This window comes from Nocardia aurantiaca, assembly GCF_009708175.1.
GTDB lineage: Bacteria > Actinomycetota > Actinomycetes > Mycobacteriales > Mycobacteriaceae > Nocardia > Nocardia aurantiaca.
On record NZ_WMBB01000014.1, the window covers coordinates 1 to 56,356 of the forward strand.

Sequence of the window (56,356 nt, forward strand, 5' to 3'; positions counted from 1 at the left end):
ATGTTCCGGCACTGGCAGTGGACACCGCATGCCTGGCGAACAGGATGACAAGAGCCGGGTAACGGGAGACTGTTACGCCCGGATCTGTGGGAGCCCAGGGGTGAGATTCCCCTGGGCCACCCGACTGGAAACGCTGCAGCTCAGCGTCGGCGGTCGGCTCCCGGGCCGAGCAGCGCGGTGAGATCGCGCATCGCCTGCGGCGATGGTTTGAAGTAGCGGCGCAGGTTCTCGGCCTTGCGGTGCCGGGACTTGGCCATCAGTTCCAGCAGGCTGGCCCCGGATTCCCCGAGGTGTGTCAGGCCGGAGTGCCGGAGTTCGTGCAGATCCCAGCCGGTTCCGGGGCCGTCGATCGCGGTGGCGGTGTCGAGTAGATCGCGGGCCTGGTCGTAGGACAGCCGCGCCAGCCCGGTGTCGGGGCACAGGTCGCGGTCGGCGAGGTACTTGCCGGGCCCGGGCCGGCGGTGGGTCACGAATACCGGCCCGCGTGTGCGGCCCTTGATCAATCGCGGGAGCAGCCGGGCGGTGCCCGCGTCCCAGTACACGATCTCGAGGGCGTGTTCGTGGTGGGCGGGCCCGCGGCGGCGGGTGCGGGGTTTGGCGCCCTTGGACTTCACCGGGGCGCATCGGCCCGGTTTCGCCGACCTTCTCCGCGTCGAACACCCGCGAGTCCGGAATCAGTTGCTGCACAAATGCACTGGTCGTTGTCTTGCCAGCGCCGTGGGTGCCATTAAGCCAAACGATCATGGGCCCAACGTTAATGCCATGACGGCGGTCCACTGTGCGGAGCTGCCGGTTCGTCACCTCACGGCCAAGCACAAGGTTCGGTTTGGAGATCGTGACGTAGAGTGCGGTTTCGGGGGACACGCCGGGACCGCCATCGGGTGCGGCCTTTGGATCGATCTCCTGCCCGCTCCGGAGGCTGCCGGGCACGACCGCGTGGCCATGGCTGAATCGAGGTCGGCTCTCACATGAAGGCCGCAGCGAAATACCCCGACGCCGTGACGTACTCGCAGCCTGACGAGGTGGCGGCCCGCGACATGTCGCGCTCGGCGCGCCTGTACGCCTACGGTGCCGTCTCCACGGCCCTGGCGCTGCACAGTGATCACGCGTTGCGCGAGCTCGTGGACGCGGCGACACCGCTCGGCGTTGGGATCGGCGGGAAGTCGGCGCTGCTGGAGATCGCCGGAACCCCGGTCTTCGTGAAGCGAGTACCCCTCACCGACCTGGAACGACAGCCCGAGCACCTCCGCTCCACCGCGAACCTGTTCGACCTGCCGCACTTCCACCATTACGGCGTCGGCCTCATCGGCGGGACGGGCTTCGGGGCCTGGCGCGAGCTCGCCGTGCACACCATGACGACGAACTGGGTGCTCGCCGCCGAACACGAGGGCTTCCCGCTGATGTACCACTGGCGGGTGCTGCCGGACACAACGCCGCTTCCGGACGAGCTCGCCGACGTCGACCGGGTCGTCGCCTACTGGGGCGGCCGACCGCAGATACGCCGCCGCATCGAGGCCCGCCGGGACTCGTCGGCGAGTATCGCGTTGTTCCTCGAATACATCCCGCAGACCCTGCACGAGTGGTTGAACGCACAGATCGAGGCGGGCTGCGAGGCCACCGACCGGGCCTGCGCCATGGTGGAGCGGGAACTGGCCGCCGGCACCGCGTTCATGAACAGCCACGGGCTGCTGCACCTCGACGCGCACGTCTGGAACATCCTCACTGACGGTCGACACCTTTACTTCACCGACTACGGCCTGGCGCTCTCCTCCGCGTTCGACCTCTCGCCGCAGGAAGCCGCCTTCTTCGACCGCAACCAGAGCTACGACCGCGGGTTCACCGCCAACTATTTGGTGAACTGGCTGCTCACCGCCCTGTACGGGGTGCAAGGCCGGGAGACACGCGCCGCCATGGTGCGTGCCATCGCCGAGGGCGAACCTCCAAAGGGCATCCCCGAGGGAACCGCCGCGCTCCTCACCCGGAACGCGCCGGTCGCCGCGGCGATGACCGCGTTCACGCGTGCGTTCCAGCAGGAGAGCCGCAGCACCCCGTATCCGGATCAGGAGATCCGCCGCCTGCTGGACGACCAAGCCACGTAGTCAAATCGCCTGGCCAAGAATCGATTTCGCGTCCATTCCTACTCAGCCGACATCGGCCTGTCGCCGCATCTCCTGCGACTCACGATGGTCAGGGTTTCCGAATTGCTTTTGATCAGCAGATAGCCCCGATCGGCCTATGGTGAGGTCACGTCCGCCGTCGAGCGGCTGGGTCGGTGCGGGCCTGCCACGCAATCAATGCCTCGGCGGAGGGGCGGGCGTACTTGGCCAGCGACCGTACCGAGGTGTGCCCGCTCATCCGCATCAGCATTGGAGTGGACGCCCCGTCCTCGGCGGCATGAGTCAGTTTCGAATGCCGCAGCTGATGCAATGTGAACGGACCACGCGAAAACGCGGCGGTGTGGTCCTCGAGTACCTCGAGCGCCCGCCGGTACGACAACCGCGCGCCCGCTGTCGGGGTCAGTATCGGTTTTGGCGACAACGGATTTCGCCTTGCGGTCGGTCAGATACAGCGGGCCGGTGCGACGGCCGGCCAGCAGGCGCGGCAACAGCCGGGCTGTGCCGGTCTGCCAGGCCACGATGTCGGTTGCGCCGCCCTTGCGGATCACGGTGGCGCACCTGTTCGGCATGTCCAGGTCTGGGATGTCGAGCAACAGCAGTTCCTCGGCGCGGGCAGCTGTCTCGTAGAGCATGTGCCACAGCACCCGTTCCCGCAGCGGCGCATCCATACCCAGCAGCGCGGCCACCTCGTCGCGGGTCAAGGCGCGGGAGTGGTCCGGCGGCACCGCTCGCGATACCAACCGCGACAACGGATCTCCCACCAGCCAGCCCTGCTTACGCCAGTACTCACGTGCTGAGCGCAGCGCAGCAAGGCGCACGTTGAACGTCTGGGCAGACTTGTTGCCCCATTTAAGGGTGAACCAACCGCCGACCCGTTCCGGTTCCAGCAGGCCGACATCGGAATCCGGACCGAAGTCGCGCACCAACGCGTCGAGTGCGACCGCGTAGCCACGTCGGGTGTTCACGGCCGGAATGGTCGCCAGGAACGCGGCGCGCGCATCGGCCAGCCTCACGCCCCGTCCGCCGATCGCTCGCACCTGCCCCACCGTCGCCTCCACCCTGAGCGCACTACCGCAGATAAATTGCAGAGTCGAGCCCACCGGCGTGATGCATTTCGCCACGTCCGTCCCTGACGGCAAACAATCTACCGCAGATAATGTGTCGTTGTCTGCGGTAACTCCTTAGCGTGACTTTTCGCGAAGCTGGGCCGCCGATGTCGGCTACCAGCATCGAACATGTTGCCTGGCAATGTATTTCGAGCTCAAAGCCTCGCCTGCGGGCTCTAGGCGTGACTTTTCTCGTCACTGGCCCTCACGGGCCGAGCAGGCCCGCCGGGCCGCGCTGGTCGATTATTTCCTCAACCACTACAACCATGATCGGCCCCACGCCGGCATCGGCCACCAGCCCCCGATCAGCCGCGTCCCGCTGCGCACCTACCGACTCCCCGACACCGGAATTACCATCCCCGTCACGGCGACGTTCGCGCCGGAACAACTCGCCCTCGATCTCGATGCCATGGGACCAATGTCTCGAGACACCACGGCTAGCCATCGCCGCCCCAGTTCGCGGCATTGTTCGCCCTGATGACGAATGGGGCGACCACCGACTAGCGTCTAACCGCATGGGGAGAGTTGGGCGCGGGTTCGGCGCTGTCGGGTTTGTCGGGGCGCTGTTGGCGGGGACGGTGTCCGCGGCGGTGGCGCAGACCGACCCGGTGTCCGGGTGTGACGGCTGGCAGATGGACACCGTGGCAAAGAATTTGGGCGACCTCGAGAACCTCGAAACCGACGGGCACGGCGGCTTCTACGTCTCGCCGCTGAACGGGCACAAGATTTACGACATCGACGCCGCCGGTGAAGTCACCGTAATACCCGACGATGCCGCCGCCAGCGCCATGGGGCTGCAGCGCGACGGCACCACGCTGTACATCATCGGCAATCTGGCCGACGGTACCGGCGTGCAAGCGCTGGACACCGAAACCGGCGCAATAACCAAGGTCTCCGGCCTGTTCGGCAACGGCCTGTTGCGGCTGCCGAACGGAGACCTGTTGACCACCTGGCTCGGCTACGAATCGCTGCCCCCGGCCGGCGTCAGCATCTACCACCACGACACCGGTGCGGTGCAAGGGAATTGGAGCCCGGTGCCACGCGCCGAGGGCCTGACACTGAGCGCCGACGGCAGCACCATCTACACCGACGACATCATCACCGGACTGATCTACCGGATCCCGGTCGCCGACCCGGTGCACTGGACCACGGTGGGCCGGCTCGACGGCCTGTTCCCCGGCGACGACGACCTCACCATCAGCCAGGCCGGAACCCTGTACGTCGCAGCCCATATCAAGGGCTCGATCGATCGCGTGGACCCGGCCACCGGCGCCACCTGTTCGATCGCCACCGGCTTCTCCCCTGGTTGGACCGGCCCTTCCTCGGTACGCATCGGCCCCGACGGCGACAACTGGGCCCTCTACGTCACCGCCTTCGACGGCACCTTCCGCCGCCTGCGCCCCCCGCCGGGCGTCGACCTCACCCCCACCACAGCCAGCTAACCATTCTCGCATCCCATCGCACGCAGAGAATTGTCCTGACACGGCAGGAATTTGGCTCCACACTAGGAACCAACCTCGTGAGACACCACACCTAGTCGCGCGTTCCGAGGCTACGGGGTCGTCTTGTTGAGGTGTTGGTAGATGGTTGGGGCGCGTGACGCCGAACGCGGCGGCGATCTGGTCGACGATGTATCGGCATTTGCCTCGTTCATCGAGTTCGTCGTACATCCGCTGGGCCAGTTGCAGCGCGCATACGGAAAGCGTTACAGCGAAGGTATCTGGCCTGCGAAAATTCCAGCGGCTCAATACATCTCGTGATCGCACGCTCGTTTCCTCGGCACCGACGCTGTCTCTTGTGAGAAGGTGAGGTTTCACTCGTGAATTCGGTGCTGCCGGTGTCGGTTACGAGTATCGAAAGAATCCGGATGCAGGACGGCCGTCGTCGTCATCGTCGCGAAGTCGGCCGGCCGCAAGGTTTTCGGCCTCGCCACCGCGGATGTCCGCCTCGCATAACCTCCGCCACAATAGCTCTGGCTGTCATCGGGCCGATGGTAGGTGTTGATCAACTCTGGGATCATCGGGTCAGCTTCGACATTGATGCCGATGGAAGGAAATCGCGGATGACCGCCCCGCGGCGGTACTGGATCGAATTCGACCGACAGGAGTGCTCCGACGCACGGTTCTGGCAGGGCGTCGGCGTGACTGGATTCGACGTACCGGATTGCTTGTCGATGGTGGCGGATCTGGTCCACGACGGACCGTTGCCACCCGTGCGCCGAATTACTGTCGATATCTCGCTGGCCGAGCCACTGCCGGTGAATCGCCGCTATCTCGGAGTCCCGGTGTGGCGCGGCGTGTGGTATCCAGCCGTGAACCTCGGAACCGGGCCGACCCACGGCATCGACCGACGAGGTGCGCCCTCCGACTACCCGACGCCTGTCACAGCATCAGGCCGTCGAGTGCGGGCCAGCGAGACCCTGCGCATGAGGACCACGTGGTGGGACGAAATCCCGCATATCGATGGCCTGCTGTGGCCGTTGGTGGACATGCACCGTGCCGAGAACGGCCGCGGAATGCGGCTGAGCGCCCCAGCGCTACGCGCCGCTTGCGCCACGGATCCAACCTACGGGGACATGGTGCGCGAAGCCCTCGACTACATGATCACGTGGCGCCCGACCCCGGACGAATGGTTCGACCCGACCGAAACCAGGTTCGCCGATCAACGGGACCTGGACGAGTACCTGCGAGCCTTCCGCGACTACTTGTTCGGAACTCGCCCGGAGCCGATCTATCCTCCCGGCAGCGAGCCGCTTTCACCCGAGGACGAGTACCTGCGAGCCGTCCGCCGCTTGGTCATCACTCGCCCGGCGCCGATCGACGCTCCTGGCGGCGAACGGCTTTCACCCGACGCGAAGCCACGACTTTCCAGGGACGAGTGAGACCCGTCAGCAGCCGGGACGTCCTGCGGTTGCCGCTGGGCGCGCAACCAACCAGTGCGGAACGCGCTGCGGCTCGAGAGATCTAGTAGTGCCGGATATCGCGCTTTCGGGCGCACGATCTTCGTGCCCCGGATAATGGGCTGTAATCCGAGGCAACCTCGAAGCCGTGCAGCAGCGGAGCCCTTTCGGCGCCACACGTGCATTCACCGAGGGTGAATCTGTCGCTTGACGCACATTCACCCTCGGGTTCGCGACGTGGGTCAGCCACCCACGTGCTCGGGGCGCACGTATTCGACTCCCCCACACCAGATTCCACGGATCGCGCGAGTCGCGCGGATATCAGCGACGGGGTCGCCGTCGAGCAGAACCAGATCGGCCCGCAGGCCGGGCGCGATCGTGCCCCGGTCCGTTAAACCGAAATGGCGAGCGGGCAGCATGGTGGCCGCGTTGAGCGCCTCGACGGTCGAAAGACCCGCCCGGACGAGCAGTTCGAGTTCGTGGTGCAGACTCGCGCCGTGCGCCGGATGGAACGGGACCCCCGGAGTCGCATTGGCATCGCTGCCCGCCAGGATCGGGACACCGGTGGTGTGCAGTGCCCCCACGCTCTGCAGCGAAGCTGCGAACATGGCACCGACACCGAACGATTCGGCGCACCCCTCCATCATGGTCAGCGTCGGAACGACGACCATCTGCTCGACCGCCATCCGTCCGATCTCGGATTCGGACAACCGCGCCCCGAGCGGTACATGGGTGAGAACGTCCACCCCAGCATCCACCGCTGTCGCGTACGCCTCCGGCGACGTGGCGTGGACGACCACCTTCACCCGGTGGGCATGCGCCGCAACCACAACGGCCTTCATGATCGCCGGATCGAGCCCTTCGTCGGTCGCCTCGAACAGGATCTTGATGTAGTCCGAGCCTCCGGCCAGGCGCAGAGCAACCGCCGCTTCGGCGTCCTCGGGGCCGCTAACGGCCGGAATGCCATCGATACCGGGGACATTCGCATGAGCGTCCGCGGAGCCGACGATCGGCAGACCTGCGCTGCGCATGCTCGCCGTACCGATCCGATCCCGCTGCGCCGCAACCAACTCGGGGCTCAGCGCACCCATATCGAGTGCCGTCGTGACACCGTGCGCCGCATACACATCCAACGTCTCGACATCGTCGAGATGAACATGGGCGTCGATGAATCCCGGCACCAGAACCGCACCCCCGGCATCGACGACTTCGGCACCCGCCGCGTCGACACCGATCACCGACCCGTCGATGACGACCGTGGTCGGGTCACCGATCTCTCGCCCGTCGAACACCCGGACATTCCTCAGCGCGAACTTCCGACTCGCTATCCCCTGCATTACCTTAAACTAGAACAGGTTTCGAATCTCGGCCAATCGATCAGGCCCATGCCAAAGCCAACTCGAGGGCAAAAGGCCGAAACTGCCTCTTACAGCACGGAAAACGATCCACCGCCACTACCACGATCCCGCGACGATGCGAGACCGGCCGGCCCCGCCGAGGATTACGGCGTTGGCCGCTCCACCATCCACCGCGTCATCAGCGGGGACATGCCTCGAACCTGATCGAGGCACGGCAGAGGCAAGCTACACAGTATTGCGCCATATCCGCTTGGTTCTCGCCGACATACGGGGACTCCGATCATCCCCGCCCAATAGGGAGGGCGCGGATCGACCACACTGCTCTGGTTGGATCGTTGACACGAGCTCGCGGTGTTCGAGCATCCGGGCGGCGGGCAACCGGGGTGGCCCCGTCTCAGGCAGGATCGCCGGTACGCTCGCCGGACAGCCATGATCGCCGCTCGTTCCGCGATCGAGCCAACGTTCTGGCGACCTGTTCGGGGGCGTGGTGATGGTGGTTGACGCGGGGGGTTTGGCTGGGGTCTTGGTGGGGTGGCGCGATCCATCCGGTGCGGCCCGGATACCCCGAATCATGGCCCAGCACCACCGTTTTCCAGCCACCGGGCCCGTCATGAACCAGGCCGTGGCAGGCATCGCAGGCCAAGGTCAGATTCTCGATATCGGTGCCGCCGCCCTCGGCCCATTCCTGCACATGATGCACCGCCGTCAGGGTGGCGGGGGCGGTGCAACCGGGTCGGGTGCACCCCTTCTCGGCGGCGATCAACGCCAATCGCTGCGCCGGGGACGCCAACCGCTTCGCACGACCCAAATGCAACGGCAGCCCGTGGTGGTCGAACACCGCCAGGAACGGGATCGCGTTCTGCGCGAGCCGCAGGGCCTCGGGGATGGAGATCGTGCCCCCGGACGCGGTGGTGGTGACCCCGGCGGCCCGCTCGACCTCCGTGACGGTCATGGTGAAGATCGTCGACACCGGCAATCCCCGATGCGCCCCGAACTTCTCCGGCCCGAAATCCGGGCGCAGCAACGCCAACACCGCATCATGGGTGCGTTGCGCGGTCGAGCGTCGGTCCCGCCCGGCGGCCTGCTCCACCGTCTTCGCGTCGAGGCGATCATCGGCGACCCAGGGGCTGTCGGGATCCTCTGGGTTGCACATGCCCGGCCGGGCGGCCTTGGCCAGATACGGGTCCAGCACCGCCGACAGCGCCGGGGACAATAACCCCGATATCGGTCGCATCCCGTCCGCGCGTTGGGCACCCAGACTGATCCCGCGCATGCGGGCGCGATCCTCATCGCCGGTCCGGCGGCCGTCGGGGTCGAGGTGGGCCAGGATCCGTTCCCCCAACACCGGCAACACATCCGGGGACATGTGCAACGCCAACCCCACCAACTGCTGATCGGCGAGTTCGCGATCATCGGCGTTCACGCTGCCGGGGATCCGGGCCATGATCTTGCCGATCACCCGCGCATGCTCACCCGAGACGAGCCCACCGGCCTGGGCGGCGGCGGTCCACACCAACACCGGGGCCTTCACCACACCACTGACCGGATCGGTCCTGTCCGCGAGCACATCCACCGCCGCGGCCCGCGCGGCCGCCTCACCCCGCCCGAGGTTCAGGGTTTCCTGCAGGAACTTCGACAACTTGCCCGACCCGGAACGCTGGGGCAGGCACCGTCCCTGCGCCTCGGCCGCCAACTGCCGCGCCACCACATCCAACTGCCGACGCACCGCCTCGACCTCACGCATGACATCCACGATCTCGTCGTCGGCATACGGCACCAAGGACAGATCCAGGAGGTCGTCGGTCGCCTCGCGCACCGCGGACACCGCCGCGGGCACGTCAGCGTGAACCAACTCCCTCCACTTCATATGTAAATTCTATCAATGCGATTCACACCAATATGCGCGAATGATATTGTGAATCAACAATATTCAGATTCCAATGCTTTCACCGTCCTCGTCTCGCGGCAAAGGCCTTGACCTGGAGTGCTCTCCAGATCCTAGGTTTGAGGCATGAGCAAAATTCTGATCACCGGAGCGAACAAAGGGATCGGCTTCGAGACCGCGCGCCGACTCGTTGCGGAGGGACACACCATCTATCTCGGGAGCCGTGATGCCGAGCGTGGCCGACGGGCGGCCGACGAGGTCGGGGCTCGGGCGATTCAGCTCGACGTCATCGATGATGAGTCGGTCAATGCGGCCGTGGGAGTCATCCGGGCGGAGGGCGGGCTGGATGTGCTGATCAACAACGCCGGGATCCAGGCGGAAATGGGCGACGGCGGAGTCATCGGCGCGGCCGGGCTGACAGCGGAGATCATGCGGGAGACGTTCGAGACCAATGTGTTCGGCGTGGTACGGGTTCTGCACGCCTTTCTGCCGCTTTTGCAGCAGTCGGAGGCGCCTGTAGTGGTTAATGTCAGCAGCGGACTGGCGTCGCTGGCCGGGGTTACCACGCCCGGAAGCCCGCTCTATCAGTATCCGGGCGTCGCATACCCGGCCTCGAAAACTGCCGTCAACATGCTGACCATTCAATACGCCAAGGCTTTTCCGGAGATCCGCATCAACTCGGTCGAGCCCGGCTACACGAAAACGGATCTGAACAATTACAGCGGTCATCAAACCGTCGCCGAGGCGGCGGAGATCATCGTACGAATGGCCCAGATCGGCGCCGACGGTCCTACCGGCGGCTATTTCGATATCAATGGCACGCTGCCGTGGTAATCCGGAAGCGTGGGTATGTTCGGGTGCTGTGAATGCACAGCCGGGATGACCGTCACTCTTGATACTCGGCTGGATGGTCACACTGGGCGCTCGACCCTCGAAAACGACCCGGCGCTGGTCAGCATGTCCACCTGCCGTGGCAGCGCGAGCCACGACGGTGACGAGGTGGCGCATCGGTGGATGCGGGCGGGTTTGGGCCGGATCAACGGGCTGTTGTCCGCGGCAGAGTTGGGGTTCTCGGCTTCTGCGAACGCCCGGTAGAGGGAGGCGACGGACGGAGATATGCGCCCGCGTTCTTCCCGGCGGATCGTGATCCTGCTCGCCGCACTGATCGCCTCCGAGGCCGGCATCGACACCCTCACCCCCGACGAGTACGAACAGGGCATGGAACAGTTCCGGGTGGCGGTCCTGGGCGCCGACCCCGACCGCTTCCCCGCCCTGGCCCACTTCGCTCGCGAGATCCGCCCCCTCGGAGCCGACCGCCGCGCCGCATTCGAAGATATCCTCGCCGCCCACCTCGCCCGGGTCGAAGCCGCAATTCCCTGACGCGCGGACACGTCGGAGCGGTCCACCCAAATCTGCGAAATCCGGCGCTGCTTTCGGATCCGCGACGTCGTTGTGATCACCGTCTGAGCCTCGGGACTCGATGTCCCCACCCTCAGGCGTATTCCGGTCAACGCCTTGGATGTGCCGCCCGCCGCGCTTGTGACCGATGTCCTGATCAGTGCGGTCGTTGTGCTCCTGCGCTGTGTCGGCAGCCCGGATAGCGTCGGCTTGGCCATGGTTCCGGCCGCCGGGAGGTGGGGCACGCCGGGTGTGAGCGCATGAGCCGCGTTCGGTCGGGCCGCCACACCGATGACCGGGACACGGTCGTTCCGATCGGTCGACCACTCCTCATGAACGAATCGAAACCGTAAGCCCGCCACCGACCTACCCGGGCGTCACTGTGCACTTCATGACTGCTTCGGGAATTCGGGGCCCGATACACCGGAGGTGTCCGATGACCGTTCCCGAGAGCTCTTCCGCAGCCGTGTCCGCCATGCCGCGCATCGGTGATCCCGCACCGAGGTTCACTGCCGCGACCACCCAGGGACCGATCGACTTCCCGGGCGACTACGCCGGCAAGTGGGTGATCTTCTTCTCCCATCCGGCGGACTTCACTCCGGTCTGTACCAGCGAATTCGTCGAGTTCGCGGCGCTGCAGGATCGGTTCCGGCAGTACAACACCGAGCTGGTCGGCTTGTCGGTCGACGGTCTCTACAGTCACATCGCCTGGTTGCGCACGATCGAGGAGAAGATCACCTTCCATGGACACGATCACGTGCGGGTCCGCTTTCCGCTGGTAGAAGACGTCACGATGACGATCGCGCGGCGCTACGGGATGATCATGCCGGGTGAGGATTCCACCAAGGCGGTGCGGGCGGTTTTCGTCATCGATCCGGCCGGGATCGTCCGTGCCGTCATCTACTATCCGCTGAGCACCGGTCGCAACTTCGATGAGCTGCTGCGCTTGATGCAGTCTCTGCAGACGGCCGACGCCTTCGGCGTGGCCACCCCGGCCGACTGGCGTCCCGGCGATCCGGTGATCGTGCCCACCGCGGGATCGTGCGGAGTGGCGGCCGAGCGCATGGCCGGCCGCGAGGCCGACGTCGAATGCCAAGACTGGTTCTTCTGTACCCGGTCGATCAGCGCCCAAGAGGTCGATCAGGCGATCCGAAGCGACCACGCCGCTGCGGCCGGAAGCTGAACGACGACAATCGAGAACGGCTCGAGATGTAGTGGCCACGAAGCGGTTTCCCCCTGCGGTCCGACACCGGTGCGCCGTGGTCCGTTCGGTGGGCAGCGTCGGTGCTGCGAGTCGCCGAACGGGCGACGGCGCGGACGAAATTGCCGCCGCGGCCTCCTGCCTCGGCGATCACCGCCTCGCAGATCACGCTGCGCGGGGTGGCAGGCATGGCCCCGATCCCTCATGTGCTGCAACGGATTTCCGGCGACCGGTTCGACGAGGTGATCGACATGTGGATGTGGCCGAGCAGCGCCAACGATGCGGCGGCGTGATCGCGAGCCCGCCGCGAGGGGGTCGGAGCCGAGCCTCATGCGCACGCCCAGAAAGGACGATCGAGGCTCGGCTCCGCCGGATCCGATCATGCTCTCAGGCGTAGGTGAAGGGTATCCCTGCGCTTGTGCCGACGGGTGTGGTGACAGTGACTTGCACCGTGCCCGTCCCGGGTGGAGTGACCGCGAGAATCAGCGTGTCGGACAACACGAGATACAGGGTCGCCGGGGTGGCGCCGAAGGTTACCGCAGTGGTACCGGTGAATCCGGTGCCGGTGAGCGCCGCGAAAGTTCCTCCGGTCACCGGGCCGGTGTTCGGGCTGATCGAGATGATGGCGGGAATTCCCAGATAGGTGTATGGCAGGCCGTTACTCGCACCCGCCGTGCTGGTGACCGTGACCGCTACCGTGCCTGCTCCGGCAGGCGCGACAGCGGTGATCTGCGTGTCCGACACGATCGTGAACGACGTTGCCGGTGTGGCACCGAAATTGACACCGGTGACGCTGGACAGGCCCAGACCGGTAATGGTCACCGTGGTTCCGCCGGCTTGCGGACCCACCGTCGGTATCAAGAACAACAGGATCGGCGCCAGCACGTAGGTGAAGCCGAGCCCGTTGCTCGTCCCGGCCGCAGTGGTGACCGTGACCGGTACCGTCCCGAGACCCGGTGGAGCGACGGCGGTGATCTGCGTGTCGGAGTTGACGGTGAACGAGGCCGCTGGCAGGACGCCGAAAAATACTGCCGTAGCGCCGGTGAACCCGGTGCCGGTCAAGATGACGGTAGTGCCTCCGGTTACCGGTCCCGACGCCGGACTGATCGAACTCAGCGTGGGTACCGGCAGATACGTGAAGGCGACGCCGGCACTTGTTCCGGCCGCGGTGGTGACCGTGACCTGCACGGTACCCGTGCCCGCAGGAGCGATCGCGAGGATCTGGGTGTCCGACAACACGAAATACAAGGTTGCCGGGGCGGCACCGAAATTCACCGCGGTGGCGCCGGTGAACCCGGTGCCGGTCACGGTGACCACGGTGCCTCCGGTCACCGGCCCCGAATTCGGGCTCACCGAGATCACGGTGGGTACTCCCACATAAGTGAACGGCAGCCCGGTACTCGAACCCGCCGCGCTGGTGACCGTGACCGACACCGTGCCGGCCCCCGCGGGAGCGATGGCCCTGATTTGTGTGTTCGACACGATCGTGAACGACGTTGCCGGTGTGGCACCGAAATTGACTCCGGTGGCGCCGGATAGACCGGTACCGGTCAGCGTGACCGTCGTTCCCCCGGCGGTCGGCCCGGTGATGGGAGCGATGAAGGTCAACGAGGGAACCGTCACGTAGGTGTAGGAAGCGCCGTTGCTCGTTCCACTGGCATTGGAGACGGTCACCTGTACCGTTCCCGTTCCCGGCGGCGCGATCGCCGTGATCTGCGTGCCGGAATCGATGGTGAAAACCGTTGGGGTCGCGCCGAACTGCACGGTGGTCGGCCCGGTGAACCCGGTACCGGTGATAACCACGGAGTTACCCCCGGAGGCCGACCCCGAGGACGGCGAGATAGCGGTGATCGTAGGCATGATGGCGCCTCCTTGTCGGTCAAGTGGGTGACGCAGGGGTGCAACAGGTTGCTCTGCGGTAGGTTTGCCGACTCTCGCCATGGCACGGCAATATCCAGTAACACCCCTGAACCACCACTGGGGCAAGACATCTCGCTATCCGCTTTGGTTCGCTTTGGCCGTGCTGCCGGGTAGCCGAAGCCGGCGCCGATGAGACGCGTAATCCTTTGTGCCGGTGTTGGTCAGCCGGGCGATGATGCTGCAACCGGTGTGGCGCGTCGATCAGCTCCCGAGCCCGTGATCGATAGACCCGACACCGCCCGCCATCAGCGGATTGCGGCCGACATGACCCGTCGGGACGACGGATAGCGCGACGAAAGCACGGGTCGGTCGCGAAGCAGTTGAACGCGTGCCCGATACGGAGGTGGCTCGGGCCTGGCAACATGCGCGCGAAACCGGACGAAAGCGGATCAGGAGATACGTTGCCTGGCAGCCGGTCCAGGAGTGTTAATGAAAGAACCGGAGCATTCGGCAGGAGTCGGCACCCCTGGGTGCGGAGCAACGATCGAGCGCAGCAACGAGGAGGCAAGCATCATGCCTACCAAGCGCGTCGCATTCTGCGACTTCAGGCTCTCTCGTCGGACATCCCAATGCAGCACCGACCCGGCGGCGATCGAAATCAATTGGCTGTGGGATGTATTCCGGGAGCCAGTAGCACGCGCGGCCCGATGCGGTGATCGTGATCGGCGCGTCTCCGGCAGGCGGCAGGCCATCCGGTCCGCGCGATTCGAGACCGTTGGACCCGCGACGTCTACGAGCCGGTCCGCTGGGCAATTCGACGAAATGTGCTGGGGCACAGGCATCTACCAAAAGTTCGGCAACCGCCGCGTCTGCTGGAAGCCCCCAGAATCTGGTGACGGCATACACCGGCGACCGCACAACCACACCAACTGAGATCAGGAGAATCCGATGAACAAGCTGCTGTCCATCGCGCACAGCGAGCCGGTGCGCGTGCTGCTCTATCCGCTGCTCGTAGCACTGATCGGGTACGGGGTCACAAAGGGCATCATCTCCTCCGATGCCTCGGGTGTGATCCTCGCCGTGCTCGCAGCAGGGCTGGGCATCCCCGCAGTCGAATCCGCACGCAGCAGGGTCAATCCGGCCTCTCCTCCGGACAGCGGTGACGCTGCATGAGAAGCCCGAAGTCGCCCGCCCGCCAGGACCCCTTCGAGGTTGTCCTGTGCGTTGTGTTCGGCATTTCGGCACTGCTGCAGTGCTTCTACGGTTCGCCTCCGAACTCCGCCGTCGAGAATCTGCCACCGGGATTGCGGATGCTGTGGCTGGGGCTGACGCTGAGCGGCTGTCTGACAACTCTTGTCGGCGTGTTCGCCCGGCGGGTATGGGGTTATCTGATCGAGCAGATCGGTTTGGGGGCGCTGGGCTGGTCACTGTTCGCCTTCGGCACGCAACTGCTGACGATGCAGATCCATCAGCAAACCATCAGTGCGGCCACGGTCCTGGGCGGTCCACTGCCTATCGCGTTGGGCGTCGCGTTCCTGTGGAAGCGTCGACAGGTATCGCAGGATCTGAAGACGCTGCGTGCGATCCGAGCCAGGAGGACTGCCTCGTGAATGCGCTTGCGTCCTCACCTCTGTTCTCCACACTCGTGCTGCTCGCCAGCTCCTCAGCGGTGTCAGCCGCGGTCACCGCATGGTTCAAGCGAGGCGATGTCGACGCCACCATGACCAAGAAGAAAGCCGACACCGCAAAGGTGCTCAGCGATCTCGCCATCTCCGAGACCCAACGGATGTCCGAACAAATGGGAGAATTCCGGATGGCGCTGCGTGTGCACCGTGAGTGGGACCGGAAAATGGTCACCCGCGCACGCCAAGCAGGTATCGAGATCGACGATCCTCCTGAGCTGTACCTGTGACACAAGCCACCGTGTGGTCGGCTGTGACACAAGCCACCGTCTGGTCGGCAACGAATCAGCGCTGCGCGCCATGCAGCTTCCGACGCAGGTGACCGACTATGCTCATCCGGCTCCGCTACGGCGGATCGGTATCAGTCTGGGGATTCGGCCTCTCCCTCGCCAGCAGCGGCGAACACGAAATGGCGCCGGAGGAAACTGCACTCAGGTCCCGCGGCTTCTGCTGGCCGGTGACGCGCCCACACCGATCGCCCGAGAGCTGCTCGGCCGCCGCGATTCTCGACTAAACCGCGACGCCGACCAAATGTCCGATCACGTAGGTGGTGCTCATGGCGAGCGCCCCGCCCGCAAGCACTCGCACGGTCGCACGAGCCACTGGCGCCTGACCGAGGCGTGCGCCGACCGCGCCGGTCAATGCCAGTGCAGCCAGCACCGCGCCCATGGTGAGCGGCACCCGAATCGCCTGCGGCGTCAGGATCGCCAGCAGCGGCAGCAGCGCGCCCAGCGTGAACGACAGCGCTGACGACAACGCCGCGTGCAGCGGATTTGTCAGTTCGTCCGGGTCGATGCCGAGTTCGGCTTCGGCGTGCGCGGTGAACGCGTCCCGGGCCGTGAGTTCCTCCGCCACAGCCTGAGCCGTGGCCGCCGACAAGCCCTTCGCCCGATAGATCGCCGCCAGCTCGGCAAGTTCGGCTTCCGGCTGCTCTTCCAATTCGCGCCGCTCGACCTCGAGCAGCGCGCGCTCGCTATCCCGCTGAGTGCTCACCGATACGTACTCGCCCAAGGCCATCGAGACCGCGCCGGCCGCGAGTCCGGCCACGCCCGCTGTCAGGATCGCGGTGCTGTTGCTGGTGGCCGCGGCCACCCCGACCACGATGCCTGCCACGGAGACGATCCCGTCGTTGGCTCCCAATACGCCGGCACGCAACCAATTCAGGCGCGTCGCCACTCCGACCGCATGCGGCTCGATCGGCTGTGCGACCGCCACTGATCCACCGAAATCGTCCCTCACCGGGGGAACGGTAATGCTTCATCTGGTTTCCCGCCAGCAAAGAGAGGCTCACCGAATTTAGGTAATGCATTGCATACCAGTTATTTTCGGGCGGTTCGACAAGCCGGGGACTCGGAGGCCAGGAGGTGGCCGCACATTGGCCAGCGGCGCCGTTCACCTCGCCGAGTAACCACGGTTCTCTGGTCAGCCGAGCCGTTGTTGTCCGAACAATGCACCGTGCGGTTGTCTTCGCGCCTCACGTTGTCGAACGCCGGTTTGTCAATCCCATCGCGGGGACACCGCCGCGCCCGCGAATACCACAAGCAAAGCTGCCGTGATCCTCATATCGGGAACCATTCGAATGCTCACAGTCCGCACCCCGAACCCCCCGGTCCGTGTGTCGGCGGCGCAATCCCTCGGAGGGACGACGACCATGCATCGATGCAGGCAGGGCCGACAAGACCCGGTCAGCGATGCATGGTCGTCGACGGCATCAGTTGGCTTCGAGGATTTCGCGCAGGCGCTTGGCGAAGGCGTCGGGCTGTTCCATGAAGCCGCCGTGGCCGCCGGGAAAGAGGGTCGGCTCGATGCTCAACTCCGTGCCGAGGGCACGTGAGGTGTGGTCGCAGAACTTGTCGGCGGACTCGTCACCGATGCCGATAATGATCTTGGTTGGGGTGGCGCGGAGGGCGTCGAGGGAGGGCCGCCAGCCGGAGGTGGCGTGCAGCTCATGCCGGTAGAAGAAGTCATCGGAGGCGATGGACCCGGGGTCGCGCTCGCCGCCGAACATCTGCTGCAATACCTCCTCAGGCATGAACAGGCCGGTCATGGCGAAGAACTCGCGGACAGCGCCGAGCACGTCGCCGGTCTCGTAGACCGCGATGATCTTTTCGGTCTGGGCGCGCAGCTCATCGCGATTGGGTAGCAGCTCCCGCAGCGGCGGCTCGTGCGCGATGAGCGTCGGGACGAGATCGGGCCGAGCGATGGCCAGTGCCAGACCGGTGATCGCGCCGCCGCTGGAACCGACCACGATGGCCGGGCCCTGGCCGACATGGGTGATGACGCGGGCCAGGTCATCGGCGCGCAATTCCGGTGTCGAGTCCTTCTCGGTGTCATTGACCCGGCTGCGGCCGTGGCCGCGCGGGTCGCTGCACAGGACGGTGAAGTCGGGGGCGAGCAGTTCGGCCAGCGCACCGAACGGTCCGGAATCCATCGGGGCGCCGATCAGCGCGATCAGGGGCCCGCTACCGCGGACTTCGAAGTAGATGGTGCCGTCCGGCACCGCGACGGTTCCGGAAGTGACAGGCGCGGTCGAGGTCATGGTTGCTCCAAGTGGGCTCGATACATGGACACCAGCTACGACGGTACGACCGCACCGATTTCATCGCTCCGCGAATGGAAAAGCCGCGTCCGGTGGAACTCAGCCGACCTGACGGCCTTCGGGCAGAGCGCATGGCCATGCCCTCGGCCATGCCCGTCGGGCGCACGCCGAGCGCCTGGTTCACGCGGGCGCGCTGGTTCTCCCAGGCGATGGCGATCGCCAGCTCGGTCAGTTCCTTCAGGTGCGGGTCCAGTCGGTTCGAGAACAGCAGCATGGTCTCGCAGAACATGGTGCTGACCAGCAGCTGCGGGCGCCTGTGAGTTCATCCTCGGTCGAAAACGAGACGCGCGGTCCTGGTCGGCCGTCCGCTGATCGGTATCAGCCGACCGCGTATCCGTCCTCCAGATAGACGGCGACGCCTTCGATCTTGGCCCGGCGAGCCATAGCCACGCGCCTGGCCAGCACACCCGGCAGCAGCCGCCCCGCCGCCTCGGTGTCGCACCACGCCCAGCTCCGAAGTTCTTCCGCCGGAAGGGTTATCGACGCGACCTGATCCGCGTCGAGCAGTCCGCCGTCGTACACCACCATCACCCCATCATTGGGATACCGGCCGGCGGGCACCCAGTCGACCACCAGCAGCCGCCCCAGCGGCAGGCTCAGTCCCAACTCCTCTCGTATCTCCCGAACCGCTCCGCGGTACGGCGATTCGTCAGCTTCGACGACCCCACCGGGCAGCTCCCAGTGCGGCTTGTACGTCGGTTCGACCAACAGCACCCGATCGCGCTCGTCCACGAACAACGCTCCCGCGCCCATGCGCTTGCGGGGCAGGCCCAAGGCATATTCGTTTGGTTCAGAACCCATGCGGCACAACAGTATCCGTCGTGCGACCGCCTCCGACGATCTCGATCCGGGTTGGCGGATACCGCAAACCTATGTAGATTAGTTTTTAGCCTAATGATATTAGGGAGGAGTGGGATCATGTCGCCCCGAGCAGGTCTGACCGCCGAGCGGATAACGCAGGCGGCTGCCGAACTGGCCGATGACATCGGGTTCGACAACGTCACGCTGACCGCGGTGGCGAAGAAGTTCGGCGTCAAGGACCCGAGCCTCTACTCACATGTGCGGAACCTGCAGGATCTGCGCACGCGCGTCGCGCTGCTGGGCGCGCTCGAGATGACCGATCGCATCGGCATCGCGGTGGCGGGCCGGGCGGGCAGGGATGCGCTCGTCGCGTTCGCCAATGCCTATCGCGACTTCGCCCGCGAGCATCCCGGGCGCTACGCCGCCACCCAGAGCAAGCTCGATATCGAGGCGATCGCCAACGCGCCCGGAGCCATTCGCAGTGTCCAGCTGACCGAGGCCCTGCTGCGCGGATACGACCTCGACGGCACGGAACTCATCGATGCCGGACGCCTGCTGCGCAGCACCTTTCACGGTTACGCGACCCTCGAGACCGGGGGCGGCTTCAACCATTCCCGAGAGACCGACGACTCCTGGGCACGCATTCTCGAAGCCCTGCACCTGCTGCTGACTCAGTGGCCGAAGTCGAAAGAGGAGACCCCGCAATGAGATCCGAGATGTTGCGTGTACCCGGCGCGACCCTCTACTACGAAGTCCGCGGTACCGGACCGCTGGTGCTGTTCCTGCCCGGCGGTGGAGGCGACGCGGCTTCGGTCGATCCGATCGCCGAGGTACTCACGGACCGATTCACTGTGGTATCGCTCGATCCGCGCGGATACTCACGCAGCGTGCTCGACGGACCGCAGCAGACCCAGCGGGTCGAGGTACAGAGCGATGACGCGTTCCGATTGCTGAACCAGCTCACCGACGAGCCCGCGTTCGTCGTCGGCGCCAGCGCGGGTGCGATCGTCGGCCTCGACCTGCTGGCGCGGCATCCGGGCCGGGTGAGACTCCTGGTCGCCCACGAACCACCGTGTTTCGCAGTACTTCCCGATGCCGAAGAACAGCGCGCCATGATAGAGGAGGTCTACACGCTGTTCCGCACCGAGGGCCCGGCCGCGGCGGGCGCGCGCTTCGTGGCCGGTATCGGCAATGCGATGAAGCCGTCTCCCGCGCCAACCGAGCTGCCGCCGCGGGCCGCGGAGATGTGGGCGCGGCTGGCGGCCAACGGTCCGCTCATGCTGGAGTACGAGCTGCGGGAATTCACCTCGTACATTCCCGATTACGAGGCGCTGGCCCCGTCGGCCGACCGGATGGTCCTGGCGGTCGGCCGACAGACCAGGGGTTGCCTGCCGTACCGCCCCGCGGTCGAGATCGCTCACCGGATCGGCCTCGAGGTCACCGAGTTCCCGGGAGCCCACAATGGAATGCGCACCGAAGCACCCGAATTCGCCGCGCAACTGACCGACATTCTGACCGCTCACCTGCGGGTCGGAGAGGCCGGCCGCTGTTAGCGTCAGCGCATGATCGCTGGCGCGCACACCATCCTGTATGCCGAGGACGCCGAGGCGGCACGGGCCTTCTTCCGCGACACCCTCGGCCTCGCCTACGTCGACGCCAATGACGGGTGGCTGATCTTCAAGTCGCCGCCCGCCGAGCTCGCAGTCCATCCGGCCGCCGTCCCCGACAGCGGTCGCACCGAGCTGTACCTCATGTGCGACGACCTCGCCGCCACCATGGACGACTTGCACTCGCAGGGCATCGAGTTCACCTCCGAGGTCATTACTGCGGGCTGGGGCCTGCTCACCATGCTGAAGGTGCCCGGCGCCGGGGAGATCGGGCTCTATCAGCCCCGCCACGCCACCGCCTGCGATCTGGCCTGATTCCGCATCGGATGCTCTGCGGCCGTTTGCTTTTCGTGACAGCCCGAACCGATGGCAGCACCTGGCCCGGACACGAAGGGGCAGACATGACTCTGGTGAGGAGCGGGACCGGGGTCGTCGGCGCGGAGCTCACGCAGGCGCGGCCCCGCGTGATCGAATCCGATTGGCGGGATCGAGGTTCAGGCGCGCAGAAGGTCGATGAGTTTGGTTTCGGACAGGTCGCCGTGGCCTGATGCCACCAGCCGCTCGAAGATCTGTTCCGCTGTGTGGCCGAGGGCGGCGGGAGTACCGACCGCGTCGGCCAATTCGACGCCGATTCGGGTGTCCTTCAAGCGCAGCGCGGCCGTGAAGGCGATATCGCGATCATGGACGCCGGCAAGCATTTCGGTGCACATACGGACCACGGTCGGGCTCGCCGCGCCGCCCCTCGACAAAGTGTCCGCGACGACATCCAGGTCGAGCCCGGCGAGTTCGGCTGTGCGCAGCGCCTCGGCGGTCGCGGCGATTTGAATGGAGCCCAGCAGATTCTGGATGAGCTTGAAGCTCGTGCCCGCGCCGACCTCGCCGAAGCGGACGACGGCGGTGCACAGCGGTTCCAGCAGCGGGCGGGCTGCGTCGAGATGGGCGCTGTCCGCGCCGACGAAAAGCGTCAATCGCCCGGCGACCGCCGCGTCAGGGAGCCCGGTCACCGGCGAGTCGAGGTAGCGGAGACCGTGCGCGGCAGCGTGTTTCGCCAGTTCCAGCACCCAGGGCCGGGAGATCGTCGAGAACTCCACCGCGAATGCGTTCGAGTCGTACTCCCCCGCCAGTGCGCCGTCCGCGCCCAGCCAGACCGCCCGCGAGGCGTTGTCGTCGGCCACCATCGCGAATATCGCTTCGGCGTCCCGTACAGCTTCGCGAGGTGTCGCCGCGACTGTCGCGCCCTGGGCAACGAGTGCGGTCGCTTTGCCCGGAGTCCGATTGAATACGGTCACTTCGTGCCCAGCGGCCACCATTCGCGCTGCCATGCCCGCACCCATTCGGCCCACACCCAGAAACGCGATCCTCGTCACCCGCCGAACCCTACCGAGCCCGGATCGGTCCGGGGAAACTGATTTCGGTTCAAGCTCCGGCATGGCTGCCGCAGATGAGACAGCCGTCGAGGGCCGGAGTCCGCAATGACGAATCGGCCAGCAGGATCCGCGGCTGGGCGAGCGGCCAGGTCAGTGCCCGACCGTCTCCCAGCCTCACACGGAGCATTACGGTCGCGCGATCCAATCCCAAGGCGCTTGAACCCCGGACCCGCCGCCACGGTCAGTCCGAATTCGGCAGCAGTACGGTTGCGCCATACCAGTGGCAGACCAGCAGCGCCAGCTCGACGTCCAACCGGTCGTCGGTGATCGGCCGCCCGCGTCGCGAAAGTGCCCGCCCGACCCGGTATTTGACCGAATTGGAATGGAGATCGAGCTCCGCGGCAGCCGCCTTGTAGCTGGATCCGGTGCGCAGGAACACTCGCAGCGTCTCGCGCAGCCGGGCATCGTTCTCGTTGTCGGCGGCCAATTCGCCGAGCACCTCGCTCACCCATTCGCCAACTTCCGCGCGGGCGCCGCCCAGCAGCGCCGCGGTCGATAGCCCCGGATCGCTCGCGGCGATGATCCTCGGTTCGACGTCCCCGCGCGTGAGCGAGACCGAGCGTGCGCGCAGCGCATGCCGATGGGACCGGCGGAAGCCTGATATCCCCTGGCCCATGATGCCGATCGCGAGACGCGGTGCGTCCGGCCGCTTGCTCGCGAAATCACGGACCTTGGCCACCGCATCGGACTGCTCGGACCGATATGGCAGCCAGGCCCATGCGCTCGTCCGGTCGGCGGCCCCGAACAGCGGCGCGGCGGCGGTGCCGACCGCCTCGGCCAGCTCACGGACGAAGCGTCGCAGCCGGGTCAGGTCGTCGCTACTGGCGCCGGTGTCGGGATACCAGAGGATCAGCGCCAGGTGATGCCAACGCAGCGGGTAGCGGATGGATTCGGTCGCGGCATCGATATCGACCGGCTTACTCCCGGACAGCACCTCGCGCACGAGCAGCGCGTGGGCGCTGTTCCGGTTCTCCAGCCACTGCTCACGCTCGGTCTCGTACACCGCGACGACCTGCATGGTGATCCAGTCGATGTACTCGAACAGCGCGGTGGTGATCGCCTCCGCGACCTTGACACCGTCGGCGGGCGCGATAGCGCTGGCCTCCAATTCGGTGAAAACCAGCTCGGTCATCCGCCGATGGCCGACCCGATAGGCACGCACCAGGGCCTTGACCGGAACTCCATGCTGGGCAAGACGTCTGGCGTATTCGATGGCCGCCGTGGGCGCGTTGATCCGTGCGACGGGTATGTCATGCTGCAGCGCGTGCAGGATGGTGTCGACATTGCCTTCCACGCTGGCGCCCAGCAGCTCGACGGTGCGGGCGTCGCTCCGCAATTCGGGAATATCGTCCTCGAGACAGCGCCGAAGGATCGCGGCGATATCCGTCACCCGCTCGTTCATGCGGGCGGCGATCCCCGCGACGTAGCGGCCCACATCGACATCACCGCCGCGACGAAAAGTCGTCGCTCCTCAACGGTAGTTACTGCGGCGTTGCCACGCGGGAAATTGCCAACTTGTGCTCCGGGGACAACGCCGGCGGCGAACTTCGTCGATCACATCGACCGGCTGCGTCCCGCGTCGCTGTCGTCGCAGCTCAGCGATCACCGTATCGAACGGCCATTTTCGGCTAGGGTCCAGGCGTCCGGGCCCATCACTGGCTGCATACCGACATACGGATCCGACATTGCCACGATGTGGACTCCTCCGGATCGGCGGTTCGAATCAGCCGGCTCGGCAGAAATATTCCGACGGTGTCCATCGTCCGGGTGACGATGAGCGGCGTGCTCGCACCGGAACTTCGGAAACATAGCCGTCGACGATCGGAATTCCGTAGCGGCGTTCGAATTTGGTCAGCAGCTCGACGTCGGCTGAAGCCGCGCCGCAGATGGCGAATCGTACGGATGCGGTGTTCGGCCGGATTTCGGCGGGCAGATCCGACAGCAGTGCATATGTGGTCGGGACAGCGGAGATGTAAGTGGCACGACTCCGCTCGATCCGGTCGAAGAACGTCTTCGGGCTGAAGGCCACGGTGGCGCGGCCATCGGCGAGCAATGGCGACAACGTGCCGACAACAATGCTGTTGACGTGGGACAGCGGCAGATTCAGCAGACTGTGGTCGGCCGCGGTGAGTTCGAATGCCTCGATCACCATTGAGCACATGGCGTCGAGGTTGGCGTGGTCGACCGTCACGCTGTGGAGTTTGCCCAGGGCGCCGTTGGTGCGCAGGAGCAGCGCCAGTGTGTCGTTGCGGGGCCGTGCGGGTTCGGCGACATCGGGGTCCGCGGTGGCGAGATCGTCGGCTGGTATGACGACGTGGACCGCAGCGTCGGGGGTGGGGCGCGGCGCGGCGATCAGGACCTTGGCGCCCGTAGTGGTCAGCTGATGGTCGGCTTCTGCGGCGGTCAGCCACGGATCGATAGGGGTGACCGTGGCTCCCACACGCCAGATAGCGAACAGGGCTACGACATAAGCGGCAGTGTTGGGCAACATGATCGCAACCACGTCGCCGCTCGAGACTCCCGCGGCGCGCAGGGTAGCCGCGGCGCGCCGCACGGCGTCGAGGAATCCTGCGTTGTTCAGGTCGGTGCTGTCGTCGGCGACGGCGGCCGCGTCCGGTGCGGCAGCCGCACGACGGTCCGGGAGAGTCGAAAGAAGGTTCATCAGCGGTCCTCAGAACGGGTACGGGGAATGACGACAACGGTAGAAATCAGGCCGCCGCTGGACACCGTCGTGCATCAACGAAATTCCCCGCAGGCATTGTCACAGGAGGACAATTCCGACCTCACATGCGACGCCGCAGTAACCGGGATGTAACTATCGCCTCCGGCACTTCCTCGCTTCCCCATGATTCGAGCCAGGTGCGAGAGTTGATGGCGTGACCATCGACAGGGGCATGAGGTGCAGTTGACCCCCTCGGTCGAGTGAGTCGAGCGCACAACTTTGTCGTGATCCGCGCGCGATCGACTGCCGAACCCATGAGCAATCCGACTTACCGACTAATTTCGGGCAATTGGGGAATATCGGATCCGTTACGTTCCACACGTGCGCCCAGCAAGATCTCCGAGACGCCGAGGGCCATGGTCATCAGCCCCACCGCGATCGACAACGCGGCCAGCGTCTCGAACGGTACGACGGCGACGATCACCCCGGCGGCCAGGGTCAGCAGACCCACCAGCTCCAACCGGCCCGCCCCCGCGTACTGCTCCGACCACACCCCCACGAGGGCCTGCACGATCCCGCGCAGCACCCAGCACATCCCAATCCACAAGGACAGCAACGCAACCCACTCACCGCTATTGAAGGCCCAGGCCGCCAGCACCAGCGCGATGATCGCGCTCGCGACCTCCAGCACCTTCAGCGCGGTGGCGATCCGGGCGCCGAACGCGATCACCAGCTGCATCGCCGCCGAGGCCAGCAGCACCAGTCCGTACAGGATTCCGGCCACCGTCTGCGACTTGTCCGGCCACACCGCCATGACCGCCCCCAGTACCACCGAGCAGCCGCCAGTGACTACGAGCGACTGCCAAGCCCAGTCGGCGAATACGTCGGTTCGCCCCTCGATCCGATTGGCGGGCATGCCTAAATGATATGACCGATTCACCCAGGTAACTGGACGTTTGTGTCTTCCCCGGCTCCGGCGCGTCGCGACTCGGCAAATTGCCCGGCTCCCGAGAGCACGCACGACAGCAGGCGGACCAGCTCGGCCTGCCGGCGGGTGCCGGTCTTGGCGAACACCTGGCGCAGGTGGGTGCGGGCTGTATTGACCGAGATATACAGCTCCTCCGCAACCGCCGCGAGACCGCTGCCGCGCAGAACCTCGAAGGCGACCTGCGATTCGGCCCGAGTCAGCCCGTAGAGCTCGCGCAGGGCTTCGCGGCAGCCCGGCTCCTCGCGTTCGGGATCCACGATCACCACCAGCGCCAAGCGCCGCGGCGACTGCTGCGGATCCCGGCACAGCGGCAGGATCGACAGGGTCAACGGCGACCGGACGCCCTCACGTGGAATGAGCAGGCGGGCCACGGCATTCGACGGGGTCGCCTGCACCGCCTGCGCCAGCAGGCGGCGCAGCCGGCCGGACACCACGCGGTCGTTCGAGTGCAGGCGCGCGTGCGCGCCCAGGCACAGACCGTCGCGGTCCCGCAACACGGCCAATGCCGCGGGATTTGCGTAATCGACTCGGCCGCAACCGGATACCAGCGCCAGGCCGTGACGGTGGCGATCGAGCACACTGAGGGCCAGATCCCGGTCGATGAAGGCCTCGGCCAGCCGGGCGGCCATCCCGAGGGCGTGGTCCAGATGCGGCAGGAACAACCTCAACATCACTTCGGTCGAGTCGCGGTCCAGGTGCTGATCCGCGCGCGGATAGACCACGAGCCAGGAACCCGGCGTCGCCAGCCGCACGAACACACCGTCACCGAGTTCCTGCGGCGCGGCCCAGTTGATGAAAAACGGATGTCGGCGCCGACATTCCGGTGAAATCAGTTCGCTACCGGTGAGCACCATTGCGGTGGGCGCGGATTCGAGCGCCGCCGCAAACGGATCGATGCGCCCGTAACACTCGTTGTAGCTATCGCGCAGCTCCTCGTCGGTGCTCGCGATCATGTGACGCCGTCCCGACCGGGTCGTGACGAGGCAGCCATGGTGGCCACCGAGGCCGTCGGTGATCGCTTTCAATGTGCGTGTCCATGCGCCGGGTTCCCCAGTCGCGCGGTTGATCTCCGCGATCAGCTCGGAGAAGCGCGCGAGCGAAATGTCCTTTTCTCCCAGGTTCATTGTCCTGCCCCCGTCGAGAAATGATCACGCCCTCGGCCGCCGAGCCCGGTCGGGGGCGATACCAGTTTATCGGGGAAGGCCATCGAGCTATCGCAGGGAATTTTCATCTGTTCGGGTGAGGCATCGAGTGGGCTATCTCGATTCACTGGTATCACAGCGAACGGCCGGGCACCGGCCCGGCCGCACCTCGAGGGGGGACAAGACTCATGGCGTTCAACAGGTATTGGCCCATGGCCGCCGGGCGGGTGATCACCTCGGGGTTCGGAGTGCGCGACGACGGCTTCCACTGGGGCGTGGATTTCGGCAAGGACGGCGGCTGCGGGGGCGAGCCGGTGTACGCGTCGCAGGGCGGAACGGTCGTGTACGCCGGTGCCGCAACAGGTTTCGGCGGACCGGATCCGGCGGGCTGGCTGGTCGTCGACCATCCCGCGGCCGACGGCGGCGGCACCACGGTTTACGGGCACATCGTCCGCGAGGTCGAGCTGGGCGGCCGAGTCGAGGCCGGGCACCGCATCGCGCACGTCAATCCCGATTCCGGGACCAACGGCGGAGTCCCCCCGCACCTGCACTTCGAATGGCACCGGTACTCGTGGGTGCCGCCGGGCCCGGATCGCCTCGATCCGCTCACCATGCTGACCGACGCAGCCGAGCCGCCCGCGCCATCCTCACCCCATGAGAACGGATCCGATATGACTTCCAGCACGACGATTTACGGCATCGACATCTCTCACTACCAGGATGGGCTCGACCTCGCCGAGGTCTTCGCCGAGGGTTTCGAGTTCGTCATCGCCAAGGTCAGCGAGGGCGACTACTACACCGACGCCTCCTGGCCCGCGTTCCGCGATGCCACCCTGTCGGCCGGAAAGATCCTCGTCGGTTACCACTACGTGCGCGGCGACTGCGATGCCGACGCGCAGGCCGAGCTGTTCGTCAACCATCTTGGCGATCACGGCATCCCGGCCATGCTCGACCACGAGCTGAACTCCGGCAACATCGGCATGTTCGAGGCCGTCCGCGCCGCCATCGAGAATCGCGGTGTGCACGTGGCGCTTTCGTACCTGCCGCGCTGGTACTGGGAAGGCCATCTCGGCTCGCCCGACCTCACCGGCATCCCGCCGCTGATGACCTCGAGCTACGGCAACGGTCGTTCCGGCTACGCCACGGTCATCTATCCCGGCGACGACGACAGCGGCTGGCAGCCCTACGGCGGGGCCGAGGTCGCGGTATTCCAGTTCAGCGACAGCGGCTCGGTGGCCGGTCGCTCTTTAGACGTGGATGCCTTTCGCGGCACCCCTGAACAGTTCCGGGACCTATTGACAGGAGATGACATGAGCTTCACCGACGACGACCGCCGCATGCTGCGCGACATCTGGACACAGCTACTCGGGAAGGACGGCAAGGGCTGGCCCCAGCTCGGACAGGACTCCCAGGGACAGAACCTCACACCGGTCGACGCCATCGGCGCGATCAAGCAGGATCTCGAACACCACTGAGCCACGACTGGCTTCGCCGGTGATGCCGCGCGCATTACCGGCGGTTCGGCGTCTACGGAGTGCTGAGGAACACGCCGCGTCGGGACGCGCCGTCGGCGGCCTCCCACGGGGCGTCGAGATGACTGCGGTCGCGCGGAGGCACCGGGCCGGCGGCGAGACGGCGGTGTACGCGGATCAGTTCCGCGCCCGCGTTGGTGGAGCGGTCGGAATCGAAGGCGATATCGGTATGGGTATCGGTGTCGATGACCGTCGGCCGGAATCCCGGTGCAGGCGACAGGATGTCGCCGGGGACCACGTGCACGGTCAGATCGGGGGTGTCGCTGGTGTGCTGGTCCTGCGCAGCGGCCTTGCCCGTCAGCACCTGGGCGACCTGCTCGATGAAGACCGGGTCGTGGGCGGCGTCGTAGAGCCAGCGCAGGCCCAGCACACCATGTTCGGAGGTGCCGATCAGGGCGTGGTCGAGGTCTTCGACGCGGGCGCCGCGGTAGGTCATGGGGACGAGATACACCACCGGCTCCGCACCCGAGGTGTCGGTGACGACCATGAACTCGATGCCCACCTCGCCATCCGGGTCATCGAGGCGGAAACCGCCGGACTTGGCCAGAGCGGGCGACCCGGCGCCGGTGTACCAGTGCCGGGTGGGCAGCCACCGCGCCAGCAACTCCAGTTTAGTGGGCTTCATGGTCGTCTCATGGATCTCGGCCATGCCGCCATCCTGCCAGAGTCGGGCCGGATCGCGGCGGAACCGCTTGCAGCGGTGCGAGATTGGTTTGACCAACGCAACTTTCGGAAGAAGTCCCGCAGATCGGTGGTCAGCAGTTCGGGGGTCTCCATGGAGGCGAAATGACCGCCACGATCGAACTCCGACCAGTGCACGACCGTGTTCTGGCGTTCGGCGAGACCACGGATGGTGCCATTACCCGGAAACAGCGCGACTCCGGTGGGCACTCCGGAATTGGGCATGTCCGCGCCCCAGTGTCGGGACTCCTTGTACAGCCGCAGGGAAGACCCGGCCGTATTCGTGAACCACAGCACCGAGAGATTGGTCAGCAGCAGATCGCGGTCGATGGCGGCGTCCGGTGTCGGCTGCGCCGGGTCCTTGAAGGTATTGACCACGTCCAGCACCCACGCCAGCAGACCTGCCGGGGAGTCCGACACGGCCGGGGCCAGGGTCTGCGGGCGGGTGGAGTGGATGCTCGCGTAACCCGACGTGTCCCGGCTGCTCCAATCCTTCAGACGGGCCAGCTTCTGCCGGTCGTTCTCGCTGTAGCCGGAGCCATCATCGTCCCAGGAGGGAATGGTGATGGGGTCGTTGAGGTGCACACCCGCCACCCGATCGGGCGCGAGTCGGGCCAGTCCGGGGGCTATGAAGGATCCAGCATCTCCGCCATGCGTCCCGTAGCGGGCATAGCCCAGCTCCGTCATGAGTTTCGCGATCAACTGGGTGCCACGCTCGGTTGCGGCGTCACCGACGCGATGGGTCGGGCCGGAGAATCCGAAGCCGGGCAGTGTCGGGATGATGACGTCGAAGGCATCGGCCGGATCGCCACCGTGCGCACGCGGATCGGTGAGCGGGCCGACCATCGCGGTGAAGTCCTCGAAGGGCCAGCCGTGGACCAGTACCAGCGGCATCGCCCCCGGCTCGTTCGACCTGACGTGCACGAAATGCATCCGCTGACCCTCGATTTCGGTGACGAACTGCGGGTAGCGATTCCGCTCGGTCTCGTGCGTCCGCCAGTCGTAGCCGCTGCCCCAGTACTCGCACAGCTCCCGCACGTACGCGGTCGGAATGCCGTAGGTCCAACCCACCTCGGGCAGGTCCGCGGGCCAGCGGGTACGAGCCAGGCGGGTCCGCAGATCCTCGAGGTCGGTATCCGGAATGTCGATTCGGAAGGGCTCGAAAATCGTCATGCCTCCACGGTAGGAACCAACTAGGTCAGAATATGTCCTATATGGACAGCGGATTCCGCTCTCGCCGGCGCGCGTTCTACGCTGTTCGACAAGCGATTCAGCCGCAGCGAGGCGGCGCAGGTGAAGGGATCGGCATCGTGACCACCGCTTATCCACCCGGACCGTCATTGCCGAGTACGGTGCAGACCGTCCTCTACGCCAAATGGCGCGGGCAGCTGCTGCGATGGGCCGCCCGCCGGTACGGCGATGTCTTCACCCTGCATCTGGTCGCGCCCTACGCCGAGAATCTGGTGGTGTTCTCGCGGCCCGACCACATCCGGGAGATCTTCGCCGCCGATCCCGCGGATCTGCATGCCGGAGAGGGCAATCGGCTGCTGGTGCACATCATGGGCGAGCATTCGCTGCTGCTCACCGATGAGGACGAGCACGCGCGGGCGCGGCGGCTGCTCATGCCGGCCTTCGTGGGCTCGTCGCTGCGCGGCTATCGCACCCTGGTCGACGCCATCGCCAAAACCCATATCGACCGGTGGGTATCCGGCTCGACCGTGCACACGCTCGACGAGATGAACGATCTGACACTCGATGTCATCACGCAGGTGGTGTTCGGCGTGACCGATGAACGCCGCCGGGCCGAGCTGGCGCCCCGGCTGCGCCGGATCGTCAATGTCAACCCGATCGTCTTCTTCGGCTGGAAATATCCGGCCCTGCAGCGGCGTGGGCCGTGGAAGCGCTTCCGCGACAATCAGAAAGCCATCGACGAGCTTCTCTATACCGAGATCGTGGAGCGCCGGACGCATCCGGACCTGGACACGCGCGCCGATGTGCTGTCCCGACTGCTCACGGTCGGATCCGGGGAGCATCCCGCCGACGCACCCCTGTCCGACGCCGAACTGCGCGACCAGCTGGTGACCCTGCTGTTGGCCGGGCACGAGACCACCGCCTCGGCGCTGTCCTGGGCCTGCCACGAGCTGGCCGCCAACCCGGAGATCCAGGCCGAGGCCCGCCGTGCCGCGCACGACGGCGACGAGAAGTATCTCGAGGCGGTGCTGAAGGAGGCCATGCGCCAGCACACCGTGATCGCGTCGACCGGGCGAAAACTGACCCGCGACATGGCCATCGGCGGTATCGATCTGCCGCAGGGCGCCGTGGTCTCGACCTCGATCCTGCTGGCCCATCAACGCCGCGAAGCCTACCCGGACGCGCTGGTCTTCCGGCCGGAACGATTTCTCGATGGTTCGGTGGGGGCCAATACCTGGCTGCCGTTCGGCGGTGGCGTGCGACGCTGCATCGGGGCCGGGTTCTCCGTCATGGAGGGCACGGCGGTGCTGCGGGAGATCCTCACCCGTTACCGGCTTTCGCTTCCGGACGGCGCGGGCAGCGAGCCGTCCAGGATCCGGAACATCACACATGTTCCCGCGCACGGCGCGCGTGTGGTGCTTACCGCCGACAACGCGGTTCGGGTTTAGCTTTCCGACTCATACAGCGGCGCTCCAGGCTAAGGGCGACCGGGGAACTCCGCTGCCCGCCGCATGTGCGCTCGGGCCACGAACTCCGAGCATTCGGGGCATTCGCTGATGATCGGATGGGTGCATTCGAGCAGATGCTCGAGGAATCGGTCGGTCGCCTCCAGCAGTTCGATGCGCTCGCGCACCTCCGCGCGGCGGACGGCGATCATGTCGCGGCGGCTGGCGCAGCCGCTCAGCGCGAGTTGCCGGATCTGGTCCAGCGACAGCCCGGTTCGCTGCAGTGTCTGGATCATGCGGGCGTAGTCGAGGATGTGCTCGTTGTAGCTGCGATGACCCGCCGGGGTGCGCGGCGGCGCGAGCAGGCCGACCGACTCCCAGTGCCGTAGCACGTGGGTCTCGACTCCGATCGCCGCGGCAGCGTCGCCGATTCTCATCTCCTGGGTGGTGACCATGGTTTACCCCTTTACTTCACGTCGACCTCGAGTATTAGCGTTCCACCATGTCCGATCCAGTACGCAAGCCCACCCTCCGCCAATGCTGCTCCGCCGCAGTCGGTTCCCTCCACGGCGCGGTCCGGCCGCGGCCGGTCGACGAGCGGTACCTGCGATCCATCACCGATGCCGGACTGCCCTCGACCCAGCGGACGGTCACCGTGACCGCCCTCCCCCAGGTCCCACGCTCCGCCCCCACCCCGGCGGTGGTGGAGGGCGTGTTCACCCCGAGCCGCATCGCCAGCTCGCTGACCTCCTTCGTGGTCCAGCATCCGGAGGCGACCTTCATCGTGGACCCCAGCTACTGCCTCGACGCCGAACACCGCGCCATCGCGCAATTGCAGGGAGTCATCCGCCCGTTCGTGCGGCCGCCCGCCGAGACCATTCCGACGATCACCGCGCTGCGATCGCAACCCGCGCTGCCCGCACTCGATTTCGCACTGCCGACCCATGCGCACTGGGACCACGTGTGCGGACTTCTCGATTTCCCCGAGCTGCCGGTCCACTTGCACAGCATCGAGCGCAGCTGGGCCATGACCGGGCCGGTGGCCCCCGTTGGCGGCGTTCGCGATGCGCTGGTCGACCGGCCCGTGGTCGACTACGAGCTCGACGGTCCACCGGTACTCACCTTCACCCGCAGCCACGATCTGTTCGGGGACGGCAGCCTGGTTCTGGTGGACCTCGCCGGGCACACGCCGGGCAGCGTGGGACTGCTCGCGCACACCGCTCGCGGGTGGATCCTGCTGGCGGGCGATGCCGCCTGGCATGCCATGCAGATCGAGCGAGTGCGCCAGAAGCCCAGCTTCCCAGGCCTTTTCGTCGACGAGAACCGCGATCTGACCTTCAAGACCTTGCATCGGCTGCACCTGGCCATGCGGCTCATACCGGTCATCCCCACCCATGATCACGACGCGGCACGGCGACTCGCGGCACCCGATGCCGAGGCCGTGGAGCCGCTACCGTGAACGCATGGGGATCACCGTTCGCCCGGCGCAGCTATCCGATATTGCCGAGCTGGCGCGGGTGCTGAGCATCGCCTTCTCCGACGATCCGCTCATGTCCTGGCTCATCCGCGACGATGTCACCCGGGCCCGCCGCGTTGCCGCCCTCTTCACCGCGCAGGCTCGCCACCACTTCATCCCACTGGGTGGAGCGGAAGTGGCCTGCAATGACGCGAATTCCGTAGTGGGCGCAGCACTTTGGGCACCGCCGGGTCACTGGCACGTATCCGACTCCGCGATGCTGGCGCAGTTGCCCGGGCTGGCGTTCGCCTTCCGGCGCCGACTACTCGTCGCGGCCCGGCTGGCCGACCGGATGGCGGCGGCACATCCCCGCGAACCGCATTGGTATCTGGCCGTCATCGGCACCCTGCCGGGCGTCCGGGGTCAGGGTTACGGCAAGGCACTGCTGAATTCGCGGCTCGACCGCTGCGAGGCCGAGGGCGTTCCCGCCTACCTGGAGTCGAGCAAACCTGACAACGTTCCCTATTACGAGCGCTTCGGCTACGAGGTCACCGGCACCCTCGACGCCGCCAAGGGTGGCCCGCCGCTCTGGCCCATGTGGCGTACTCCCCGCGGACGAGAAACGCGCTGGTGACGGCCGTCTCTCGGCCGTCACCAGCGCATTCACCGTGGGGGAACTACGGTTTGCGGGCCAAGCCGCCGACCACCAACTCTTCCCAGACCGTCAATTCGGGCTTGGGGCCCTCGGCCTCCGACGGGGCGGGGCGCCACCGGGCGCACGGACGCAGGCCGTCCTCGTCCAGTGTCAGCGTGCCGAAGCAAGCGATGATCTCGGCGTCATCCCGGAATCGGCCGCGGCCGAAGGCTTCCAGGATCTTGTTCGAGGTGGCCACAGCCTCGCGGGTGGTGCCGGTACGGAAATGTGAGATGTAGACATGGCTGCCGGAGGGCATGCGATCGGTCCAGTACTGGACCACACCCGTCGGGTCCTCTTCGTCATTGACGAAGCTGAGGGTGACCGCGAACAGTATGCCGACCGGCTCGTCGAAGTTGATGAGCCGCTGTACATCGTCGTGCTTCTCGATGCTGCCCGGATCGCGAATATCGGCTTGCACCACCGCAATTCGCTCATCGACGGCGAGCAGTGCCCGTCCGTGGGCCACGACGAACGGGTCGTCGTCCACGTACACGACGTGGGCATCCGGTACGACCTGCCGCACGACCTCGTGCACGTTCTCACTGGCGGGCAGGCCGCAGCCCATATCGATGAATTGATGGATTCCGGCCTCCGCCATGATCCGCGCGGCCCGCAGGACGGCGTGCCGGTTGGTTACGGCCAACAACTCGGATCCCGGTAGGTCCTCGATGAAATAGTCACCGAGATCCTTGTCGACACCGTAGTTGTCGCGCCCACCGAGCACGTAGCTGTATACGCGTGCCACGCTCGGCCGGGACTGCCGCGCTCGCATGGCGTTGATGTTCAACTGTCACACCCCTCTTTCCCCACCGACGATACCGCGATCCGCCAGGAAATCCTGCGCCATCCACGCAAGCACCGCCAGTTGTTCGGAGCGAGTGGGACCGGCGTTGTCATCGCTTTACTTGGCCGCGGTCGCGGCAGCCGGCGTCGTCGGCAGGTCGGCCGTGGTTGTCGGTGCGACAGAGGTGGTTTGCGGCGTGGTCGCCACCGTTGTGGTCGGGGCGACCGTGGTCGCGGGATCGGTCGTAGTCGTGGTCGTGATCGTGGTCGTGGTCGTGGGAGCGGGTGTCGCGGACGCGGTAGCCACAATCGGATCGGGGCAGTGCCCTTGCTGCTCACCGAGAGTATTGATCTCGGCATTGCTGCGTGGATCGCCCGCGTAGTTGATCTTGTCGGTGCACTTGACATAGTTGTCGGGGGCGGGCGCACCGCCGCCCGGTGCCGAATCGGGCGCGGGCACGTCACCCGGCGCGTCGGCCGGTGGCTGCCGTGGCGCGTCCTGCCGCGGCGACCCTCCCGCTGGACTTCCACCCACCGGCTGCCCCGCGCCCGGAGTCGTCACGGGTGCACTGGAACTCGTCGACGCGACGACCGTGCTACTCACGCTCGTCGACGGTTTCACCGAGGTAGCCGTGGACTTCCCCGAGTCGCTCGAGCACCCGGCCACCACGGTCGCCGCGGCAGCCAGCACGAACACCGCCCCGCCCATGCGCTGCCACCCACGCGACCGACCACACCGCTCCGCAATTGCGGACATTTATCCTCCCGAATCCACCGCAGACCCTGCCCGACACAACCGCTGCGCGACAAAACTTCTCGCAGGGGGTGAAGACCCCGCTCCGACCTTAAGGCGCGACATGCGCGTTCACCATCGCGACGGTGCCCTCAATTCCTCTGTCCTCCGCAGCAGGGCCACATGGTGTAAAAGGGGTCAGCTGGAGAGCTAACGGCATCGAGCTCAATTTGTCGGCGAGGCCTGTGCCGCTGCGGGAGAACCATTTTCACTGATTGCCCTTAGAGGGCAAAATGCCGCCTGTTATCATCTGGCTGACACCCTCTTCCGGCCCAGCAGCGGGTTCCAACTCTGTAATCATCATCGTGGTTAATCGGCTTCGTTTGTCACTCCTGACACGATCCTTGACGGCATCTCGAGGAGAGCGTCGAGCTGCTTCTCGGCGCGCTCGGCCCGGGCCAGGGTTTGGGCTCGGGCGTCGTCGAGGGCGGCGATGCGGGCGATGGACTCCTGGTGCGCCTTGTCCAGTGCGGCTTTGGATTCCGCGCGGACGGCGGCGACATCGTCGGCGGCGCGTCGACGGACATCGGCGAGTTCGGTGCGGCAGCGATCGATATCCGCACGCGCCTGCCTGAGTTCTTCGCGGGTCTCGGCGACCACCTGATTGCGCTCGGCCACAGCGGCTTCGGCGCGCTCGCTGGTGCGCTCGGCATCGGCGGCTCGTTGCACAGCGAGATCACGTTCGGCACCCGCGGCGGTGATCCGCTGGGTGGCGTCCCGGCGCGCCTGCTCGATCTCTGCCGACGCCTTCGATCGCGCCAGTTCGATATCCTCGCCGGCCTGCTCGCGTGCCCGCTCGATATCGTCGGCGGCTTCCCTTCGGATGGTGCGGATCTCGGCTTCCGCCTCGGCGCGCGCGGCGAACACATCGTCGGCCGCTTGCTTCGTGACCCGCTCGACTTCTTTCAGCGCGTCATCGCGTGCCGTCAACGCCTCCGCGATCCGCCCCTCGGCCTCCTCCGCGGCGAACGCCGCGTCCTCCGCCGCCGATTCGGCTGCCGCCCTGGCCTCTTCGGCCTCCCGTCGCGCCTGCTCCGCCGCGACCGTCGCCATTTCCGCCTCGGCGATCCGCCGCGCCGCATCCGCTTGCACGGCCTGGACCTGCGCTTCAGCGACCGCTGGATCGGCCAGCGTCGACAGCTCGGCCACCGCCAGGTTCAATGTCGTGCCCAGCTGCTCAGCGATCGTCCGAAACTGTCCGAGCAACTCATCAGCCCGCAATCGCGCCACGGTCACCGGCCCCTGTTGCGTCACAGTGACATTCGTCTGGGGTGCGTCAACCTCGGCCTGCTGCCGCCGTTGCCGCTCCCTCCAAGCTCGCCATCGCGTGTGCTCGGGGTGATCACAGTATTCCGACGGCCGTCCGGGGCCCCCGCCGCGCGTAATCGGTTTGGTGCAGCCCGGGTAGTTGCAGATGCTCGACACAACGCAAATCGTAGCGTTGGTTTCGTCCTTGCCAACGGAACAACACGAAACGAAACCTGAAAAACCTCAACGTGAACCACGACGATGCTGACCCCCGATAAGTGAACCTTATCGGCGGTCAGAGTAACCGCCTTCCCTGAAAATCGTGGCGGTTCTTTCGTTTCCGTTTCGTTGACACAAACGAAACGAAACATCAACGAAATTGGACGGATCATGCTCACTCCCTCGCAGGAATGTCGAGTGTGATTTCTCAGCCGATCTGGCGGATTTCTCAGATACCTGGCAAAGACCTGCTGGCGGCGGGGATGATGTCGCGGCGCAGCGTGAGCTCGGCCATCTGGTCTGGAACGTCGGGGTTTCGAGGCCGTCCGCGTTTCAAGTACCGAGGTCAAGGCCGGCGAAATCCTCACCGGCCTACGTGAGCGCGACGTGTTGTCGAGAAGAACGGCGCCATTGTGCTTGCTGACGACAGCTGCCTGGTCCGGCCGATAACCACGTGGCAGAAGTCCGTCGAAGACGTCCAATACCGTTATCTGCCGCAGGAATTGGTGCCAGCGGACCCCTTTCCGGGCCGTCTCGACAGCGCCGTTGACAACGCTCGAGGCAGCTTTCAACGCCGACTTCGCGGAAACCGCCACTCAGCCTGAGAAACACCCACCGGCGCCCGCCCCATCGCGGCTGGCGGACCACGGGTCAGACACTTGCTCTCCGCCAGTTCGGGCGAGAACTCACATCGAGTACACGGAGTACCCACTGGCCTTTGCCTCTGGTTTTAGCGTGGTAGAGCGCGCGGTCGGCAGCTTCGAGCAGGGCCGCGGCCGGGGCCTCGGCCACGGTTGTCACGGCCCCGATGCTGGCCGACATCCGCAGTTCGTACTCACCGATGACGATCGGGGCGGCCAGCGCGGACAGCAGCCGGTCGGCAATGGCGGTAACGCGAAGTTCGTCAGCCGGCGGCGCGACGAGGACAACGAATTCATCGCCCCCGATGCGGGCGATCATGCCCTTGCCGACGGGCAGGCTGTCGCGCAGGCGAGTAGCGACAGCGACGAGGAGTTGGTCGCCGATTGCGTGACCGTAGCGGTCGTTGATCTGTTTGAATCCGTCGAGATCGACGAAACACACTCCTACTCGGTCGCGATCGGCAGACGTAGCGGTGAGCGCCTCGATCCGTTCGAGAAGGTGGCGCCGGTTGGGCAGGCCGGTGAGCACATCGTGGCGGGCCTGCCGGTGCAGTTCCTCTTGCAGCCGCCGCTGCTCGGTCACATCCGCTCCGACCGCGAGGAGATAGTCGGCCTGCCCAGCGGATCCTTCCACGTAAGTGATGGCGAAGGATGCCCAACCGCTGCTGCCGTCGGCGCGGATGAATCTCTGCTCCAGTTTCGCGGTGCCTGCGCGCGCCGCAACTACGGTGCCGAAAATCAATGTGCGGATGTCGTCGTGGTAGTCAGGGTGGGCGAACCGATAGATCGACGTCCCACGCAATGTGTCAATCGGGACGCCGATCATGCTGGCCAAGCCCGGATTGGCGTCGAGGAGAGTGCCCGCGGTGTCCGCGATGGCGATCGCCATCGCGGCGTTGTTGAAGACGATCCGGAACCGTTCCTCTACGACGCGGGACGCCTGCCGCTCCGCACTGTCGACCGCGTGCGGCCCCGGATCATGTAGCCGGTGCCGTTGCGCTCGGCAGCCCCGGCCGGCGGCAGCGAGCAATCCGGCTACGCGTCGGGCGGCGACGGTGGGCCGGCAATGCTCGGCCAATCGGCACTGCACCTGTTCCGCCGCGGTGGGCACCACCGGATGGGCCAGACCAGCGACCATCCACGCATCCACGACCCGTGCGCCCATAGCGACATCGAACAGATCCGCATCCGCTCCGCTGGCGAGTTCATCGACCACGTGCCCGAGTAGTTCCCGCGCCTGCCGTTCCGGTATCGACAACCGACAACTCGTGGCGAGCGTCTGCCACCACCGCGATACCAGTGCTCCCCGCTCGGATTCCGTCAACGAGATCCGCCCGCCACCGTGGCACGGAACGGCAGGCACTCGTTCGGGTGAGCGATATCGCTCCACGTCATCCGTCATACTCAGCCAGCGTCGAGCAGTAGGGTCGATGAAATCCGGCCGGTCATCACCTGCTGGTGGAACCACCCGAGCTCACCGATCGCCGCGCGGGCGTCCGAAAGCAGATCCGAGCCAACGTGGTGCACATGCGCGGCACGGTCCCAAATCTGCAGCAACGTCGTTACCCGAGCTTCGGCGCAACGACGGGCCAGCATCTCGGAGTCAGGTAGCAGGCATTCGGTGGAGCCGACCTGGATCAGGACCGGTGGCAGGCCGGTGAAATCACCGTTGACCGGCGACCAAGCAGGGTCGAGTTCTCCGTCAGCAGCAAAGCCCCGGCGTGCGATGACCTCCAGAGCCTGGGCCGGGATATACGAATCGCGATGTCGATTCGGGTGGGCGTCGCGCACGGTCGAGTCCAGATCGGCCCACGGTGCGATCGCGGAGATGCCGCCGGGCATCGGCAATCCCCGCTCACGAGTCGCCAGCGCGAGCCGGAAAGCGAGCCCGCCACCTGCCGAGTCACCGGACACGATGATGCGCTCGGCCCGGAAGCCCTGCTCCAGCAGATACCGATACGATTCGACCGCGTCGGCGAGCGTCTCGGTCAGATGCGCCTTGGGCAACTGCCGATAATCGACGCTGAACGCCGGCATCCCGCTGGCCTGCGCGATTTTGGCGACCATGCGCCGGTGAGTGTTCAGCCCGCCACAGACGAACCCGCCGCCATGGAAATACAGCAACGCCGAGTCCCGCCGCTGCTGCGGATCACGGTCATCCTGCCACAACCATTCCGCCCGGAACTTCTCGAATCGCACCATCCGGCGCTTGGTGCCCTTCACAGCAGGCAGCGCCGACGCCGGAAGATCGAGCAAGCCGCCGAGCCGCAGAAGGTGCTCGAACCGACCGTGGTCGGCCATACGCGCCCACGTCGCCAACCCGACGCCGACCGTGCCCCGCAGCAGCGGATGGGCAATTCTGGTGCCGATGCCGGCCCGGTTCGGCCGCTGGACGATCAGCGCTGACGCTGCCACCGCCAGGTCCAGCTCAGACAAAGACGACTCGCATCCAGCCCGGACACCGGTGCCGGCTGGTCGCTGGGCACACCCCGAACAACACCGGATGAGTGCACGACCCTCGTTTTCTGTACAGCGCAACGTCGATCCTTAGCAGCACGACCTACAACCTGACTCCGGCCAATCTTCTGCGAGCGGAGGCAGGCGCACAGCCGCAGAAATACCTACAGGCATACGTATATCGGCCGTCACGGGTCAGCTGCTCGCAGCCGCTACCCCCAGATATCACGCGACCAGCCCCGCGTGCTTTCTGTGATCTTGGCCCGCTTGCCGAAGGGACCGAACCGATCGCGACGGATTCGGCCGTCAGTCGATCAGCGCCGGTCCGGAGGGCCAAGGAACGCGGTCACGCCGATTTCCCGCGCGAAGGCATCGACGGCGTGACCCGCCTCAGAGCTGATTGCGGCTGGCCCACCCGGCGATCTGGGTGCGCGATGTGAAGCCCAGTTTGGTGAGGATGTGCTCGACGTGGCCTTGCGCGGTTCGGATCGAAATCACCAGTTCGCTCGCGATGTTCTTATTGCTGTAGCCCGCCGCGATCAGCCGCGCCACATCCCGCTCGCGACGGGTAAGGATATCTGCCTCAATGGATTTCACCGGTCGCGCGTCCGGACATGGCTCGGTGCCGAGGGCATAGCCGACCGCCTCCTCGAAGCCCAGCGCCGCGCCCGCCTCGAAGGCGGCGCGAAACTGCTTCTCACCCATCGCATCGCGCACCTCGCGACGAACCTTATCGCCGACGAACTCGGTCATCTCGTGGGCGAGCCGCTGGGTGCTGCCGCAACGCAGCGTCGACGCGGCACCCATCAACCGCGCTGCCCGGTGCAGATCGCCCTCCGCGGCCGCCGCCCACGCCAGCCCGTCGAATCCGGATGCCGTCCACGCGCACCGGTCGAACAGACTGAAGAGCTCGACCGCCTTGCGCAGATCGTCGATGGCCTTGTCCTGCTCACCTTTTCGCCAGTGGCTGGTCCCGACCGCCCAATAGCCCAACCCTCCGAGCAGATGCGAGCCGTACTCCTTTGTGACGGCGAGGAACCGGTCCGCGATGACACCCGCGCGTTCATCATCGAGCACCAGTGCACAGATGTAGGCGAAGGCCAGGCTCTCCATCTCGGCTCCGTGGTGCGCGCAGGCACGAGCCCTGCCCGAGATGGCCTCGGCGAGATCCAGTGCCCGCTGCGGATCATCATCGGCGAATGCCAGCAGCGCCGACAGCAGAGCATATTCGACGAGGACATCCTCGGCATCGAGTTCGGTGGCGATCTCCAGACCTTCATCGGCGAATCGGGTCGCCGACTCGGGATCGGAGAGCATGGCGGCGATCACCGAGATGGCGGCCAGTGCCCGCGCCCGATCCTTCGTACGGTCGAGAGACTTGGCCAAGGCCTCCAGCAGCCAGCGATAGCCCTCCAACAGGAATCGGTAGTGCTCCCAGAATGGCCGCAGTTCCGTCGCGATCTCCAGAGCGCGATGGGCGCTTTCCTGATCAGCGAGCGAGAATTGCAGGGCCGCACGCAGATTCGGATGTTCCCGGGCGACCTCACGAAACCAGGTGACATCCTCACCACCCCAGTACGCCGTCCGCCCCCGCTGCGCGACCCGATAGTAGTAGTCGCGATGACATAACCGCACCGCCCGCTCACCACCGCGCGCGACCAACCGTGACAAGGCGAACTGGCGCAACGGCTCGAGCATCGTATACCTGCCGGCGCCGTCGGCGTCCTGTCGATAACCGAGCACAGATTTATCGACCAACCCGGTCAGCGCGTCCAGCAACACATCCGGCGGATCGACGACACAGACCGCCTCCGCGGCCTCGAGATCGAAGCCGCCGGCGAACACCGACAGCTGCTCCCACAAATGCTGCTCCTCGGGAGTGCACAGGTCATAGCTCCACCGAATCGCGGCCTCGAGGGTCTGCTGGCGCTCCGGCGCGGTCCGCAGCCCGGTGGTGAGCAGCCGCATCGCGCCATCCAGACGCGTGAGCACCTGATCGGGGGTGAACATCCGCAACCGCAGCGCCGCCAGCTCCAATGCCAACGGAATGCCGTCGAGGCGACGGCAGATCGCCGCGAGCGCCTTCCGATTGGCCTCGGTGACCTGGAAATCAGGGTTCGCGGCGGAAGCCCGATCGACCAGCAGCACCAGCGCGTCACTATCGACCTGGGCCGAGCGACTCGCCTGCCCATCCTCATCCAGCTCCGGCACCGCGAGCGACGCCACCGGCATGACCTGTTCCCCCGAAACCCCGAGCGGTTCACGGCTGGTCGCGAGAATCCTCACGTCCGTCGTCGCGTGAATCACCCGGACCGCCAGGGCCGCGCACGCACCGATCAGGTGCTCGCAGTTGTCCAGGATCAGCAGCAGACTCTTGTCCGCCAGATAATCGGTCAGGCTCACCAGCGGCGAACTGGTCTCATCGCGCAGACCCAGAGTCTGCGCGATGCTCAACGCCACCAAATCCGCGTCGTGCACATGCGCGAGCTCGACCAACCACACACCGTCGGCAAAGGCGCGCCGCACCGCCTCACCCACCCGCCGACCGAGCCGGGTCTTGCCTACCCCACCCGGCCCGGTCAGCGTGAGCAGCCGCGTGCCGGACAGGAGCTTGCGGGCCGTGGCGATCTCGGTGCCACGACCGATGAAACTCGTCACCTCAGCGGGGAGGTTCCCTGTCTCGTGCCGCATGACGCTGCACACCCGTTCATCCGCGGCCGCCGTCCCGACCATTCGACCGAGATATCGGATTCGCGACCAGCTCACTAGTCGACCATCAGCATATTCGCGGCTCGCGTCACCGCGGCTAGCGAGGCCGCGAGCACGGAATCGCTGCGTCCGCAGGACCATCCGGTGAGTCGCCACTGCGGTACTCCAGGTAGGTGATCGCGGCACCTTTGTTCCCGCGCGGGGCCAATTGTTGCGGAGCCTGCGGGAGGTCCCCGATATCAGCCGTGAGGAGTTGTTCCGGCGTTTCCAGGTTGACACCGAGGGGCTGGCGGTTTCAGAGAGACGGTACGAAGGCCCACTGGTTTCTCCTCCTACCTGTCCGATCGGGTGCGCCAGGCTGTGCCCGACGGGTTCGATCTCGGGGTGTAGAGCCCGAGAATCGGCTCGGGCGTAGCCTGCCGTTGACCTTGAATGCCTACTATGGCGCACGTCGGCCCCCTCTGTGGTGGCGCAGACCCCTCGGCATTGCCCCTGGGCCTTCGCGGCATCCCTCGCGCGCGGTCGACCTCGGCGTACACCGCCGCCGCGAGTTGAGAATCCAGCCCGCCCCGGTGAGACCGGGCGTCGGGCAGAGATTCGGAGGTGCGCCATGACAGCAATCCCACAAGAACCACGCGGTGACAGGCCCGCTCGCCGGCCAGGAAAGCGGCATGCGACGCCGCCCACCATCACCAGCGGTTCCGATGACGATGTGCCAGTGGTGCGCTGGCCGGAGCCGAGTGGGCTCGAATCGTGGTGGCACGCCGTCATGCATCCCGCCGCCGAGCCACCCACACCCACGTGACGAGCATTTGGCTCGATCGGCACGCAAGGGTAGTTCCCCTCGCGGGCAGTGCGATGGATTCCACCCGCGGTGCGAGATTCCGGAGCATCACGATTATGCGACCGTTCGGTATCTATCCGAGTGGCGTTCCACGTATGGTGCGCCCTCCGGTGCCGATACCCGCCACGGCCGGCCCGGCTCCCGCCGACGACGACACCCGGTACGCCTGTGAATGGAAGTACGACAGAATCCGCCGCCTGCCCGGGCAACACCCGTCGCCTCGCCGCACAGCTGAACTAGCGAGGTGGTCGATTGTTCGCAAGCTGTCGCGCCGAGCCGATGGAGAACACGGTGTCGATGAGCCCGGTGAACCGGAGGGTGAGATCCTCGGCGGATTCCTCCGGATGTTCACGGGCCCACGCCATGATCGCGTCCACCGCGGCGGTCCAGATTCGTGCGAGTGCGTCTACGTCGCGTTCGTCGTCATCGCCGAGCGCGTGCAGGAAACGGCGTACGCCCGCTGTGGCGTAGCCGGAGATTCGGTCCCGATAGGCGCGAGTCATTCGCCCGGAGACGCCCGTATCCGGGACGGAGGGGTCGTGGATGATGCGCCAGGCGGTGCGATCCGGGCCGAGCGTATCGAAGATGCCGTGCAGGGCATTGGCCGGAACCGCGAAAGGTTCCGCGTCACTGCCCATCTCGCGATCCAGGCGTTCGAGCAGCGGCTCGCCCACGGCGGCCAGGCATTCGGCGTAGAACTGGTCCTTCGAGACGAAGTGCTGGTACACCAGCGCTTTGGATACACCCGCGCGCGCCGCGACGGACGCCATGGATACTCCCGCGAAGCCCCGTTCGGCGAACTCACGCAGGGCGGCCGACAGGATCTCCTGGCGGCGATTGTCGGAGGGCATTCCTTTGGTTCCCAGACCCGCGGCCGTTGACATGGTCCTGAACTTACCCTACGGTCACTTCCATCCGAAGTGACCATAGTGTCACTTCAAAGGGCGTGAGAGGTGCGCGAGCCGTGTCCCTGTGGGAACAGATCAATCAACCCGTCACCTATGCCATCCCCTTCTTCGTGCTGGCGATGGTGCTCGAGATAGCCGCGCTGCGCGGACATGAGGACGACCGCACCGGCTACGAGAAGGTCGACGCCCGCAATAGCCTGGTCATGGGCGGGGTTTCGGTATTCATCAGTGGCGCGGCGAAATTCGCGGCGCTGATCGCCTTCGCGGCACTGTATGTACACGCGCCCTGGCGCCTCGATCCGCGCAACCCGTGGTCGTGGGTCGCGGTGATGCTGGGCGTGGACATGCTCTGGTATCTCTACCACCGTGTCTCGCACCGAGTCCGTCTGGTCTGGGCGGCACACCAGGTACACCACAACAGCCGGTACTTCAACTACGCGACGGCGCTGCGCCAGAAGTGGAACCCCTGGTTCGAACTGCTGATCTGGACGCCCCTGCCACTGCTGGGCGTACCGCCGTGGATGGTGTTCACAGCCTGGTCGTTCAACCTGATCTACCAGTTCCTGGTCCACACCGAAGCCGTCGGGAAGCTGCCACGATGGTACGAATTCGTGTTCAACACGCCTTCCCACCATCGCGTGCACCACGCCAGCGATCCGGAATACCTCGACCGCAACTACGGCGGCATCCTCATCCTCTGGGACCGCCTCTTCGGCACTTTCCGGGCCGAAACCTTCCGCCCCACTTACGGACTCACCACGAACATCGACAGCACCAATGTCCTCACCCTGCAGTACTACCAATTCGGTGCGCTGTGGCGTGATCTCCGCTCGACCCGGCGCGTCCGCGATTGGCTCGGCTACACTTTCGGGCCTCCCGGCTGGCAGCCAACCCTTCCGGACACGCCTCCCTCGGCCCGTGGAGATGAACAGCCACTCACCCCCGGTCCGGCAGAAGTCGCGAACGAATAAGAGCGAGCCGGCCTGTCGGAGCATGCGCTACCTCCGATGCCACCACCCCGGTCACGCGCCCGTGCGTGGTATCGGAGACACCGGTAGGCGTCCTCGACAGTCGCTCCTGATCCTTCCGCGTCAGCCCGCCTCCAGATCTCCCTGGAAACGGCGCGAAAACAACTCGTTTGCCCTACCCCAGATAACGGAGTCACTTCGCGTACGGCTGGAGCAGCGTCGCGGCAGGTAGGCCCATGCGCCGCCTCGGATATCGGGCCGGGGTCATCTGGAGAATGCGCAGATGCGGCCCGCTTTGTAGCGTCGGCGTTTCGCCTGCCCGTGAAATCCTTCCTCAGGATTTCGGATGCGCGGACCGGTGTCCGATTGCGGCCCTGGCGAATTACCTCGCGACCGGTGCCGAGCGCGCCGCCGGTCGCAGATATCGGCGAAGATCGCGGGGCGCCAGGGTGGCCGCGGCCCTACGACTCAGCCTGCGCGGCGCGGTCGGCGAGGTGTGTCAGTGCGACGGGTCCACTACTTCCGGCCGACCCGAGGTCGAAGTGGTTGAGGAGGTTCTGGATAACGACGTACGGGTTCATCGACTGGTCCTTCATCTGGGAAATCCGTGCCAACTGGTTGTGACTGCCGTCACCGTGTGGTCTCATCAAGATACACAGATACATAATATGTGTCTGTGTATCAGACTCAACGAAGAGGGAACATCGGCATGGATGCACACCGTCTCAGCAGACGTGACGCATTGAGGACAGGTAGCGGGTTATTGGGCGTCGTCGGTGCGATGGCACTGACCGCGCGTACCGCCCGAGCGGAGCCGTGGAAGTGGTCGCCCGCCGATTCGGTGGTCGGCAGCGGTGACGGCGCCGACCCATTGACCATGTACGACCCCGAAGCGGATTCGGTTGTGGCGGATGTCATCGACCACGCCGATGTGCCGCAGGTCAACAAGCTGCTGGCGACCTGGATCTACAACAACCAACCCTTGCCCGCCGGCCTGCCGAAGGGGCTGGCCGACTTCATGGAGTACGCGCGTCAGCTGCCTTCGTGGACCGATCAGGGCAAGCTGGCCAGCTCCTTCGAGTTCAACAAGAAGCGCGGACTATATCTCGGCGTGCTGTACGCGTTCGCCAGCGGAATGATGTCCACGGTCATCCCACACGAAGCGCTGGCGGTGTACTACTCCCGCGGCGGCTCGCATCTGAAGGATCGCATCGCCAAGACCGCGAAATTCGGATACGACATCGGCACGGTCAATGCCTACGGAGACGGCGGCGAGATGATCGTGACCTGCGTGAAGACCAGGATCATTCACGCGTCCGTCCGGCATCTGCTGCCGCAGTCGCCGCACTGGCCCGACGGCGTCACGCCGATCAGTCAAGACGACATGATGGTCACCTGGCACAGTCTGGCCACCACCATCATGCGGACCCTCACCGCGTGGAAAGTGCCCATCCCGGTCGCGGAATCCGATGGCTACCTGCACAGTTGGCAGCTGGCCGCGCACCTGCTCGGAATCCGTGACGAGTACATTCCCGCGACCTGGGAGCAGGCCGATGCGCAAGCCGCCCAGCAGCTCGACCCGATCCTCGCACCGACGGCGGAGGGCAACGATCTGGCCAACCAGTTGCTCAACCTCGGCGCCGACCTCGATCTGACCCTGCTCAGCCGCGGCATCCTGGGCGCGTTCACCCGATTCATCATGGGAGACAGGGTCGCCGACTGGCTCCACATCCCCAGAGAATCGGTCTGGAGCCCACTGCTCGAAGTCGCCTGGGGCCCGTTCGTCGCCGTTCGGGAAGGCGTGTTGTCGGTGGCTCCGGTGGTGGACGCTCCCTACTGGATGTTTGATGAGTTCCTGCGCCAGTTCGCCATGTGGTACATGGCCGAGCTGAGGATGCCCTTGAGCATCGAAATCCCGCTCACCAACCGCTGAACCTCATCCTCGCTCCGGCGAGACGTGTACGGGAGTCGGCGAGGACGCCAGCACGACGGCCCGCCGGCCCCGAAGCCGAGGAATAGCAAAGGACCAATTCCGATGAAGCACAGCCCGAATCTCGTACGGGTCCGCCGCATCTCGGCCGGGATTCTCGTAGCCGCGACCGCCGCGGTCGGTGGGATCGCCGCGCAGCTGGCCGCCGACGCCGAGGCCGCCCGGCATGCCGCGGTTCCCGCCTCAGAGCCTGACCTGCCCGCACACCTCGATCGAACTGACGGCGTCGCACCCGTAGGTAATGCGTACTCACCAGCGCGAACGAACCGTGACGTCCAGACCGTCGATCAGGATGGGATCGAGGATTGGCCGACGACAACGCCTGCGACCACCACCCGGACGCTCCCGCATGCGCATACGGCAGGATCATGACCGCCGCCCGCGGCGAGGCCACCTCCGCGGCGTTCGACGCGATCGGAACCACCGCCACAGTGGTGTGTACCGATCCCCGCGACCTGCGGTGGGCGACCGAGCTGGTTCGCGCCAGATTGGCCGAACTCGACCGCGCCGCTTCCCGATTCCGCGACGACAGCGAACTCGCGTTGATCAATGCGCGCAGCGCGGAACTGGCACGCACGGATCGATCCGCGCGCCTGCGGATTTCGGTAGGCGCGACACTCGGATCGTGCTTGCGCGCCGCGGCGCGCACCGAAAGGCTGACCGCAGGACTGGTCTGCGCGACGGTGGGCGCCGCGCTGATGGCCTGCGGCTACGACGACCTGGCAGCGGTACGCGCTTGCGTCGACACGTTGCCCACCGGTCCGACCCCGGTCATTCCGGCGCATCACCAGCTGAAGTTCGACGAATCCCACCGGGAGGTGAGCATTCCGGCGGGAACGATGCTCGATCTGGGTGCGAGCGCGAAAGCTTGGGCGGCGGACTCGATCGCGTCCGAACTCGCGGTGACCGGCAGCGGCGGCTACCTGGTCGATCTGGGCGGCGATCTCGCGGTGGCGGGCGCGGCGCCGTCCCGAGGATGGGCGATCGGAGTCCGCGACTGGAACAACGTTGTGGCGCAGGTCGTCTGCTCGGCCGGACAGGCTTTCGCGACCTCCTCGACCCGGCTTCGTACCTGGGTCCAGCACGGCATCGACCGCCATCACATTATCGATCCGCGCACCGGCCGACCCGCGCACTCGCGCTGGGCGCAAGTCACCTGCGCGGGTCCGGACGTGGTGCGGGCGAACGCCGCGTCCACCGCTGCCGTCATCCTCGACGAGCATGCCCCGCAATAGCTCACCGTCCGCCACGTGCCCGCGCGGCTGGTGACCCATGCCGGCGAGGTCGTGACGACCTCCGGGTGGCCGGCCACGACCACTGCGCCACGAGATCGGCCCAGCTCATGAGTAGTCCCTGGCTCTGGTACTTTTCGCGGGCTGCGGGCGTGGTCACCTTGACCCTCGTCACGGTCACCGTGGTGCTCGGTCTGCTGACCTCGGCGCGCTGGAATGGCGAGGACAAGCCCGACCCCGCGCCGGCCGCCGAAGCCATCGAACTCTGTCCCGTCACAACGCTTCGATGGGATCCGATGAGACGACTAACGTACCTGCGTATCAACAACGATGTGGAGTATGCGCCACGCGATCACCGGGCGAAGCACGATGGCGGCGCGGCCGAATAACAGATACAGGACAGGATGTTTCAGGAGGACGCCGTGGAATCTGCGCCGCCCGCTCATTCGCCCCGGGGCGGCAAGTCCTTGATCGAACGCGCGTATCTGCAGTCCGTCGAACAGGTCGACGACACCGACGAGATTCGCACCCGCATCCTCGACGCCGCCGACGAACAATTCCGACGCTGGGGTATTCAGCGCTCGACCATGGAGGACGTCGCGCGAACCGCGGGGGTTTCCCGCATCACCGTCTATCGCCGGTTCGCGACCAAAGAAGAGTTGGTGGAACGGGTCATCCTGCGTGAGTTTCGCCGTTATTTCGACACGTTCCTCGTCGATATCGCCGCAGCCACGAATGTCGGTGATCGCGTGGTCCTCGGCTTCGTGAGCTCACTGCGCGCCCTGCGTGGGAACCCGCTGATCGGTGCTCTCATCACCGCCGAACCCGACCACTTCATCACCTCGTTGGTCGGTGACGGCGGACGGGCGGTGGCGATGGTCAGGGAATTCGTGGCCCATCAACTCGGCCAGGAGCAGCGGGCCGGCACTATCTCCCCGGATCTGCGGGTCGAGCTGGTCGCCGAGTTGATGGTCCGAATCTGCGCGTCGTTCCTGGCGATTCCGAGCCAGGTCGTCGACCTCGACGATGACGAACAACTCGCCGCGATCGCCCGCCAATTCCTCGTCCCCATGCTCGAGCCACCGGACCCGCGACGATAGACCACGAAGGCTCCGGCGTTGTCGTGTTTCTCCCAGTGGCATTCGCGCCTAATGCCTAGCGTGAGCACCGCCGTGGCCGGTCTGATTCCCGACGCGGTCGTGGACATCACCGGTTCTCACTCCCCGCACCGCACCTCGCGGAGGACTGATCGGCGGTCGGCCGGGGCGCGGCCTATCCGCGATCTGTCCGAGGGCTCATGGTCGCGGAGATCTCGGCGACCAGCTGCCAGGGGCGGTCGGTGTCGGCCTGGGCTTTGCCGCTGGTGAGGATGGCGCCGGAGAGGTGACGGGCGCGGTCGGACCAGCCGTATTGAGTGGTGAGGCCGCTGCGGCCGAAGTGCGATTCGGTGTCACGGCCGAACTTCGAGCGCCGGGCCCCCAACTCATACCCGGCGACCGAGACTCGGCCCGCAATGCCGGGCAGCCAGCGGGCCGGGCGGGTCGCGGCGGCCAGGGTGTCGGGGCGCATGATGCGGACGCCGTCGAGTTCACCGCCGCGGGTGAGGATTTCGTAGAAGCGGGAGAGTTCGAAGGCGGTGGTGACGAGGTTGCCGGAGGGGAGTTCGGCGGTGAGGAAGGCGCGGGCGGCGGCTTCATCAGTGGGGCCGGAAAGACCGCCGCCGAGAGCTCGGCCCGCGAGATGACGCCAGATCTTGGCGGGACCGGGGCCGACCTTGACGCTGGGAACGACCTCGTCGACGTCCTCGGCGCGAACGCCGAAGTTGTTCCAGCGGAAGCCCAGTGGGTCGAGGACCTGTTCGCGGAGGTGGTCCCGCATGGACTTGCCGGTGGCGCGCTGGACGAGTAAGCGTTGGATCAAACCGCTCGTCAGAGCGTGGTAAACGCGGAAACGGTTGGGCGGCCAGCTCGGAACCAGGTCGGCGAGGCCCTGGACGGCGAGTTCCTCGTCGAGGACGAGGTCGGCGCCGCGGTGGGGCGGGGTGATGAAGGGAACGCCGGCCGAGTGGGACAGGACGTCGCCGATGGTGATGCGGTCCTTACCGTGGCTCGAGAACTCGGGGATGTAGGCGCAGACGGGGTCGGTGAGGGCGAACGCGCCCTGTTCGACGAGCATGAACGTGAGCGCCGCGGACACGCCCTTGGCCGTGGAGAATCCGCAGAATGGGGAATCGGGGGTCACCAGGCGCTTATCGGCGTCGGGGGCATCCTTGGGCGCATTGCCCCAGCCGTGGCCGATGGCCCGGTTCAACACGACGTGGCCGTGGCGGCGCAGACACACCTGGATCGCGGGCGTCGTGCCCATGCGGTACCAGTCTTGTACGGACCGCCAGATCGCTTCGATATCGCCCGGCGCGAGTCCGGCGTCGGCCGGATCGGCTTCGGGCCCTGAGGTGGTCACCGCGTCGAGGTCCGGGTCGATCCGCACCAGCGCTGTCATACCTGGGCTCATCCGACCAGCATAGGGAGATCTCGGTTCACAGGAATCTCCCAGCGAGGAGTCAGGGTCTTCACCGTCTGGCGGGTCACACTCCCGCGGTGAGCGTGACCACTGCCGAGCTGGCCCCGTCCGAACCGACCGCCCCGCCGACCGAGATATCGGAGGACCTCTCCCCCGCGCGTCCCTGGGAGCGGCTCGCGCTGGCGCTGCTGCTCATCGGCACCGCCGTCGCATACCTGTGGAACATCACCGTCAATGCGATGGGCAATAGCTTCTACGCCGCCGCGGCCTGGTCCGGATCGCAGGACTGGAAGGCCCTGCTGTTCGGGTCGCTGGATCCGGGCAACTTCATCACCGTCGACAAGCCGCCGGTGTCGCAGTGGGTGATGGGCCTGTCCGGGCAGCTGTTCGGATTCAGCAGTGCGAGCATGCTCGCACCGCAGGCGGTCATGGCGGTCGGCGCGGTCGCGCTCATGTACGGCGCGGTCACGCGGGTGACGTCGAGCCGCGGTGCTGGTCTGCTGGCGGGCCTGGTGCTCGCCGTGACGCCGGTGGTGGCGTTGATGTTCCGGTTCAACAATCCGGACGCCGTCATGGTGCTGCTCATGACCGCCGCGGCCTATTGCACCGTGCGAGCGCTGCCGCGGGCGAGCCTGAAATGGATCGTGCTGACCGGTGTTGCACTGGGATTCGCGTTCCTGGCCAAGATGCTCGAGGGTCTCATGGTGTTGCCTGCGCTGGGGCTGGCGTATGTGATCGTCGCTCCGACGACGCTGCGCAACCGGCTGCTGCATTCGCTGGCCGCGCTGGGCGCATTGATCGTCTCGTCGGGTTGGTATGTGCTGCTGACCATTCTGTGGCCCGCCGATTCGCGCCCGTATCTGGCGGGGTCGAAGGACAACACGTTCATGGATCTCGTGCTGGGCTACAACGGTTTCGCCCGCTATCTGGGCAAGAACCACATGGGCGGCAGCGCGAAGAATCCCTTCGAACTGCCCGAGGGCTACGAGATTCCGAAGGCGCTCGAGCGCGGCGGCTTCGGCGGCGGGTTCGGCTCTGGCCCGGACCGGATGTTCACCGGTGAGATCGCATTCGAGATCTCCTGGCTGCTGCCCGCCGCACTACTCGCCTTCGTGCTGGTGCTGGTGTCGCGGGGTCGCCGGCCGCGCACCGATCTGGTCCGCGGTGCCGCCCTGGTGTACGGCCTGTGGCTGGTGATCGACGGGGTGCTGTTCTCGGCGATGAAGTCGGGTATGCACGCCTACTACACGCTGGCTGTCGCACCGGCGATCGCGGGCTGCATCGCCGTCGGCGTGTACGAGGTGTGGCGTCGCCGGGCCGAGGCGTTCGGCCGGGTCGGTGGTGCCGCGTTGATCCTCTCGGCGGGGATCTGGGGATTCGCACTGTTGCAGCGCAATTCGGACTGGCAGCCGTGGCTGCGCTGGACCGTGCTGGCGATCACCGTGATCACGAGCCTGGGTCTGATCGTGCTGACGCTGCCGCCCGCGGCACGTTGGGATCGCCTGCGCGGCCGCGCGACCACGGTACTCCTCACGGCCGGTGTGATCGCGGGCCTGGCCGGAACGACCGCGTACGCGGCCGCGACCCTGCCGGAGTCGCACACCGGCGGTGGCCCGACCGTGGGTCCCGCGCAGCCGAAGAAGCAGGGCCCGGCCGATCAGTTCCGCGAGCATCTCGAGACGCTGTTCGGCGGCCAGGCCGACCCGCAATTGGTCGCGCTGCTGCAGAAGACAGACACCAAGTGGTCGGCCGCCATCGACCGCTCGTCGCCCGCGGCCGGCCTCGAATTGGCCAGTCGCACATCGGTCCTCGCCATCGGCGGCTTCACCTCCGCCGACCCGGTGCCGACCCTGCCCCAGTTCGAGGACTTGGTCCGCAACCACGAGATCACCTACTACCTGGTCCCGGAGATCAAACTGCCCGACGCGTGGCGTGTGGACCCGAAGCCCGCTGATTCCCCAACGCCCGCGCACCCAGATCCACAACAGGGCATTTGGCGACCGGCAGGCAACAAGGAGATCCTCGACTGGGTGACCGCCCACTACACGGCCACCCAGCACTTCGGTGATATGGCGGTCTACGACCTGACCGGCCAGCAGCGCTGACGCTCGTCGGCGCCGTTCCCCGAATTCGGCATCCCGTGCGATGATCCGGCTCTGCCGTCAGAGGCTCGGGTTCAACACATCAGACCGACGGGTATGCGAACATATGTTCGTGTCCGGTTTGATCGCGAGCAGTCGAGAGCGTCCCGAGCAGGCAGCGATTCTGCATGCCGACCTGGACTCCTTCTACGCATCGGTGGAGCAGCGGGACAATCCGCGGCTGCGCGGCCGCGCGGTTCTCGTCGGCGGCGGGGTCGTGCTGGCCGCCAGCTATGAGGCCAAGGCGTTCGGGGTGCGTACACCGATGAATGTGCGCCAGGCACTGAGCCTGTGCCCCAACGCGATCGTGGTGCCGCCACGCATGTCGGCGTACTCACAGGCCAGCAAGGCGGTCTTCGAGATCTTCCGCGACACCACGCCCGAGGTGGAGGGCATCTCCATCGACGAGGCTTTCCTGGATGTGGCCGGGCTGCGGCGGATCGCCGGCGCCCCGGTCGATATCGCGCGCGACCTGCGAACGCGCGTGCGCACCGAGGTCGGGTTGCCCATCTCGGTCGGGGTGGCGCGCACCAAGTTCCTGGCCAAGGTGGCCAGCGCGGTCTCCAAACCCGATGGGCTGCTGGAGGTTCCACCCGATCAGGAGCTCGAGTTCCTGCATCCGCTGCCGGTGGAGCGACTGTGGGGCGTCGGCGAGGTGACCGCCCGTGAGCTGCACGAGCGCGGCATCACCAAGGTCGGACAGCTGGCGGATATGGGTGAGGGTCCGCTCGCGGCGGTGCTCGGCCCGGCCATCGGCAAACATCTGTACGCATTGTCGTGGGCGCGCGACCCGCGGCGGGTGGATACCGGGCGACGCCGCCGCTCGATCGGCGCGCAGCGGGCGCTGGGCCGACGCCACCGCAGCGACGAGGAGCTCGAGGCCTACCTGCACGGCTTGGCCGACCGGCTCGGGCACCGCCTGCGCAAAGCTCGCCGGGTGTGCCGGACGATCGTGCTGCGCATGCGTTTCGACGACTTCACCCGCGCCACCCGCTCGCACACCCTCCCGGAGGCAACCGACAGCGGGCAGGCCGTCCTGCGCGCGGCCCGCACGCTGCTGGCCGCCGCCCTGCCGCTGATCCACGAGCGCGGCGGCCTGACCCTCATCGGTCTGTCGCTCACCAATCTCGACCACGCCGACACCATGCAGCTGTCGCTCCCCTTCGAACCGCGCGCGGAATCCACCCTGGATTCGACCCTCGACGCACTGCGGGATCGCTTCGGCGCGGGCACCGTCACGCGTGCCGCCTTGCTGGGGAAGGGCGAGGGGCTTTCGGTACCAATCCTTCCCGACTGATCGGTCCCGTTCGTCGGCGCGGGTAGCCTGTGCCCATGGCTCTCGACCACGGCGACCCAGGCGACGCGCCCTCTACTCCCCCGCCGCTCACCCTGATCGCGAACAGCACCCGGCCCTCCGCGGCGGATGAAGCCAGAACCGTTGCCGCGGCGACGAATACCGCCACCCTTGCGACGCTCTCGGCCGATGGCGGACCTTGGGCGAGTTTCGTCACATACGGATTACTTGCGGGACAACCGGTCCTGTGTGTCTCCCGGCTGGCCGAGCACGGCCGCAATCTGGCCGCCGATCCGCGGGCGAGTCTGTCGATCGTCACACCGGATCTGCCGGAGGATCCGCTGGCCGGAACGCGATTGACGCTGGCGGGCATCGCGGAACGCCCGGACGGCGGGGAGGCCGTCGCGGCTCGCGAGGCTCACCTGGCCGCGGTCCCGGCCGCCGAGACCTATATCGACTTCAGTGATTTCACCGTGTGGGTACTGCGTGTGCAGCGGGCGCGCTGGGTCGGTGGTTACGGGCGCATGGATTCGGCCACGGCCGAGGAATACGCTGCCGCCCAGGCCGATCCGATCATCCCCGCGGCAGCCCGGGCCATCGCGCACCTCAATGACGACCACGCGGACGCTCTCCTGGATATGGCCCACGCCCGGGGCGGCTACCCGGATGCGTCGGCCGCGGTCTGCGAACGGGCCGACCGCTATGGTCTCGACCTGCGGGTCACTACCCCGCGCGGCATCGCGATCACGCGCATCGGCTATCTCCGGCCCATTGACGCCATCACCGAATTGCGTGCGGCCACTGTCGAATTGGCCCGGGCCTCACGACCGGAACGATGACTCGCGTCCGCTCGCCGCGGTGATCACTACCGTGCGGTCTGGGACGCGGCGGCGGTCGCGCCCAGGTCGGCGAGCGAAAGCGGTTGGCGGGGCGGGGAATCCAGAACGATGCTGGTCCGCACGTTTTGGCGGCCATCGACATGCAACAGTTCGCCTGATGCCAGGAGCCGCCACCCGGGGTCGCTGTCCATACGCTCGCTGGCGATGACGACGGCGGGATAGCCGGCGAGCGCGCCACTGCGGGTGCGAATGCCGGGGCCCGCCGCATGGTCGAGGCGTTGATTGCCCTGCACGCCACCCGCGGCGCGTTCGAGGACGAACAGGTCGTGGGTGGCGGGGTAGCGCAGGGCCCACAGCTCGGTCGCCGTTGTGAGGACGAGGTTGAGCGCGTAGAGCGGCAACCGGTCGGCGATCCAGCGAACCGCGTCGGCGATACCCGCGGTGACATCGCCCGCATGGTGATCGATCCGCTTGGTGATCAGGGCGAAGAAGCGTTCGGAGTCGGTGTCGCCGTGGACGAGTCCGCGATACTCGCCCAGTTCCTGGTCAAGTTCGTCGAGCCCGTGCAGCACCCCGTTGTGCGCGAACAACCGCCCGCGCCGCTCGAACGGATGGGTATTGCGCACGTTCAGCCCGCCGGTGGAGGCGAAACGCACGTGTGCGACGAAGGTCGCGGATTCGCGGTCGCGGGCCTCCAATGCGAAACGCCGGTCCTCGTAGGCCGCGATCGGCTGCTTCTCGACCAGCGGGGCGCCGGCCGCGGTGAAGGTGCCCAGGCCGACGCCGTCGGGTTCGCGGTGACTTTGCCGGGCCAGGCTGTCGGGCGCGTCCAGCAGCCAGAAGGTGGCCCGGACCCGGTGTGGAGCGGCCGAAAGACCGAAGAGCCGACACATGAACTGCTCCTTTCGCAAGAGGCGAAGGCAGGCAGACCGCACGACAGCACGGCTTCGCTGAGGGATGATTGGGCCATGTCGGACACGCCGTCCGTGCTCGAGCATCATCGTATGCGCGAGCACGGCGCCATGCGCCTTTCGGG

The 56,356-nt window shown here is 66.4% G+C and carries 55 protein-coding genes (1 of these 55 cut by a window edge); 30 read left to right on the forward strand and 25 right to left on the reverse strand.

The window, feature by feature from the left end; translation table 11 throughout:
- Positions 1 to 140: 140 nt before the first annotated feature.
- Positions 141 to 614, reverse strand: a complete 474-nt coding sequence (locus tag GLP40_RS26385) for a site-specific integrase (protein WP_230329968.1) — start codon at positions 612 to 614, stop codon at positions 141 to 143.
- A 384-nt stretch (positions 615 to 998) separates the two neighbouring features.
- On the opposite strand from GLP40_RS26385, the gene GLP40_RS26390 reads away from it, so the two are divergent.
- Positions 999 to 2,099, forward strand: a complete 1,101-nt coding sequence (locus tag GLP40_RS26390; protein WP_328290684.1) for a protein kinase family protein — start codon at positions 999 to 1,001, stop codon at positions 2,097 to 2,099.
- A gap of 134 nt (positions 2,100 to 2,233) precedes the next feature.
- On the opposite strand, the gene GLP40_RS35210 is transcribed toward GLP40_RS26390, so the two are convergent.
- Positions 2,234 to 3,238 carry a tyrosine-type recombinase/integrase gene (locus GLP40_RS35210; RefSeq protein WP_456094008.1) on the reverse strand — a complete coding sequence of 335 codons (1,005 nt, stop codon included), beginning with the start codon at positions 3,236 to 3,238 and terminating at the stop codon, positions 2,234 to 2,236.
- A 127-nt stretch (positions 3,239 to 3,365) separates the two neighbouring features.
- Between GLP40_RS35210 and GLP40_RS26400 the strand changes: the two genes are divergently transcribed.
- The 4 genes from GLP40_RS26400 to GLP40_RS26415 all read left to right on the forward strand — a co-directional run bounded on the left by GLP40_RS26400 (position 3,366) and on the right by GLP40_RS26415 (position 6,104).
- Complete coding sequence (locus GLP40_RS26400) at positions 3,366 to 3,701, forward strand: hypothetical protein (RefSeq protein WP_154790727.1); 336 nt, start codon at positions 3,366 to 3,368, stop codon at positions 3,699 to 3,701.
- A 37-nt stretch (positions 3,702 to 3,738) separates the two neighbouring features.
- The gene (locus tag GLP40_RS26405) at positions 3,739 to 4,665 is read left to right on the forward strand and encodes an SMP-30/gluconolactonase/LRE family protein (RefSeq protein WP_154790728.1); all 927 of its coding nucleotides are present in this window, start codon (positions 3,739 to 3,741) and stop codon (positions 4,663 to 4,665) included.
- A 141-nt stretch (positions 4,666 to 4,806) separates the two neighbouring features.
- The gene (locus GLP40_RS26410; RefSeq protein ID WP_154790729.1) at positions 4,807 to 4,983 is read left to right on the forward strand and encodes a hypothetical protein; all 177 of its coding nucleotides are present in this window, start codon (positions 4,807 to 4,809) and stop codon (positions 4,981 to 4,983) included.
- A 59-nt stretch (positions 4,984 to 5,042) separates the two neighbouring features.
- Complete coding sequence (locus tag GLP40_RS26415) at positions 5,043 to 6,104, forward strand: hypothetical protein (RefSeq protein ID WP_154790730.1); 1,062 nt, start codon at positions 5,043 to 5,045, stop codon at positions 6,102 to 6,104.
- Between the two features lie 260 nt (positions 6,105 to 6,364).
- Here GLP40_RS26415 and GLP40_RS26420 read toward each other — a convergent pair whose 3' ends face one another.
- Positions 6,365 to 7,414: an amidohydrolase family protein gene (locus GLP40_RS26420; protein ID WP_328290685.1), complete on the reverse strand. Its 1,050-nt coding sequence runs from the start codon at positions 7,412 to 7,414 to the stop codon at positions 6,365 to 6,367.
- A 460-nt stretch (positions 7,415 to 7,874) separates the two neighbouring features.
- Positions 7,875 to 9,347 (reverse strand): HNH endonuclease signature motif containing protein, encoded by a 1,473-nt coding sequence (locus GLP40_RS26425; RefSeq protein WP_154790732.1) that lies wholly within the window; start codon positions 9,345 to 9,347, stop codon positions 7,875 to 7,877.
- A gap of 144 nt (positions 9,348 to 9,491) precedes the next feature.
- Here GLP40_RS26425 and GLP40_RS26430 point away from each other — a divergent pair, with 144 nt between their 5' ends.
- The 4 genes from GLP40_RS26430 (at position 9,492) to GLP40_RS26445 (ending at position 12,257) form a co-directional block, all read left to right on the forward strand.
- Complete coding sequence (locus GLP40_RS26430) at positions 9,492 to 10,199, forward strand: SDR family NAD(P)-dependent oxidoreductase (RefSeq protein ID WP_154790733.1); 708 nt, start codon at positions 9,492 to 9,494, stop codon at positions 10,197 to 10,199.
- 282 nt (positions 10,200 to 10,481) lie between these two features.
- Positions 10,482 to 10,745, forward strand: a complete 264-nt coding sequence (locus tag GLP40_RS26435) for a hypothetical protein (RefSeq protein WP_230329969.1) — start codon at positions 10,482 to 10,484, stop codon at positions 10,743 to 10,745.
- A gap of 454 nt (positions 10,746 to 11,199) precedes the next feature.
- On the forward strand, positions 11,200 to 11,946 hold the full coding sequence (locus GLP40_RS26440) for a peroxiredoxin (RefSeq protein WP_154790734.1): 747 nt from the start codon (positions 11,200 to 11,202) through the stop codon (positions 11,944 to 11,946).
- A gap of 101 nt (positions 11,947 to 12,047) precedes the next feature.
- Positions 12,048 to 12,257 carry a hypothetical protein gene (locus GLP40_RS26445; protein WP_154790735.1) on the forward strand — a complete coding sequence of 70 codons (210 nt, stop codon included), beginning with the start codon at positions 12,048 to 12,050 and terminating at the stop codon, positions 12,255 to 12,257.
- A gap of 94 nt (positions 12,258 to 12,351) precedes the next feature.
- Here the strand turns inward: GLP40_RS26445 and GLP40_RS26450 are convergent, their stop codons facing one another.
- Positions 12,352 to 13,824 carry an IPT/TIG domain-containing protein gene (locus GLP40_RS26450; RefSeq protein ID WP_230329970.1) on the reverse strand — a complete coding sequence of 491 codons (1,473 nt, stop codon included), beginning with the start codon at positions 13,822 to 13,824 and terminating at the stop codon, positions 12,352 to 12,354.
- Positions 13,825 to 14,772: 948 nt separating this feature from the next.
- Between GLP40_RS26450 and GLP40_RS26455 the strand changes: the two genes are divergently transcribed.
- Genes GLP40_RS26455 through GLP40_RS26465 form a run of 3 tightly spaced genes read left to right on the forward strand, consistent with a single transcriptional unit; the run spans position 14,773 to position 15,736 of the window.
- The gene (locus GLP40_RS26455; protein WP_154790737.1) at positions 14,773 to 14,997 is read left to right on the forward strand and encodes a hypothetical protein; all 225 of its coding nucleotides are present in this window, start codon (positions 14,773 to 14,775) and stop codon (positions 14,995 to 14,997) included.
- Between the two features lie 53 nt (positions 14,998 to 15,050).
- Positions 15,051 to 15,434 (forward strand): hypothetical protein, encoded by a 384-nt coding sequence (locus GLP40_RS26460; RefSeq protein ID WP_196054804.1) that lies wholly within the window; start codon positions 15,051 to 15,053, stop codon positions 15,432 to 15,434.
- Between the two features lie 35 nt (positions 15,435 to 15,469).
- Positions 15,470 to 15,736, forward strand: coding sequence for a hypothetical protein (locus GLP40_RS26465; RefSeq protein WP_154790739.1), 267 nt, complete (start codon positions 15,470 to 15,472; stop codon positions 15,734 to 15,736).
- Positions 15,737 to 16,016: 280 nt separating this feature from the next.
- Here the strand turns inward: GLP40_RS26465 and GLP40_RS26470 are convergent, their stop codons facing one another.
- Both GLP40_RS26470 and GLP40_RS26475 read right to left on the reverse strand, forming a co-directional pair.
- Positions 16,017 to 16,745 carry a VIT1/CCC1 transporter family protein gene (locus GLP40_RS26470; RefSeq protein WP_407671673.1) on the reverse strand — a complete coding sequence of 243 codons (729 nt, stop codon included), beginning with the start codon at positions 16,743 to 16,745 and terminating at the stop codon, positions 16,017 to 16,019.
- A gap of 472 nt (positions 16,746 to 17,217) precedes the next feature.
- Positions 17,218 to 18,045 (reverse strand): alpha/beta fold hydrolase, encoded by an 828-nt coding sequence (locus tag GLP40_RS26475; protein WP_154790740.1) that lies wholly within the window; start codon positions 18,043 to 18,045, stop codon positions 17,218 to 17,220.
- A gap of 74 nt (positions 18,046 to 18,119) precedes the next feature.
- Here GLP40_RS26475 and GLP40_RS34920 point away from each other — a divergent pair, with 74 nt between their 5' ends.
- Positions 18,120 to 18,365, forward strand: coding sequence for a hypothetical protein (locus GLP40_RS34920; protein WP_154790741.1), 246 nt, complete (start codon positions 18,120 to 18,122; stop codon positions 18,363 to 18,365).
- Positions 18,366 to 18,423: 58 nt separating this feature from the next.
- Here the strand turns inward: GLP40_RS34920 and GLP40_RS26485 are convergent, their stop codons facing one another.
- A complete protein-coding gene (locus GLP40_RS26485; RefSeq protein WP_230329971.1) occupies positions 18,424 to 18,906 on the reverse strand; it encodes an NUDIX domain-containing protein in 483 nt (160 codons plus the stop codon).
- 117 nt (positions 18,907 to 19,023) lie between these two features.
- Between GLP40_RS26485 and GLP40_RS26490 the strand changes: the two genes are divergently transcribed.
- From GLP40_RS26490 to GLP40_RS26500, 3 genes are read left to right on the forward strand one after another with little or no spacing between them, the layout of a single operon-like run.
- Complete coding sequence (locus GLP40_RS26490) at positions 19,024 to 19,614, forward strand: TetR/AcrR family transcriptional regulator (RefSeq protein WP_154790742.1); 591 nt, start codon at positions 19,024 to 19,026, stop codon at positions 19,612 to 19,614.
- Positions 19,611 to 20,459: an alpha/beta fold hydrolase gene (locus GLP40_RS26495; RefSeq protein ID WP_154790743.1), complete on the forward strand. Its 849-nt coding sequence runs from the start codon at positions 19,611 to 19,613 to the stop codon at positions 20,457 to 20,459. Before GLP40_RS26490 ends, GLP40_RS26495 begins: the two co-directional genes overlap by 4 nt.
- 9 nt (positions 20,460 to 20,468) lie before the next feature.
- Entirely contained in the window at positions 20,469 to 20,828 is a 360-nt protein-coding gene (locus tag GLP40_RS26500; RefSeq protein ID WP_154790744.1) for a VOC family protein, read from the forward strand.
- A gap of 179 nt (positions 20,829 to 21,007) precedes the next feature.
- Here the strand turns inward: GLP40_RS26500 and GLP40_RS26505 are convergent, their stop codons facing one another.
- The 5 genes from GLP40_RS26505 to GLP40_RS26525 all read right to left on the reverse strand — a co-directional run bounded on the left by GLP40_RS26505 (position 21,008) and on the right by GLP40_RS26525 (position 26,543).
- Entirely contained in the window at positions 21,008 to 21,880 is an 873-nt protein-coding gene (locus GLP40_RS26505) for an NAD(P)-dependent oxidoreductase (RefSeq protein ID WP_328290686.1), read from the reverse strand.
- Between the two features lie 241 nt (positions 21,881 to 22,121).
- Positions 22,122 to 23,342 (reverse strand): PucR family transcriptional regulator, encoded by a 1,221-nt coding sequence (locus GLP40_RS26510; protein WP_154790875.1) that lies wholly within the window; start codon positions 23,340 to 23,342, stop codon positions 22,122 to 22,124.
- A gap of 321 nt (positions 23,343 to 23,663) precedes the next feature.
- Positions 23,664 to 24,602 carry a class I adenylate-forming enzyme family protein gene (locus GLP40_RS26515; protein ID WP_154790746.1) on the reverse strand — a complete coding sequence of 313 codons (939 nt, stop codon included), beginning with the start codon at positions 24,600 to 24,602 and terminating at the stop codon, positions 23,664 to 23,666.
- A 328-nt stretch (positions 24,603 to 24,930) separates the two neighbouring features.
- Positions 24,931 to 25,518 (reverse strand): HdeD family acid-resistance protein, encoded by a 588-nt coding sequence (locus GLP40_RS26520; RefSeq protein ID WP_154790747.1) that lies wholly within the window; start codon positions 25,516 to 25,518, stop codon positions 24,931 to 24,933.
- Between the two features lie 20 nt (positions 25,519 to 25,538).
- Positions 25,539 to 26,543 (reverse strand): helix-turn-helix transcriptional regulator, encoded by a 1,005-nt coding sequence (locus tag GLP40_RS26525; protein ID WP_196054805.1) that lies wholly within the window; start codon positions 26,541 to 26,543, stop codon positions 25,539 to 25,541.
- A gap of 377 nt (positions 26,544 to 26,920) precedes the next feature.
- Here GLP40_RS26525 and GLP40_RS26530 point away from each other — a divergent pair, with 377 nt between their 5' ends.
- On the forward strand, positions 26,921 to 28,207 hold the full coding sequence (locus GLP40_RS26530) for a GH25 family lysozyme (RefSeq protein WP_154790749.1): 1,287 nt from the start codon (positions 26,921 to 26,923) through the stop codon (positions 28,205 to 28,207).
- A gap of 52 nt (positions 28,208 to 28,259) precedes the next feature.
- Here the strand turns inward: GLP40_RS26530 and GLP40_RS26535 are convergent, their stop codons facing one another.
- Both GLP40_RS26535 and GLP40_RS26540 read right to left on the reverse strand, forming a co-directional pair.
- Positions 28,260 to 28,913: a maltokinase N-terminal cap-like domain-containing protein gene (locus GLP40_RS26535; protein WP_154790750.1), complete on the reverse strand. Its 654-nt coding sequence runs from the start codon at positions 28,911 to 28,913 to the stop codon at positions 28,260 to 28,262.
- The gene (locus tag GLP40_RS26540) at positions 28,886 to 30,118 is read right to left on the reverse strand and encodes an epoxide hydrolase family protein (RefSeq protein ID WP_154790751.1); all 1,233 of its coding nucleotides are present in this window, start codon (positions 30,116 to 30,118) and stop codon (positions 28,886 to 28,888) included. The genes GLP40_RS26535 and GLP40_RS26540 overlap by 28 nt, the downstream gene beginning before the upstream one ends.
- A gap of 137 nt (positions 30,119 to 30,255) precedes the next feature.
- Between GLP40_RS26540 and GLP40_RS26545 the strand changes: the two genes are divergently transcribed.
- Positions 30,256 to 31,584 (forward strand): cytochrome P450, encoded by a 1,329-nt coding sequence (locus GLP40_RS26545; protein WP_328290688.1) that lies wholly within the window; start codon positions 30,256 to 30,258, stop codon positions 31,582 to 31,584.
- Between the two features lie 29 nt (positions 31,585 to 31,613).
- Here the strand turns inward: GLP40_RS26545 and GLP40_RS26550 are convergent, their stop codons facing one another.
- Positions 31,614 to 32,036, reverse strand: a complete 423-nt coding sequence (locus tag GLP40_RS26550) for a MerR family transcriptional regulator (RefSeq protein ID WP_154790753.1) — start codon at positions 32,034 to 32,036, stop codon at positions 31,614 to 31,616.
- 47 nt (positions 32,037 to 32,083) lie between these two features.
- On the opposite strand from GLP40_RS26550, the gene GLP40_RS26555 reads away from it, so the two are divergent.
- Positions 32,084 to 33,040, forward strand: a complete 957-nt coding sequence (locus GLP40_RS26555) for an MBL fold metallo-hydrolase (RefSeq protein ID WP_154790754.1) — start codon at positions 32,084 to 32,086, stop codon at positions 33,038 to 33,040.
- 4 nt (positions 33,041 to 33,044) lie between these two features.
- Positions 33,045 to 33,671, forward strand: coding sequence for a GNAT family N-acetyltransferase (locus GLP40_RS26560; protein WP_154790755.1), 627 nt, complete (start codon positions 33,045 to 33,047; stop codon positions 33,669 to 33,671).
- A 43-nt stretch (positions 33,672 to 33,714) separates the two neighbouring features.
- Here GLP40_RS26560 and GLP40_RS26565 read toward each other — a convergent pair whose 3' ends face one another.
- The 4 genes from GLP40_RS26565 to GLP40_RS33370 all read right to left on the reverse strand — a co-directional run bounded on the left by GLP40_RS26565 (position 33,715) and on the right by GLP40_RS33370 (position 38,508).
- The gene (locus tag GLP40_RS26565) at positions 33,715 to 34,506 is read right to left on the reverse strand and encodes an SAM-dependent methyltransferase (protein ID WP_154790756.1); all 792 of its coding nucleotides are present in this window, start codon (positions 34,504 to 34,506) and stop codon (positions 33,715 to 33,717) included.
- Between the two features lie 129 nt (positions 34,507 to 34,635).
- Complete coding sequence (locus tag GLP40_RS26570; protein WP_154790757.1) at positions 34,636 to 35,274, reverse strand: hypothetical protein; 639 nt, start codon at positions 35,272 to 35,274, stop codon at positions 34,636 to 34,638.
- 345 nt (positions 35,275 to 35,619) lie between these two features.
- A complete protein-coding gene (locus tag GLP40_RS26575) occupies positions 35,620 to 36,564 on the reverse strand; it encodes a coiled-coil domain-containing protein (protein WP_328290689.1) in 945 nt (314 codons plus the stop codon).
- A gap of 864 nt (positions 36,565 to 37,428) precedes the next feature.
- Positions 37,429 to 38,508 (reverse strand): diguanylate cyclase domain-containing protein, encoded by a 1,080-nt coding sequence (locus tag GLP40_RS33370; RefSeq protein WP_328290724.1) that lies wholly within the window; start codon positions 38,506 to 38,508, stop codon positions 37,429 to 37,431.
- On the opposite strand from GLP40_RS33370, the gene GLP40_RS33375 reads away from it, so the two are divergent.
- Positions 38,407 to 38,646 (forward strand): hypothetical protein, encoded by a 240-nt coding sequence (locus GLP40_RS33375; RefSeq protein WP_196054807.1) that lies wholly within the window; start codon positions 38,407 to 38,409, stop codon positions 38,644 to 38,646. The genes GLP40_RS33370 and GLP40_RS33375 overlap by 102 nt on opposite strands.
- Positions 38,647 to 38,822: 176 nt before the next feature.
- On the opposite strand, the gene GLP40_RS26585 is transcribed toward GLP40_RS33375, so the two are convergent.
- From GLP40_RS26585 to GLP40_RS26595, 3 genes are all read right to left on the reverse strand, one after another.
- On the reverse strand, positions 38,823 to 39,854 hold the full coding sequence (locus GLP40_RS26585) for an alpha/beta hydrolase (protein ID WP_230329973.1): 1,032 nt from the start codon (positions 39,852 to 39,854) through the stop codon (positions 38,823 to 38,825).
- 411 nt (positions 39,855 to 40,265) lie between these two features.
- Complete coding sequence (locus GLP40_RS26590) at positions 40,266 to 43,196, reverse strand: ATP-binding protein (RefSeq protein ID WP_230329974.1); 2,931 nt, start codon at positions 43,194 to 43,196, stop codon at positions 40,266 to 40,268.
- 468 nt (positions 43,197 to 43,664) lie between these two features.
- A complete protein-coding gene (locus GLP40_RS26595) occupies positions 43,665 to 44,312 on the reverse strand; it encodes a TetR/AcrR family transcriptional regulator (protein WP_154790759.1) in 648 nt (215 codons plus the stop codon).
- A gap of 80 nt (positions 44,313 to 44,392) precedes the next feature.
- Here GLP40_RS26595 and GLP40_RS26600 point away from each other — a divergent pair, with 80 nt between their 5' ends.
- The 5 genes from GLP40_RS26600 (at position 44,393) to GLP40_RS26620 (ending at position 49,626) form a co-directional block, all read left to right on the forward strand.
- Positions 44,393 to 45,307 carry a sterol desaturase family protein gene (locus GLP40_RS26600; protein ID WP_328290690.1) on the forward strand — a complete coding sequence of 305 codons (915 nt, stop codon included), beginning with the start codon at positions 44,393 to 44,395 and terminating at the stop codon, positions 45,305 to 45,307.
- 706 nt (positions 45,308 to 46,013) lie between these two features.
- Entirely contained in the window at positions 46,014 to 47,237 is a 1,224-nt protein-coding gene (locus tag GLP40_RS26605) for an oxygenase MpaB family protein (RefSeq protein WP_154790760.1), read from the forward strand.
- Positions 47,238 to 47,662: 425 nt separating this feature from the next.
- Complete coding sequence (locus tag GLP40_RS26610; protein WP_230329975.1) at positions 47,663 to 48,529, forward strand: FAD:protein FMN transferase; 867 nt, start codon at positions 47,663 to 47,665, stop codon at positions 48,527 to 48,529.
- A gap of 107 nt (positions 48,530 to 48,636) precedes the next feature.
- Positions 48,637 to 48,915, forward strand: a complete 279-nt coding sequence (locus GLP40_RS26615) for a hypothetical protein (protein ID WP_154790761.1) — start codon at positions 48,637 to 48,639, stop codon at positions 48,913 to 48,915.
- 33 nt (positions 48,916 to 48,948) lie between these two features.
- On the forward strand, positions 48,949 to 49,626 hold the full coding sequence (locus GLP40_RS26620) for a TetR/AcrR family transcriptional regulator (RefSeq protein ID WP_328290691.1): 678 nt from the start codon (positions 48,949 to 48,951) through the stop codon (positions 49,624 to 49,626).
- Between the two features lie 172 nt (positions 49,627 to 49,798).
- Here the strand turns inward: GLP40_RS26620 and GLP40_RS26625 are convergent, their stop codons facing one another.
- Positions 49,799 to 51,037 carry a beta-lactamase family protein gene (locus GLP40_RS26625; RefSeq protein WP_230329976.1) on the reverse strand — a complete coding sequence of 413 codons (1,239 nt, stop codon included), beginning with the start codon at positions 51,035 to 51,037 and terminating at the stop codon, positions 49,799 to 49,801.
- Positions 51,038 to 51,123: 86 nt separating this feature from the next.
- Here GLP40_RS26625 and GLP40_RS26630 point away from each other — a divergent pair, with 86 nt between their 5' ends.
- The 3 genes from GLP40_RS26630 (at position 51,124) to GLP40_RS26640 (ending at position 55,320) form a co-directional block, all read left to right on the forward strand.
- Complete coding sequence (locus tag GLP40_RS26630; RefSeq protein WP_328290692.1) at positions 51,124 to 53,151, forward strand: glycosyltransferase family 39 protein; 2,028 nt, start codon at positions 51,124 to 51,126, stop codon at positions 53,149 to 53,151.
- Between the two features lie 103 nt (positions 53,152 to 53,254).
- The gene (dinB, locus tag GLP40_RS26635) at positions 53,255 to 54,484 is read left to right on the forward strand and encodes a DNA polymerase IV (RefSeq protein ID WP_154790763.1); all 1,230 of its coding nucleotides are present in this window, start codon (positions 53,255 to 53,257) and stop codon (positions 54,482 to 54,484) included.
- A 35-nt stretch (positions 54,485 to 54,519) separates the two neighbouring features.
- The gene (locus tag GLP40_RS26640) at positions 54,520 to 55,320 is read left to right on the forward strand and encodes a HugZ family pyridoxamine 5'-phosphate oxidase (RefSeq protein ID WP_154790764.1); all 801 of its coding nucleotides are present in this window, start codon (positions 54,520 to 54,522) and stop codon (positions 55,318 to 55,320) included.
- 26 nt (positions 55,321 to 55,346) lie between these two features.
- On the opposite strand, the gene GLP40_RS26645 is transcribed toward GLP40_RS26640, so the two are convergent.
- Entirely contained in the window at positions 55,347 to 56,213 is an 867-nt protein-coding gene (locus tag GLP40_RS26645) for a class II glutamine amidotransferase (protein ID WP_154790765.1), read from the reverse strand.
- A 75-nt stretch (positions 56,214 to 56,288) separates the two neighbouring features.
- Between GLP40_RS26645 and GLP40_RS26650 the strand changes: the two genes are divergently transcribed.
- Positions 56,289 to 56,356: the start of a hypothetical protein gene (locus GLP40_RS26650; protein ID WP_154790766.1), read on the forward strand. 163 nt of this gene lie beyond the right edge of the window; the window shows 68 of its 231 coding nt (coding positions 1-68); its start codon is at positions 56,289 to 56,291; the stop codon falls past the right edge of the window.

What these genes read in the sequence shown, in the direction of transcription:
- GLP40_RS26400 (WP_154790727.1), top strand. Translation starts at nt 3,366, where the DNA reads ATGTATTTCGAGCTCAAAGCCTCGCCTGCGGGCTCTAGGCGTGACTTT.
- GLP40_RS26405 (WP_154790728.1), top strand. Translation starts at nt 3,739, where the DNA reads ATGGGGAGAGTTGGGCGCGGGTTCGGCGCTGTCGGGTTTGTCGGGGCG.
- GLP40_RS26410 (WP_154790729.1), top strand. Translation starts at nt 4,807, where the DNA reads ATGGTTGGGGCGCGTGACGCCGAACGCGGCGGCGATCTGGTCGACGAT.
- GLP40_RS26425 (WP_154790732.1), bottom strand. Translation starts at nt 9,347, where the DNA reads ATGAAGTGGAGGGAGTTGGTTCACGCTGACGTGCCCGCGGCGGTGTCC.
- GLP40_RS26430 (WP_154790733.1), top strand. Translation starts at nt 9,492, where the DNA reads ATGAGCAAAATTCTGATCACCGGAGCGAACAAAGGGATCGGCTTCGAG.
- GLP40_RS26435 (WP_230329969.1), top strand. Translation starts at nt 10,482, where the DNA reads ATGCGCCCGCGTTCTTCCCGGCGGATCGTGATCCTGCTCGCCGCACTG.
- GLP40_RS26440 (WP_154790734.1), top strand. Translation starts at nt 11,200, where the DNA reads ATGACCGTTCCCGAGAGCTCTTCCGCAGCCGTGTCCGCCATGCCGCGC.
- GLP40_RS26450 (WP_230329970.1), bottom strand. Translation starts at nt 13,824, where the DNA reads ATGCCTACGATCACCGCTATCTCGCCGTCCTCGGGGTCGGCCTCCGGG.
- GLP40_RS26455 (WP_154790737.1), top strand. Translation starts at nt 14,773, where the DNA reads ATGAACAAGCTGCTGTCCATCGCGCACAGCGAGCCGGTGCGCGTGCTG.
- GLP40_RS26475 (WP_154790740.1), bottom strand. Translation starts at nt 18,045, where the DNA reads ATGACCTCGACCGCGCCTGTCACTTCCGGAACCGTCGCGGTGCCGGAC.
- GLP40_RS34920 (WP_154790741.1), top strand. Translation starts at nt 18,120, where the DNA reads ATGGAAAAGCCGCGTCCGGTGGAACTCAGCCGACCTGACGGCCTTCGG.
- GLP40_RS26485 (WP_230329971.1), bottom strand. Translation starts at nt 18,906, where the DNA reads ATGGGTTCTGAACCAAACGAATATGCCTTGGGCCTGCCCCGCAAGCGC.
- GLP40_RS26490 (WP_154790742.1), top strand. Translation starts at nt 19,024, where the DNA reads ATGTCGCCCCGAGCAGGTCTGACCGCCGAGCGGATAACGCAGGCGGCT.
- GLP40_RS26495 (WP_154790743.1), top strand. Translation starts at nt 19,611, where the DNA reads ATGAGATCCGAGATGTTGCGTGTACCCGGCGCGACCCTCTACTACGAA.
- GLP40_RS26500 (WP_154790744.1), top strand. Translation starts at nt 20,469, where the DNA reads ATGATCGCTGGCGCGCACACCATCCTGTATGCCGAGGACGCCGAGGCG.
- GLP40_RS26510 (WP_154790875.1), bottom strand. Translation starts at nt 23,342, where the DNA reads ATGAACGAGCGGGTGACGGATATCGCCGCGATCCTTCGGCGCTGTCTC.
- GLP40_RS26515 (WP_154790746.1), bottom strand. Translation starts at nt 24,602, where the DNA reads ATGAACCTTCTTTCGACTCTCCCGGACCGTCGTGCGGCTGCCGCACCG.
- GLP40_RS26520 (WP_154790747.1), bottom strand. Translation starts at nt 25,518, where the DNA reads ATGCCCGCCAATCGGATCGAGGGGCGAACCGACGTATTCGCCGACTGG.
- GLP40_RS26525 (WP_196054805.1), bottom strand. Translation starts at nt 26,543, where the DNA reads ATGATCGCGAGCACCGACGAGGAGCTGCGCGATAGCTACAACGAGTGT.
- GLP40_RS26530 (WP_154790749.1), top strand. Translation starts at nt 26,921, where the DNA reads ATGGCGTTCAACAGGTATTGGCCCATGGCCGCCGGGCGGGTGATCACC.
- GLP40_RS26535 (WP_154790750.1), bottom strand. Translation starts at nt 28,913, where the DNA reads ATGGCCGAGATCCATGAGACGACCATGAAGCCCACTAAACTGGAGTTG.
- GLP40_RS26540 (WP_154790751.1), bottom strand. Translation starts at nt 30,118, where the DNA reads ATGACGATTTTCGAGCCCTTCCGAATCGACATTCCGGATACCGACCTC.
- GLP40_RS26550 (WP_154790753.1), bottom strand. Translation starts at nt 32,036, where the DNA reads ATGGTCACCACCCAGGAGATGAGAATCGGCGACGCTGCCGCGGCGATC.
- GLP40_RS26555 (WP_154790754.1), top strand. Translation starts at nt 32,084, where the DNA reads ATGTCCGATCCAGTACGCAAGCCCACCCTCCGCCAATGCTGCTCCGCC.
- GLP40_RS26560 (WP_154790755.1), top strand. Translation starts at nt 33,045, where the DNA reads ATGGGGATCACCGTTCGCCCGGCGCAGCTATCCGATATTGCCGAGCTG.
- GLP40_RS26565 (WP_154790756.1), bottom strand. Translation starts at nt 34,506, where the DNA reads ATGCGAGCGCGGCAGTCCCGGCCGAGCGTGGCACGCGTATACAGCTAC.
- GLP40_RS26570 (WP_154790757.1), bottom strand. Translation starts at nt 35,274, where the DNA reads ATGTCCGCAATTGCGGAGCGGTGTGGTCGGTCGCGTGGGTGGCAGCGC.
- GLP40_RS26590 (WP_230329974.1), bottom strand. Translation starts at nt 43,196, where the DNA reads ATGGCGCACCTCCGAATCTCTGCCCGACGCCCGGTCTCACCGGGGCGG.
- GLP40_RS26595 (WP_154790759.1), bottom strand. Translation starts at nt 44,312, where the DNA reads ATGTCAACGGCCGCGGGTCTGGGAACCAAAGGAATGCCCTCCGACAAT.
- GLP40_RS26605 (WP_154790760.1), top strand. Translation starts at nt 46,014, where the DNA reads ATGGATGCACACCGTCTCAGCAGACGTGACGCATTGAGGACAGGTAGC.
- GLP40_RS26610 (WP_230329975.1), top strand. Translation starts at nt 47,663, where the DNA reads ATGACCGCCGCCCGCGGCGAGGCCACCTCCGCGGCGTTCGACGCGATC.
- GLP40_RS26615 (WP_154790761.1), top strand. Translation starts at nt 48,637, where the DNA reads ATGAGTAGTCCCTGGCTCTGGTACTTTTCGCGGGCTGCGGGCGTGGTC.
- GLP40_RS26625 (WP_230329976.1), bottom strand. Translation starts at nt 51,037, where the DNA reads ATGAGCCCAGGTATGACAGCGCTGGTGCGGATCGACCCGGACCTCGAC.
- dinB (WP_154790763.1), top strand. Translation starts at nt 53,255, where the DNA reads ATGTTCGTGTCCGGTTTGATCGCGAGCAGTCGAGAGCGTCCCGAGCAG.
- GLP40_RS26640 (WP_154790764.1), top strand. Translation starts at nt 54,520, where the DNA reads ATGGCTCTCGACCACGGCGACCCAGGCGACGCGCCCTCTACTCCCCCG.
- GLP40_RS26645 (WP_154790765.1), bottom strand. Translation starts at nt 56,213, where the DNA reads ATGTGTCGGCTCTTCGGTCTTTCGGCCGCTCCACACCGGGTCCGGGCC.